This window comes from Halopiger aswanensis (assembly GCF_003610195.1).
In the GTDB taxonomy this organism is placed as follows: Archaea; Halobacteriota; Halobacteria; order Halobacteriales; family Natrialbaceae; genus Halopiger; species Halopiger aswanensis.
Map to the genome: position 1 here is coordinate 610,211 of NZ_RAPO01000003.1, position 55,229 is coordinate 665,439.

The 55,229-nt window shown below is 67.1% G+C and carries 57 protein-coding genes (2 of these 57 running past the window's edge); 28 read left to right on the plus strand and 29 right to left on the minus strand.

What is annotated here, in order from left to right:
* The 5 genes from ATJ93_RS16965 to ATJ93_RS16985 form a co-directional block, all read right to left on the minus strand.
* Positions 1-202: the 5' portion of a hypothetical protein gene (locus ATJ93_RS16965; RefSeq protein ID WP_120245836.1), read on the minus strand. It extends 131 nt beyond the left edge of the window; 202 of the gene's 333 nt are visible here — the first part of the coding sequence; the start codon lies at positions 200-202; the stop codon falls past the left edge of the window.
* Positions 203-287: 85 nt separating this feature from the next.
* Complete coding sequence (locus ATJ93_RS16970) at positions 288-953, minus strand: translation initiation factor IF-6 (protein WP_120245837.1); 666 nt, start codon at positions 951-953, stop codon at positions 288-290.
* Positions 954-955: 2 nt separating this feature from the next.
* Positions 956-1,234 (minus strand): 50S ribosomal protein L31e, encoded by a 279-nt coding sequence (locus tag ATJ93_RS16975; protein ID WP_120245838.1) that lies wholly within the window; start codon positions 1,232-1,234, stop codon positions 956-958.
* Between the two features lie 2 nt (positions 1,235-1,236).
* Positions 1,237-1,389 (minus strand): 50S ribosomal protein L39e, encoded by a 153-nt coding sequence (locus ATJ93_RS16980; RefSeq protein WP_120246041.1) that lies wholly within the window; start codon positions 1,387-1,389, stop codon positions 1,237-1,239.
* Positions 1,390-1,491: 102 nt separating this feature from the next.
* A complete protein-coding gene (locus tag ATJ93_RS16985) occupies positions 1,492-2,526 on the minus strand; it encodes a hypothetical protein (RefSeq protein WP_120245839.1) in 1,035 nt (344 codons plus the stop codon).
* Positions 2,527-2,783: 257 nt separating this feature from the next.
* On the opposite strand from ATJ93_RS16985, the gene ATJ93_RS16990 reads away from it, so the two are divergent.
* Positions 2,784-3,026 (plus strand): PLDc N-terminal domain-containing protein, encoded by a 243-nt coding sequence (locus ATJ93_RS16990; RefSeq protein ID WP_120245840.1) that lies wholly within the window; start codon positions 2,784-2,786, stop codon positions 3,024-3,026.
* Positions 3,027-3,068: 42 nt separating this feature from the next.
* Here ATJ93_RS16990 and thpR read toward each other — a convergent pair whose 3' ends face one another.
* The gene (thpR, locus tag ATJ93_RS16995) at positions 3,069-3,626 is read right to left on the minus strand and encodes an RNA 2',3'-cyclic phosphodiesterase (protein ID WP_120245841.1); all 558 of its coding nucleotides are present in this window, start codon (positions 3,624-3,626) and stop codon (positions 3,069-3,071) included.
* A 153-nt stretch (positions 3,627-3,779) separates the two neighbouring features.
* Here thpR and ATJ93_RS17000 point away from each other — a divergent pair, with 153 nt between their 5' ends.
* Both ATJ93_RS17000 and ATJ93_RS17005 read left to right on the plus strand, forming a co-directional pair.
* A complete protein-coding gene (locus tag ATJ93_RS17000; RefSeq protein ID WP_120246042.1) occupies positions 3,780-4,664 on the plus strand; it encodes a tetratricopeptide repeat protein in 885 nt (294 codons plus the stop codon).
* A gap of 3 nt (positions 4,665-4,667) precedes the next feature.
* Positions 4,668-4,961, plus strand: coding sequence for a DUF424 domain-containing protein (locus tag ATJ93_RS17005; RefSeq protein ID WP_120245842.1), 294 nt, complete (start codon positions 4,668-4,670; stop codon positions 4,959-4,961).
* Positions 4,962-4,997: 36 nt separating this feature from the next.
* Here the strand turns inward: ATJ93_RS17005 and ATJ93_RS17010 are convergent, their stop codons facing one another.
* Positions 4,998-5,879: an ABC transporter permease gene (locus tag ATJ93_RS17010; RefSeq protein WP_120245843.1), complete on the minus strand. Its 882-nt coding sequence runs from the start codon at positions 5,877-5,879 to the stop codon at positions 4,998-5,000.
* A complete protein-coding gene (locus ATJ93_RS17015; RefSeq protein WP_120245844.1) occupies positions 5,876-6,868 on the minus strand; it encodes an ABC transporter ATP-binding protein in 993 nt (330 codons plus the stop codon). Before ATJ93_RS17015 ends, ATJ93_RS17010 begins: the two co-directional genes overlap by 4 nt.
* A 165-nt stretch (positions 6,869-7,033) precedes the next feature.
* On the opposite strand from ATJ93_RS17015, the gene ATJ93_RS17020 reads away from it, so the two are divergent.
* The 8 genes from ATJ93_RS17020 (at position 7,034) to ATJ93_RS17055 (ending at position 13,124) form a co-directional block, all read left to right on the plus strand.
* Positions 7,034-7,933, plus strand: coding sequence for a hypothetical protein (locus ATJ93_RS17020; RefSeq protein WP_120245845.1), 900 nt, complete (start codon positions 7,034-7,036; stop codon positions 7,931-7,933).
* Positions 7,934-8,034: 101 nt separating this feature from the next.
* Positions 8,035-9,279, plus strand: a complete 1,245-nt coding sequence (locus ATJ93_RS17025) for an aminotransferase class V-fold PLP-dependent enzyme (RefSeq protein ID WP_120245846.1) — start codon at positions 8,035-8,037, stop codon at positions 9,277-9,279.
* A 155-nt stretch (positions 9,280-9,434) separates the two neighbouring features.
* Entirely contained in the window at positions 9,435-9,842 is a 408-nt protein-coding gene (locus tag ATJ93_RS17030; protein WP_120245847.1) for a hypothetical protein, read from the plus strand.
* 45 nt (positions 9,843-9,887) lie between these two features.
* Entirely contained in the window at positions 9,888-10,544 is a 657-nt protein-coding gene (locus ATJ93_RS17035; RefSeq protein WP_120245848.1) for an HD domain-containing protein, read from the plus strand.
* A gap of 108 nt (positions 10,545-10,652) precedes the next feature.
* Positions 10,653-10,907, plus strand: a complete 255-nt coding sequence (locus ATJ93_RS17040; RefSeq protein WP_120245849.1) for a hypothetical protein — start codon at positions 10,653-10,655, stop codon at positions 10,905-10,907.
* 231 nt (positions 10,908-11,138) lie between these two features.
* Positions 11,139-11,696, plus strand: coding sequence for a heme NO-binding domain-containing protein (locus ATJ93_RS17045; RefSeq protein WP_170155599.1), 558 nt, complete (start codon positions 11,139-11,141; stop codon positions 11,694-11,696).
* 111 nt (positions 11,697-11,807) lie between these two features.
* Positions 11,808-12,239, plus strand: coding sequence for an iron-sulfur cluster assembly scaffold protein (locus ATJ93_RS17050; protein ID WP_120245851.1), 432 nt, complete (start codon positions 11,808-11,810; stop codon positions 12,237-12,239).
* Positions 12,240-12,326: 87 nt separating this feature from the next.
* Positions 12,327-13,124, plus strand: a complete 798-nt coding sequence (locus ATJ93_RS17055) for a hypothetical protein (protein WP_120245852.1) — start codon at positions 12,327-12,329, stop codon at positions 13,122-13,124.
* Between the two features lie 48 nt (positions 13,125-13,172).
* Here the strand turns inward: ATJ93_RS17055 and radA are convergent, their stop codons facing one another.
* From radA to pspAB, 3 genes are all read right to left on the minus strand, one after another.
* Positions 13,173-14,204, minus strand: coding sequence for a DNA repair and recombination protein RadA (gene radA, locus ATJ93_RS17060; protein WP_120245853.1), 1,032 nt, complete (start codon positions 14,202-14,204; stop codon positions 13,173-13,175).
* 194 nt (positions 14,205-14,398) lie between these two features.
* A complete protein-coding gene (locus tag ATJ93_RS17065) occupies positions 14,399-15,502 on the minus strand; it encodes an outer membrane protein assembly factor BamB family protein (RefSeq protein ID WP_120245854.1) in 1,104 nt (367 codons plus the stop codon).
* A gap of 256 nt (positions 15,503-15,758) precedes the next feature.
* Positions 15,759-16,367, minus strand: a complete 609-nt coding sequence (gene pspAB, locus ATJ93_RS17070; protein WP_120245855.1) for a PspA-associated protein PspAB — start codon at positions 16,365-16,367, stop codon at positions 15,759-15,761.
* A 217-nt stretch (positions 16,368-16,584) separates the two neighbouring features.
* Between pspAB and ATJ93_RS17075 the strand changes: the two genes are divergently transcribed.
* Together ATJ93_RS17075 and ATJ93_RS17080 are read left to right on the plus strand one after the other, a co-directional pair.
* Positions 16,585-17,214, plus strand: a complete 630-nt coding sequence (locus ATJ93_RS17075; RefSeq protein WP_120245856.1) for an SWIM zinc finger family protein — start codon at positions 16,585-16,587, stop codon at positions 17,212-17,214.
* Positions 17,215-17,283: 69 nt separating this feature from the next.
* Positions 17,284-17,760 (plus strand): DUF6653 family protein, encoded by a 477-nt coding sequence (locus ATJ93_RS17080; protein WP_120245857.1) that lies wholly within the window; start codon positions 17,284-17,286, stop codon positions 17,758-17,760.
* Positions 17,761-17,775: 15 nt separating this feature from the next.
* Here the strand turns inward: ATJ93_RS17080 and hjc are convergent, their stop codons facing one another.
* The 3 genes from hjc to ATJ93_RS17095 form a co-directional block, all read right to left on the minus strand.
* A complete protein-coding gene (gene hjc, locus ATJ93_RS17085) occupies positions 17,776-18,297 on the minus strand; it encodes a Holliday junction resolvase Hjc (protein ID WP_120245858.1) in 522 nt (173 codons plus the stop codon).
* Between the two features lie 87 nt (positions 18,298-18,384).
* The gene (locus ATJ93_RS17090; protein ID WP_120245859.1) at positions 18,385-19,212 is read right to left on the minus strand and encodes a CPBP family intramembrane glutamic endopeptidase; all 828 of its coding nucleotides are present in this window, start codon (positions 19,210-19,212) and stop codon (positions 18,385-18,387) included.
* A 70-nt stretch (positions 19,213-19,282) separates the two neighbouring features.
* A complete protein-coding gene (locus ATJ93_RS17095; protein WP_120245860.1) occupies positions 19,283-24,304 on the minus strand; it encodes a PAS domain S-box protein in 5,022 nt (1,673 codons plus the stop codon).
* 218 nt (positions 24,305-24,522) lie between these two features.
* Between ATJ93_RS17095 and ATJ93_RS17100 the strand changes: the two genes are divergently transcribed.
* On the plus strand, positions 24,523-24,783 hold the full coding sequence (locus ATJ93_RS17100; RefSeq protein WP_120246043.1) for a HalOD1 output domain-containing protein: 261 nt from the start codon (positions 24,523-24,525) through the stop codon (positions 24,781-24,783).
* Between the two features lie 114 nt (positions 24,784-24,897).
* Positions 24,898-25,827 (plus strand): PAS domain-containing protein, encoded by a 930-nt coding sequence (locus ATJ93_RS17105; protein WP_120245861.1) that lies wholly within the window; start codon positions 24,898-24,900, stop codon positions 25,825-25,827.
* 5 nt (positions 25,828-25,832) lie between these two features.
* Here ATJ93_RS17105 and ATJ93_RS17110 read toward each other — a convergent pair whose 3' ends face one another.
* The 4 genes from ATJ93_RS17110 to ATJ93_RS17125 all read right to left on the minus strand — a co-directional run bounded on the left by ATJ93_RS17110 (position 25,833) and on the right by ATJ93_RS17125 (position 30,564).
* Positions 25,833-26,549, minus strand: coding sequence for a hypothetical protein (locus ATJ93_RS17110; protein ID WP_120245862.1), 717 nt, complete (start codon positions 26,547-26,549; stop codon positions 25,833-25,835).
* Between the two features lie 101 nt (positions 26,550-26,650).
* Positions 26,651-27,952 (minus strand): adenosylhomocysteinase, encoded by a 1,302-nt coding sequence (locus ATJ93_RS17115; protein WP_120245863.1) that lies wholly within the window; start codon positions 27,950-27,952, stop codon positions 26,651-26,653.
* 356 nt (positions 27,953-28,308) lie between these two features.
* Entirely contained in the window at positions 28,309-29,100 is a 792-nt protein-coding gene (locus tag ATJ93_RS17120) for an Ig-like domain-containing protein (protein WP_120245864.1), read from the minus strand.
* Positions 29,101-29,259: 159 nt separating this feature from the next.
* Entirely contained in the window at positions 29,260-30,564 is a 1,305-nt protein-coding gene (locus tag ATJ93_RS17125; RefSeq protein WP_120245865.1) for an amidohydrolase, read from the minus strand.
* Between the two features lie 175 nt (positions 30,565-30,739).
* Here ATJ93_RS17125 and ATJ93_RS17130 point away from each other — a divergent pair, with 175 nt between their 5' ends.
* Positions 30,740-31,837 (plus strand): stage II sporulation protein M, encoded by a 1,098-nt coding sequence (locus ATJ93_RS17130; protein WP_120245866.1) that lies wholly within the window; start codon positions 30,740-30,742, stop codon positions 31,835-31,837.
* Between the two features lie 11 nt (positions 31,838-31,848).
* Entirely contained in the window at positions 31,849-32,202 is a 354-nt protein-coding gene (locus ATJ93_RS17135; protein WP_120245867.1) for a hypothetical protein, read from the plus strand.
* A gap of 133 nt (positions 32,203-32,335) precedes the next feature.
* Here ATJ93_RS17135 and ATJ93_RS17140 read toward each other — a convergent pair whose 3' ends face one another.
* A complete protein-coding gene (locus ATJ93_RS17140) occupies positions 32,336-32,779 on the minus strand; it encodes a hypothetical protein (RefSeq protein WP_120245868.1) in 444 nt (147 codons plus the stop codon).
* A gap of 5 nt (positions 32,780-32,784) precedes the next feature.
* Entirely contained in the window at positions 32,785-33,495 is a 711-nt protein-coding gene (locus tag ATJ93_RS17145) for an RAD55 family ATPase (RefSeq protein WP_120245869.1), read from the minus strand.
* 318 nt (positions 33,496-33,813) lie between these two features.
* Between ATJ93_RS17145 and ATJ93_RS17150 the strand changes: the two genes are divergently transcribed.
* Positions 33,814-36,129: a heavy metal translocating P-type ATPase gene (locus ATJ93_RS17150; protein WP_120245870.1), complete on the plus strand. Its 2,316-nt coding sequence runs from the start codon at positions 33,814-33,816 to the stop codon at positions 36,127-36,129.
* A gap of 55 nt (positions 36,130-36,184) precedes the next feature.
* Complete coding sequence (gene hisG, locus ATJ93_RS17155; RefSeq protein ID WP_120245871.1) at positions 36,185-37,045, plus strand: ATP phosphoribosyltransferase; 861 nt, start codon at positions 36,185-36,187, stop codon at positions 37,043-37,045.
* Between the two features lie 126 nt (positions 37,046-37,171).
* Here hisG and ATJ93_RS17160 read toward each other — a convergent pair whose 3' ends face one another.
* Positions 37,172-37,597 carry a DUF7344 domain-containing protein gene (locus ATJ93_RS17160; protein ID WP_120245872.1) on the minus strand — a complete coding sequence of 142 codons (426 nt, stop codon included), beginning with the start codon at positions 37,595-37,597 and terminating at the stop codon, positions 37,172-37,174.
* 225 nt (positions 37,598-37,822) lie between these two features.
* Here ATJ93_RS17160 and ATJ93_RS17165 point away from each other — a divergent pair, with 225 nt between their 5' ends.
* Positions 37,823-38,038, plus strand: coding sequence for a MarR family transcriptional regulator (locus tag ATJ93_RS17165; protein ID WP_120245873.1), 216 nt, complete (start codon positions 37,823-37,825; stop codon positions 38,036-38,038).
* 157 nt (positions 38,039-38,195) lie between these two features.
* On the opposite strand, the gene ATJ93_RS17170 is transcribed toward ATJ93_RS17165, so the two are convergent.
* Both ATJ93_RS17170 and ATJ93_RS17175 read right to left on the minus strand, forming a co-directional pair.
* Positions 38,196-39,200 carry a potassium channel family protein gene (locus ATJ93_RS17170; RefSeq protein ID WP_120245874.1) on the minus strand — a complete coding sequence of 335 codons (1,005 nt, stop codon included), beginning with the start codon at positions 39,198-39,200 and terminating at the stop codon, positions 38,196-38,198.
* A 335-nt stretch (positions 39,201-39,535) separates the two neighbouring features.
* The gene (locus ATJ93_RS17175) at positions 39,536-40,096 is read right to left on the minus strand and encodes a TATA-box-binding protein (protein ID WP_004267580.1); all 561 of its coding nucleotides are present in this window, start codon (positions 40,094-40,096) and stop codon (positions 39,536-39,538) included.
* 192 nt (positions 40,097-40,288) lie between these two features.
* On the opposite strand from ATJ93_RS17175, the gene ATJ93_RS17180 reads away from it, so the two are divergent.
* Positions 40,289-41,374: a THUMP domain-containing protein gene (locus tag ATJ93_RS17180; protein WP_120245875.1), complete on the plus strand. Its 1,086-nt coding sequence runs from the start codon at positions 40,289-40,291 to the stop codon at positions 41,372-41,374.
* 20 nt (positions 41,375-41,394) lie between these two features.
* On the opposite strand, the gene ATJ93_RS17185 is transcribed toward ATJ93_RS17180, so the two are convergent.
* The 3 genes from ATJ93_RS17185 to ATJ93_RS17195 all read right to left on the minus strand — a co-directional run bounded on the left by ATJ93_RS17185 (position 41,395) and on the right by ATJ93_RS17195 (position 44,351).
* On the minus strand, positions 41,395-41,832 hold the full coding sequence (locus ATJ93_RS17185; RefSeq protein ID WP_120245876.1) for an acyl-CoA thioesterase: 438 nt from the start codon (positions 41,830-41,832) through the stop codon (positions 41,395-41,397).
* Positions 41,833-42,053: 221 nt separating this feature from the next.
* The gene (locus tag ATJ93_RS17190; protein ID WP_120245877.1) at positions 42,054-43,058 is read right to left on the minus strand and encodes an AAA family ATPase; all 1,005 of its coding nucleotides are present in this window, start codon (positions 43,056-43,058) and stop codon (positions 42,054-42,056) included.
* A 72-nt stretch (positions 43,059-43,130) separates the two neighbouring features.
* Positions 43,131-44,351: a DUF7282 domain-containing protein gene (locus ATJ93_RS17195; RefSeq protein WP_120245878.1), complete on the minus strand. Its 1,221-nt coding sequence runs from the start codon at positions 44,349-44,351 to the stop codon at positions 43,131-43,133.
* A gap of 457 nt (positions 44,352-44,808) precedes the next feature.
* On the opposite strand from ATJ93_RS17195, the gene ATJ93_RS17200 reads away from it, so the two are divergent.
* The 4 genes from ATJ93_RS17200 (at position 44,809) to rnz (ending at position 49,451) form a co-directional block, all read left to right on the plus strand.
* Positions 44,809-45,993 (plus strand): poly-gamma-glutamate biosynthesis protein PgsC/CapC, encoded by a 1,185-nt coding sequence (locus tag ATJ93_RS17200; protein WP_120245879.1) that lies wholly within the window; start codon positions 44,809-44,811, stop codon positions 45,991-45,993.
* A gap of 27 nt (positions 45,994-46,020) precedes the next feature.
* On the plus strand, positions 46,021-47,271 hold the full coding sequence (locus tag ATJ93_RS17205) for a Mur ligase family protein (RefSeq protein ID WP_120245880.1): 1,251 nt from the start codon (positions 46,021-46,023) through the stop codon (positions 47,269-47,271).
* A gap of 155 nt (positions 47,272-47,426) precedes the next feature.
* Positions 47,427-48,425, plus strand: a complete 999-nt coding sequence (locus tag ATJ93_RS17210) for a poly-gamma-glutamate hydrolase family protein (RefSeq protein ID WP_245977626.1) — start codon at positions 47,427-47,429, stop codon at positions 48,423-48,425.
* 81 nt (positions 48,426-48,506) lie between these two features.
* Positions 48,507-49,451, plus strand: a complete 945-nt coding sequence (gene rnz / locus ATJ93_RS17215) for a ribonuclease Z (RefSeq protein WP_120245882.1) — start codon at positions 48,507-48,509, stop codon at positions 49,449-49,451.
* A 39-nt stretch (positions 49,452-49,490) separates the two neighbouring features.
* On the opposite strand, the gene ATJ93_RS17220 is transcribed toward rnz, so the two are convergent.
* Complete coding sequence (locus tag ATJ93_RS17220; protein WP_120245883.1) at positions 49,491-50,465, minus strand: aldo/keto reductase; 975 nt, start codon at positions 50,463-50,465, stop codon at positions 49,491-49,493.
* A gap of 201 nt (positions 50,466-50,666) precedes the next feature.
* Between ATJ93_RS17220 and ATJ93_RS17225 the strand changes: the two genes are divergently transcribed.
* The gene (locus ATJ93_RS17225) at positions 50,667-52,640 is read left to right on the plus strand and encodes a DUF460 domain-containing protein (protein WP_120245884.1); all 1,974 of its coding nucleotides are present in this window, start codon (positions 50,667-50,669) and stop codon (positions 52,638-52,640) included.
* A 115-nt stretch (positions 52,641-52,755) separates the two neighbouring features.
* On the opposite strand, the gene ATJ93_RS17230 is transcribed toward ATJ93_RS17225, so the two are convergent.
* Together ATJ93_RS17230 and ATJ93_RS17235 are read right to left on the minus strand one after the other, a co-directional pair.
* Positions 52,756-53,010, minus strand: coding sequence for a hypothetical protein (locus ATJ93_RS17230; RefSeq protein WP_120245885.1), 255 nt, complete (start codon positions 53,008-53,010; stop codon positions 52,756-52,758).
* Between the two features lie 142 nt (positions 53,011-53,152).
* The gene (locus ATJ93_RS17235) at positions 53,153-53,332 is read right to left on the minus strand and encodes a DUF7470 family protein (protein WP_013878774.1); all 180 of its coding nucleotides are present in this window, start codon (positions 53,330-53,332) and stop codon (positions 53,153-53,155) included.
* A 173-nt stretch (positions 53,333-53,505) separates the two neighbouring features.
* Between ATJ93_RS17235 and eif1A the strand changes: the two genes are divergently transcribed.
* Positions 53,506-53,796, plus strand: a complete 291-nt coding sequence (gene eif1A / locus ATJ93_RS17240) for a translation initiation factor eIF-1A (RefSeq protein ID WP_120245886.1) — start codon at positions 53,506-53,508, stop codon at positions 53,794-53,796.
* Between the two features lie 377 nt (positions 53,797-54,173).
* Positions 54,174-55,229: the 5' portion of a S8 family peptidase gene (locus ATJ93_RS17245; RefSeq protein ID WP_120245887.1), read on the plus strand. Its footprint extends 306 nt past the window's final position; 1,056 of the gene's 1,362 nt are visible here — the first part of the coding sequence; the start codon lies at positions 54,174-54,176; the stop codon falls past the right edge of the window.

Below are 55,229 nucleotides of genomic sequence, written 5' to 3' on the forward strand. Positions count from 1 at the left end.
ACGCCACACCGGTCGCGACGAGCCCGACTGCGGCGAGATCCATGCCGAGCGTGGCGAAGGTCACCGCGTAGACGGCGCCGAGCGCCGCTTTCGGCAGGCTCGTCAGGAGCGGAATCCGCGTCGTGCAATCTCGCAGCGCGGGGACGAGAACGGCGACCGTGAGGAGACTACCGGCCAGAAAGACGAGATCCTGCCAATCCATACGTAGCGTACTCGCTCTCGAGTAAATATGGCTGCCGGTCAGAAACAGCGGTCCGAGAAGGGGGTCGCGACTTGCAGCGCGCCGGTCAGTCGATGTAGCCCAGCGCGTCCTCGATCCGGCCCAGTTCCGGGCCGGTCGTGTCCTCGCCGACGACGTAGCCGGACTCGTTCGCGATCAGGCCGGAGCCGACAAGCGGCGCGCCGTAGTTGACGGTGCCGACGTCGGCCCGGACGTCTAAGGCCTCCTCGAGGAAGTCGAGTTCCTCGTCGGTCGCCTTCGGGTGACAGAGCACCCCGGTATTGTTCGCGACCGCGGCGGTGCCGACCGTCCGGACGCCCGCGAGGTCGCCGCGTTCGACGGGGACCTCGAGGGTGTCCTCGATGATCTGGATCGCCTCCCGTGTCAGGTCGGGATGGACGTAGGCGCCGTAGTCGTTCGCCAACACGACGTTCCCGGCCGCGTTGACGTTGCCCGGCAGCTCCGCGATCGGCACGTCGACGGCCTCCTCGAGGCGCTCGCGCTCGTACTCGAGGACGCGGGAACTGACCAGCAGGCCGTTCTCGTTACCCGTCGCTAACGCGCCGACCGTCGAGGAACCGCCGACGGTCGTTTCGATGGCGGGCACCTCGAGTTCGTCGGACAGGTCGGCGACGACGTCGTCGTCGACGTCCTGGCGAACGAGCACGCACGAGTCGGTCGCGCGGGCGAAGACGCCGACGTACGCCGACCCGGCGAAGGCGAGACGTTGCAAGTTTAGTCGGCGACCTCGGCCTCGACGACGGCCTCGCCTTCTTCCTCGAAGCGGGCCGCGCGGACGCGGAGCTTTCGCGGCGGGTTGGAGCGTCCGTTCTCCCAGACGGCCTCGTTGATCGAGGGGTCCAGGCGGATGGCGTCCTCCTCGACCGCGAAGTGTTTCGCGAGGTGCTCGCGGACGAGTCGCATCGCCAGATCCGCGGCCTCGTGGTTGGCGCCCTTCTTGACGTCTCGCAGCGGAACGGTAACGACGCGTTCCTCGAAATCACTTGCGCTCATTGTTACTCGTCAGTGTCGCTGCGTCGCCAGTTGCGTCGCTTCGGGTTCCGCTGGACTTCCATGTCGGTCTTCATCATGACCCAGGCCGGAACGCGGCTGTTCTGGTTCTCGAGTTTGGCAAGTCGCTTTTTCTTGCCCTTCGATTTCTTACTCATAGTGGCCGAAGGTAGCCCATGCTGGCTTAAAATCTTGTCCATTGGATTCGACCACCGGTCTCGACCCGACTGTCGCCCCGAATCGGACGTTCGCGGGCCGATTCATCCCGAAAGCGTTCGCTCGAGGTAGCGCGTGGCCGCCTCGAGCGTCGCGTCGGTCGGCGTCGCGGTGTACGCCCGGCGGTCGACGTCCTCGTAGCCGTCGTGGCGGGTGAACGCGTCGTGATTCGCGCAGCCGCGGCCGGGAAAGCGAGCGGCGCCGTCGGCGACGCGGATCCGATCCGGACCGGCGTAGGCCGTCGCCATCGGCGTGACCTGCAACCGACGGCCATCGTCCTCGGATTGTACGGCGGCGCCCAGATCGTGGTCGCACGGCGAGTCGTTGACCGCCTCGGCGACCTCGGGCGTGAGGAACGTGTGCAGCGTCTCGTGGATCGCCATGTTTCGCGTCACCGGCCTCGAGTCCCAGACTTCGGTGGCACCGAGATTCACGACCGCCAGCGCGCCGTCGACGGGCGTTCGTGCCGTGTCGGAATCGGGAGTTACGTCGGTCCCGTCGTCGGCTTGAGCCGTCGAGCCGATCGCCGCGTTCGGCGACAAGGTCCCGCCGTACCCCACGCGATAGTTGAACGGCGACCAGCAAAACAGCACGTGCGTCGTCAGTTCCTCGAGCACGTCTCGTCGGCTCAATTGCTCACGAAAGGCCTCGAGCACCGTTGACAGCGACGGGGCGACGAACTCGCCGGGGCCGTCGGCCGCCGAGAGCGGGTACCGGACTGGCGAGCCGCGTTCGACCTCGATCTCGAGCCCTTCGAGACGCGAGTGTTGATCCGCGTACTCGCGGACGCGCTCGAGGGTCGCCTCGATCGCCTCGAATCCGTCCCTGAAGGGAAGCGGCCAGTCGCGGTGCATGCCGGCGACGCCGGCGTGGGCCCAGCCGTGCAACGGGACGGGGCCGGGATAGACGCGAACGCGGACGCGCGACGTGTCCGCGGTGGCACTCGTCGTCCGCGGCGTAATCGCCGAGGCCGCACCCGCACCGCCGAGCGAGGCGAGCAGTTCGCGCCGGCTGACGACGCCGCCGTCGCGGCCGTCCCCGTCCTCGGCGCCGTCGGTTCCGCGGTCCGTTCGCGCCATCGTTTTCACGCCGCCCTACACCGATCGGCCCTATCATAGCCATTCGTCCCGCGCCTGACGGTGTCCTCGTCCGGAGAGTCGCCGTCGGTGAACGGTGTGCGCTGCGGGACGGTCGTCGCAGCCGACTCGAGTGCGGTCGACTCGCCTGCGGTCGCCTCGAGACTGATCGCGCTGTACGGCAGGTCTACAGCGTCCGCCCCGCTTATGTGACACAGAAAAAGACAAAATATTTGATGTATCGGCCCGTCCGGCCGGGTATGCCCTCCATCATCGTCGCAGCAGGAGTCGGTGTGTTCGCATTCATGATCTTCGCCGTTCTGATGCTCGTGTACCTCGGGATGGTCGTGTGGACGTTCTCGGATGCACAGCAGAACAGCACCCACCCGGCGTTTCTCTGGGCGATCGTCGTCTTCTTCGCGCCGCTGCTGGGTCTCGTGCTGTACGTGCTCCTCGGTCGCGACGCGACCGGTCCCAGGTCCGGTCCGGGTCGCGGGTACTGACGGCCGACAGTCGCCGTTCGTTCGAATCCGCAAGGGCCGGCGTTATTCGAGCGGGAACGATTCGACCGTGGAGTAGACCGGCCCGTCGCTGGTTAGCGTGCTCTCGGTCAGTCGCACCTCGTCGACGCGCATCTCGCCGATGGTCGGGTCGCGCTCCTGTACGAGTTCCTGCACCAGGTCCTTCCCGCCGGCGTGTTCCATCCGCGCGAGCGTGACGTGGGGCGTAAAGTCGTGCTCCTCCGGGTCGAACCCCATCGCCGTCGTCCGCTCTTCGATGGCCTCGTGGAGCCGCGTGAGTTCCTCGCCGCCCGTCTCGGTCCCGAACCAGACGACGCTGATGTACTCGAGGCTGGGGAACACGCCCAGGCCGCCGAAGCGGGCCTCGAAGGGGTCGACGCCCGCATCTTCGACCGCGGCCTCGAGTTCGTCCTCGATATCCGACAGGCGACTCTCGTCGACATCGCCGAGGAACTTCAGCGTGAGATGGGCCTGCTCGGGATCGGTGAAGTTCAGCCCGCCGGCGTCGGCGAACTCCGCTTGCAGGTCGGCCACCGGTTCCGCGAGTTCGTCTGGGAGGTCGACGCTGACGAACAGTCGCATACGCGAGTTGTCGCGGGCGCGCTACTCAACGGTGACGGTCCCGACGGTGCTGATCGACCGTCCGCTGTCGACGCCGGCGTCGAGACGAACGCCGAATGTACCCGCGGTACCCAGGTCGCAGCCCTTAACAGCCCGCGACGCCAAATTCGGCTAATGACTGACCGCGAGGCCGACGACGACGATCGGCACGAGTTCTCCGAAGGGGCGGGATTCGACGACCCCTACGACGAGTTCGATCTCGACCCGCCGGAACTGGACGTCGACCCTTCGAGGGTCGACCCCGTCGACTCACGCGTCGTCGCCGACATGCTCGACGAGGAAAACATCGGGAGCGACGAGGTCGACGCTCAGGAACTGCTCGACGTCGGCCTGAACTACATGCAGATCAACCGCTACGAGCAGGCCACCGAGGCCTTCGAGCGGACCGCTCACTTCGCCGAGGACGACCACGTCGAGCAGGAGGCCTGGGTGAACAAGGGCGTCGCCCACGCCGAACTCGAGGAGTGGGACGAGGCCATCGGCGCCCACCGCGAGGCCCTGCGGATCGACGACTCGAGCGAGCACGCCGCGACCGCGGAGACGAACCTCGCGTACGCGCTCTGGGAGTTCGGCGAGACCGCCCAGGCCCTAGAGCACGCCGAACGCGCCGTCGAGATCGACGAGCGCTTCGCCGAGGGCTGGTTCAACCGCGCCTTCTTCCTCTCGGAGCGCGGGCTGTCCGAGGAGGCCCTGCACTGTATCGACAACGCGATTCGGCTGGGGATGCGCAACTCGCAGGTGCTCGAGGAGAAGGCCCACATTCTCGAGGAACTGGGCGAGTACGACGAGGCCGAGGAGATCGCCGAGGAGGCAAACGAGATGCGCGAGCGGGCCGAACAGCGCGTCATGGAGGAGCGCGAGGAGATGTTCGGCGAGGCGCCGGGCGGTGCCGGCGCGGGCCGACCGTCCGAGTTCCAGCGGGGTGAGCCCGAGGACGTGACCATCACCGATCCCGGCCGGGCCTCCGACCGCGACGACGAGGACTGGCAGTTGGAGTAAGGGATGATCGTCAACGAACGACAGACCGAAGAGGGGCTGCTGGTCGCCGTCTGCGACAGCGACGTGCTCGGCGAGACGTTCGAAACTGACGCCGTCTCGCTGACGGTCACCGAGGAGTTCTACGGCGGCGACGAGGTCGACGAGAGCGCCGCGGTCGACAGCCTCGCGCGGGCCGACATCGCCAACATCGTCGGCACCCGCGCGGTCGAACTCGCGATCGAAGAGGGGTTCATCGACGAGGCGAACGTCCTCGAGGTCGGCGAGACCCGTCACGCGCAGTTGTTGCGGATGTACTGACCGCGGCCGGGGCTGCGGTCAACGCGCCGAGTTGCATTAGAGATCCGCCTTCTGAAACCGGTAGTAGCCGATCGCGACGGGCACGACCAGCCAGCACAGCAGGACGACGACGCCGAACCAGTCCTGCAGGAAGAACGGCGCGTCGCCGGCGCCGGCGTACCGCTCGGCCGGCGTCAACTGCGACGCCTCGAAGCTCTCGAGGCCGTACTGGAAGGTGAAGGACGGAACGTCACCGTCGACGATCGTACTCGCCAGCGTCGTGTAGGCGGACATCGGGTTGAACTGCTCGAGGAGGAGGTACCAGGTTTCGGCTTCGACGGGCGGCCCCTCGCCGTAGATGAGGTAGTACGGGCCCGCCGTAACGAGTTCCCACAGCGCGACGAGGAGCATGTAGATCCCGACGACGAGCGCCATCGACTTGCCCCGGGTAGCAACGGCGGCGGAGACGCCGACGGCTAGCCCGGCGAAGGCGACGCCGAACAGCAGCGTGACCGCGGCGAAGCCGAGCCAGTCGACGATCGGCACGCCGCCGAAGAGGACGGCGCTCAGGACGAGCGCAACGACGAACGCGAGGCCGACGGCTGCGCCGACGACGGCCATCCGCCCGAGCAGTTTGCCGAAGACGATGTCCGTCCGATTCGGCGGCAGGCCGAGCAGGAGTTTGATGCTGCCCGACCGGCGCTCGCCGACGACCGCCATGTAGCCGGCGATGAGCGCGGCGATCGGGACGATCGTCTGTAGCGGAAATCCGAGGAAGCTCAGCATCTCGGCCGCGGTCACGTCGTCGGCCGTGTACCAGATCGCCGCGTAGCCGACGACCACGATACCGACGAGCAATCCGATCAGCGCCCAGAGCAACTTCGACCGGCCGGCGTCGTCGAACTCCTTTCGCGCGACGGTGCCGATGTGGGAGGTCATTCCGCCACCCCCGAGCCCGCGGCCGTCGGATCCCCGGCGTCGGCTTCCGGGGCCGCGGCCGCGGACGTGGCGCCCGCGGCGCCGGTCAGACTCGCGAACAGCGACTCGAGCGAGACGTCCCGAATCCGAAGGTCTCGAACCGTCGCACCTGCATCGACGAGTTCGGTGACGACGATCGCCTTCGCCGCCGGATCGACGACCGTACACTCGAGCGTCCGCCCGGAGGCGGCGACGTCGGTCACGCCGTCGATCGACGCGGCGACGGGGGCGAGGTCGTCCGCGGCCGCGGGGTCAGCCAGCGCCAGTTCGACCGTCGACTCGCCGCCGATCGACTCGCGCAGGCCGTCGATCGTGTCGACGGCGACGAGTTCGCCGTCGTTCAGCACCCCGACGCGGTCGCAGACGGCCTCGACGTGCTCTAAGATGTGACTCGAGAAGAAGACGGTCGTTCCCCGTTCGGCCTCCGCGCGAACGAGGTCCTGCAGTTCGCGGATGCCGTGGGGATCGAGGCCGCTCGAGGGTTCGTCCATGATCAGCAGGTCGGGGTCGCCGACCAGCGCCATTCCCATCGCGAGGCGCTGGCGCATCCCCGTCGAGTAGCCGCCGGCCGCTCGGTCCCGGGCTTCGGGCTCGAGACCGACGCGATCGAGGATCTCGTCGGGGTCGTCGTCGGCCTCCTTGGTCTCGATGGCGAACTCGACGTGGCGGCGGCCGTCGAGTCGCGGGTAGATGTCGAACCCCTCGGGTATAATCCCGATTCGGGGGCTAATCCGGTCGGCCTCGGCCTGGGCGTCGTAGCCCAGCACGGTCGCCGATCCCGCCGTCGGCCGGGTGAAATCGAGCAGCATGTTGATCGTGGTCGACTTCCCGGCCCCGTTCGGGCCGAGGAAGCCGAACACCTCCCCGTCCCGAACCGTGAGATCCAGTCCGTCGACGGCGGTGAGGTCGCCGTACTCCTTCGTGAGCGCTGTCGTGTCGATCGCAGCCATCCCGCCGGGACCTACCACGATGGCCCGTATAAGTCACCGGCAGGGATCTCACGCCGGGAAACGCGCTCGAGGCCCTCGAGCGGGCCCGGCGCCACTGCTGCCGGTGCAGTCGCGAGCGGTGCGTCCCGGGCGAACGTTTTTGGTAACTGCCATGATCGTTCCGGTATGGCATCCGAACGCTCGGGGCCGCTCGAGCGGTTCCGTCGGCCGGAGTATACGGGTACCAATCGGTGTCTCCCGTGTACCGCGGTCAACATCGCGCTCGCGGTCGCTCTCTCGGCTGCCGTCGCCGTCGCCTCCCTTCCAGCGGCGCCGATCGTCTTCGCGCTGTCGCTCGCTGCGATCTACTTCCGTGGCTATCTGGTGCCGGGGACGCCGACGCTGACGAAGCGGTACTTCCCGGACTGGCTGCTCGCAGCGTTCGACAAGGATCCGTCACCCGCCGGACCCTCGACGAATGCGGGCACGCAGGCAGCGGCGGGCCGGACCCGCGACCACGACGAGGACGATGCTGCGGCTGCTCCTTCGCCAACGTCGATCGACCCCGAACGCGTCTTCCTCGAGCACCGGATCGTCGTTCCCTGTACGGACGGCGAGGACCGGACCAACGCTGACCAGCCGACCGACGACGTCTGCCTGCCGGATCCGGTTCGCGGCGCCTGGCAAACCGAGATCGACGCACGACGCGACGGCGACCGTCGGCGACAGGTTGCGCGGTTCCTCGAGACCGATCCCGCGGCGGTGACGATCGACCGGCGCGACGATCGCGTGACCGTCCGGGTCGACGAACGGCTGGTCGGTCGCTGGGAGTCGGAACCGGCACTGCTTGCCGATCTCGCGGGGGCGCAGGTGCTCGCCGATCAGATCCCGGACTGGAACCGGCGGCCACTCGGCCACCGCAGCCAGTTGGCGAACGGTCTGCGGGCGTTTCTCGAGACCTGTCCGCGCTGTGGCGGCCCGGTTTCGCTCGGCACGGAGACCGTCGACTCGTGCTGTCGATCCCAGCAGGTGTACGCGCTCACCTGCGACGACTGCGCGGCGCGACTGCTCGAGGCGCCGCGGTAGGCGGTCCGAGAGGAGTTGCGGACAGGCGCGAGCGACCGCGATCGAAGCAACCCGTGAAGGGACCGAAGGAGTGTTTTGTGTGGGCACCCTGTAGACACACAATGAGTCAACAGAACCTCGAGTCGCTCGACGTCGGGGCTATCCGCGAGCAGTTTCCGATTCTGCAGCGCGAGTTCGACGGCCAGCAGGTCGTCTACCTCGACAACGCGGCGACGACCCAGACTCCCGATCAGGTCGTCGACGCGATGAGCGACTACTACCGCCAGACGAACGCCAACGTCCACCGGGGAATCCACCACCTCAGCCAGGAGGCCTCGATCGCCTACGAGGAGGCCCACGACCGCGTCGCGGACTTTATCAACGCCGACGGCCGCGAGGAGGTCATCTTCACGAAGAACACGACCGAGGGCGAGAACCTGATCGCGTACTCGTGGGGGCTGAACGAACTCGAGCCCGGCGACGAGGTCGTCCTCACGGAGATGGAACACCACGCCTCGCTCGTGACGTGGCAGCAGATCGGCGAGCGGACCGGCGCCGACGTCAAGTACATTCAGGTCGACGAGACCGGGCGCCTCGACATGGACCACGCCCGCGAGCTGATCACGGACGACACCGCCATCGTCTCGGCGGTCCACGTCTCGAACACGCTCGGGACCGTCAACCCCGTCTCGGAACTCACCGACCTCGCCCACGAGCACGGCGCCCTCTCGTTCATCGACGGCGCCCAGGCCGTCCCCAACCGTCCGGTCGACGTCAAGGAGATCGACGCCGACTTCTACGCCTTCTCCGGGCACAAGATGGCCGGCCCCACCGGTATCGGCGTCCTCTACGGGAAACAGGACCTGCTCGAGGCGATGGAGCCCTACCTCTACGGCGGCGGGATGATCCGGAAGGTCACCTTCGAGGACTCCACGTGGGGCGACCTGCCCTGGAAGTTCGAACCCGGCACGCCCCCCATCGCGGAAGCCGTCGGCCTCCACGAGGCGGTCGACTGGCTCGAGGAGATCGGCATGGAGCGCATTCAGGCCCACGAGGAGGAGATCGCGGCCTACGCCTACGAGCAACTCGCGGCCGAGGAGGACGTCGAGATCTACGGGCCCGAACCGGGACCCGACCGCGGCGGCCTCGTGAGCTTCAACCTCGAGGGCGTCCACGCCCACGACCTCGCCTCGATCATGAACGACCACACGGTTGCGGTCCGCGCGGGCGATCACTGTACCCAGCCGCTGCACGACAAACTCGGCGTTCCGGCCTCGACGCGTGCGTCGTTCTACGTCTATAACACGCGCGAGGAAGTCGACAAGCTCGTCGACGCGCTCGAGGACGCGCGGGAACTGTTCGCCTAACTGGCCTGTCGTCGGTTTCTGTCACCGCCGCCGCTTGTTTGTTGATCGGATCCCGGTCGTGTCGTCAACGTCCCTCACGTCAGAGCTAGACAAGTAACACAGTTGAATGTTACCGTGGCACACATTTATGATAGCCGATTCCATGATATGGAGGTATGGTAAGCCACCGGCGACAGGAGGCACAAGAGGCGATCCGACGATGGGACCGCGTTTTCGAGGCGCTGTCGGCCGCACCGCGGCGACACCTCGTCGACGAACTCGCAGCCGTACCCGACGGTGGCTCGGTTTCGCTGCCCGACGCAGCGGTACCGCCCGCCGGCGCGCAGTCGGAACCGGAGGAGTTGCGGATCGACCTCCACCACCGACACCTCCCGATGCTGGCCGACGCAGGGTATATCGAGTGGCAACGAGAACCGTTTCAGGCCGTCCGCGGGCCGCGGTTCGACGAGGTCGCGATCGTCATCGACGCGCTCTTCGAGAACGCGGGTGCCGTTCCCGAGCACCTACTACCGGCGTGTCCGACCCTCGAGCAAAAGTACGAACGCGAACAGTCCGAGTGCTAGACGTCGAGGGTGTCGCTTTTGTCGGTGCCGTCGCAACGAGCGTCCATGACGACGCTCGAGGCAGTTCGCGACCGCGCCCGGACGTACTTCGAGGATGCACCGCCGGCCCACGACTGGCACCACGTTCGGCGGGTCGGGGCGCTCGCCGAGACGTTGATCGATCGCCACCCCGACGGGGACGCCGTCGACGAGCGCGTCGTTACCCTCGCCGTCTTCCTCCACGATATCGGCCGGGAGCGCGAGGACCGCGGCGAGATCGACGACCACGCGACCTGGGGTGCGAGGGAGGCCGGCGACATCCTCGCGGACGTCGGCGTCGACGCGGAGACCGCCGAACGCGTCCAGCACTGCGTTCGCACCCACCGGTACTCGAACGCCCTCGAACCCGAGATGCTCGAGGCGAAACTCGTCTCGGACGCGGACAACTTAGACGCGCTCGGCGCGGTCGGGCTCGCTCGCGTGTTCGCCCACGGCGGTGCGGTCGGCTCGCCGATTCACGCCAGGCGCGCCAGTAATGGTGCTGACGAACGGGCCGCCGACGTAGAGCCGGCGGAGGCGCAGTACGACCACATTCACGAGAAGATCCTCGACCTTCCGGCGCGGATGTACACCGACCCCGGTCGGGAGCTCGCTGCGGACCGCGCAGCGTTCGTCCGCGAGTACGTACAGCGGTTCGACGCCGAAGTGGCGGGCGAGCAGTAGCGGGCCGAGGGTCGCTCGCGAGCAGTCGATACGTATCAAACAACAAGAAACCCGCGGAGGATTTTTCCCGATCCCGTCGGTACTAGGACGATGCCGAGGTGAGAACGTATGTACGAGAAACCCATCGGCAGTCCCCAACGGGATCCGTTCGACGCCCTGGTCGACGTTCTCGCCGCGGCCAGCCGGTACGACCTCCTGCTCGGGGCCGTTCCGGTTGCGTTCGCGGTTGCACTGGTCGTCGCGACCGTGACGAGCGTGTCACTGGTCGAAGCGATGCTCGTCGCGGCGATCATCGGCGTGCTCGTCATCGTCGATGGCTGCTATCGTAACCCCCCGATCGACCGAGACCAGGGGTCGACGTAGCGGTATCGACCACCAACCGCTTCCCAGCGCCGAGGACGTGCAACCGTTTTCCGATCCACTGGTTGCGATTTGCCCGGACGGACCGGTCTCCGATCAATGGAATCACCGGTCTTGACAAGTTATTTGCCCGCTCGCTCCATTTTTCGTCGTAATGTCGTCTGCGCTGAACGCACTCAGCGAGTCGAGCGGGGGCTCGCAGCAAGTGGGATGCTCCGTGGGGGGAGCCTGAGCGTGCACGGAATCATCTTAAAGGGGCTCAAGGATTTCGTCACCGAAGAGTACGACGAGGAGACCTGGACGGCACTCCACGAGGCCGCTGGGTTGCGAACGCGGCTGTACGTCCCCGTTACGGAGTACCCCGACGAGATCGTCCTCGAGTTGGTCGACGCGGCGACCGACCTGACCGGCCTCGAGGAGGAGGCGCTGCTGGCCGCGTTCGGTCGCTTCCTCGTGCCACACCTGCTCTCGACGTACGGCGTGCACGTCGACCGCGAGTGGACCGGCCTCGAGTTGATCGCCAACGTCGAAACGTACATCCACGAGGCGTTGCGCGCGAAGCAAACCGGCGAGTTCACGCCGCCGGAACTGCGAACGCGCCGCGTCGACGACCGCCGGGTCGCGCTCGCCTACGAGTCCGATCGCGGCCTCTGTGCGCTCGCCCGGGGGCTCCTCGAGGGGATCGCGGACTACTACGACGAACCGCTGCACATCGAACAGCGCCGCTGTATGCACGAGGGGGCGGACTGCTGTGTCTTCGTAGTGACGCGCCGACGAGCGGACGGCGCTTAGGCTGTTTGACGGCGACCGGATCCGAACCGGTCGTCCGTCCGGGGCGACGGACGCCGCCGACCGCCCCGGTCGGAACCCTTTTCGGTCGACCCACCGTACCTGTGTGTAACGATGGGACTGGGCTCCGATATGTACCGACAGCAGATCCTCGATCACTACAAGAACCCCCGCAACTACGGGGAACTCGAGGATCCCACGTTTACCCACGTCGGCGAGAACCCGATGTGTGGCGACGAGATTCGGATGGACGTCAAACTCGACGGCACCGTCGACGACGACGACGCGACCATCGAGCGGGTCGCGTTCTCCGGCGACGGCTGCGCGATCAGCCAGGCCTCCGCGAGCATGCTCTCGAAGGAACTCCAGGGGATGACCCTCGGCGAACTCCTCGAGATGGACCGCGACGACATCATCGACATGCTCGGCGTCGACATCTCCCCGATGCGCGTCAAGTGCGCGGTGCTGGCCGAGAAGGTCGCACAGGACGGCGCCGAGATCGAGCGCGGCGAACTCGAGGTCGACAAGACGACGACCGAAGACTAACGGAGTACCGCACCCGCTTCGCGACGCCCAGCGAGTTCCGAACCATCCGGCGACGATGACGATTCTTCTTCCCGCGCCGTCCTAACCGTGACCGACGACAGCGAGCAGCGGGTCGACCCGACTCACGAACTCGTCGTCAGGACCGCGGCGCTCGAGGGCGACGACCGCTCCCTCGCGATGGCCGCAATCGACGCTGCAGCAGTGTCGGCGGACCGCTGCCGACTCCGTCTCGACGATGAGACCTTCGCGGCCGAGTATCCGGCCCGAACGGCACGCCTCCGCGACGCGTTCGAGTGCGTTCGAACGGACGGGTCGCTCGCGACGTACCGGGCGTCCGCCACCGACGACGCGCTCGAGATCGTCCGCTCGCTGCTGACCGTCCCGTCCTGGCACGGCCACGTCGCGCTCGAAACCGTTCGGCTCGAGCGCGATGGAGTGCCGTTTCTCTACTACAATCCCGACCACCGCCGGTTCGACCTCGACGGCGACGCGGCACCCACCGCGATCGACGCGGTCGCGACCGCACTCGAGGAGGAACCGGCGGGCATCGTCTCGACCGAGCCCCGACAGTGGACCGCCGACGGCGCGTCGTTCGAACTCGTCGGTGGGAGTCTCTGCTACGAGACGGACGGACCGCTCGGGACCTCGAGTCGGGCGTGCTTCCGGTGTTCGCGATTGGCGGGGATCGACGTCGATGCAGATCGTCAGCGAATCTTCCTCGACTGGACCGACCCGCCGGACGCCCCGCGGCCGATCGCCGCGATCGGCAAGTTCCTCGAGGGGCTCGGCCCCGAGCGACCGACGACGATGCACGTCGATACTCGGGACGGACTCGAGACGGCACGCGAAGGACTCACGGATCTCCTCGAAGCGATCGAAGAATAAAATTCGACGACTCGCGCTGCGGTGACTCGAGCGGCGTCCTTCTCGTCGTTACTCGGGCTTCAGACCGCCGTCCTCGACGCGCATGACGGCCTCGCCGTCGGCGAGGTTCGGCGCGTCGACCAGCCGGACGATCCGCTTGTCGCCTTTCGACTTCCGGAGGTAGATACGGAAGGTGGACTTGTGGCCGAGGATGTTACCACCGATCGGCTGAGTCGGGTCGCCGAAGAACGAGTCGGGGTTCGACGCGACCTGGTTCGTGACGATGACGGCGGTGTTGTAGAGGTTGCCGACCTTGTCGAGGTCGTGCAGGTGCTTGTTGAGCTTCTGCTGTCGGTCCGCGAGTTCGCCACGACCGACGTACTCGGCGCGGAAGTGAGCCGTCAGGGAGTCGACCGCGAGCAGGCGGATCGGATACTCCGAGTCCTCGTACTCGCTTGCGAGTTCCTGGGCCTTCTCGGCCAGCAGCATCTGGTGGTTGGAGTTGAACGCCTTCGCGACGTGGATCTTCTCGAGGATGGCGTCGACGAGTTCGTCGAGCGCTTCTTCGTCGTCGGCCGAGCCTTCGATCTCGCGGTCCTCGAGGGTGGCCTCGATGACGTCGTCCGGGAGGCCCCGAACCATGTCGTCGATCCGCTCGGGGCGGAACGTGTCCTCGCTGTCGATGAACATCGCGCTGCCGTGGAGGCCGCCGACTTCCTTGGGAAGCTGGACGTTGACGGCCATCTGGTGGGTAACCTGGGACTTCCCGGAGCCGAACTCACCGTAGACTTCGGTGATCGACTGGGTCTCGATCCCGCCGCCGAGCAGGTCGTCGACCTCGTCGATATGCCAGCTCAGTTTGCCGATCTTGTTCCGTCGCTCGAGGACGGTCGAGCCGGTCTCGAAGCCGCCGACGTCGGCGGCGTCGCGGGCGGCGTTGACGATGTCCGCGGCGGTGGATTCGCCGACGTCGGCCGTGTTCGACAGTTCGGAGGGGGAAGCGACGGCGAGACTCTGGAAGGAGTCGAAGCCTGCATCCTGGAGTTTCTCTGCGGTTGCCGGTCCAACGCCGGGGAGCGTCTCGAGGTCTGCGTCGGGCATACTCCCTCGTTGTGCCCCACCCCCCATAAACCCTCGTTAACAGGAGAGTGAAAGTGAAAGTGGGGGAGGGCGGGAGGGTACTCGAAGAGATGACAGCAGGTTTACGTGGGAAGCCGAGCGCGACCGATACGTCTCGAGAACAGTGCGACGCAGCGGCGAAAGCGCAGATGGGGCGGCTTTCTCGTCGACACCAGTCAGGGCCGCGGCTCGCCGGGGGTCCACGTCAGGCAGGTAAGGGTTCCGTCGTCATCGCCGACGTACAGCCGCTCACGGCCGACTGCAGGCGCGTGCGAGACCCCGCCCTCGAGCGTGCGGTGCCAGAGGTGCGAACAGTCGTCGGCGACGTCGAGTCCGTAGACTGAGCCGGTCTCGTCGGCGACGCAGACGACGTCGCCGATGACTACGGGGCTCGCCCGAACCGGCCCGTCCAGCGGGACGCCTTGCTTCGAGAAGAGCCAGCCGCGAAGCTTGCGCCGGCCGAAGGTCGTGTCGGTGACGTGGAGGTAGCCGTCGGCGGCCCCGACGAACGTCGTCTCCGCGTCGGGCAGCACCGTCGGCGACGACGCGAACGGGTCGTCGATCTCGTAGGAGAACCACGGCTGGCCCGAGTCGGCGTCCATCGCGAGGAGCGTGCCGGACTCGTCGGCGACGTAGACGAGGTCGTCCGCGACCGTCGGCCCCGCGACTGCGGGTCCGTCCGCGGGCGTCGTCCAGGCTTCCTCGCCGGACTCGGCCTCGAGACAGATCACGGCCTCGCCCGCAGTGGCGACGTACACGCGCGGACCGGCCCACGCTCGGTCGTCGGCGATGGCCGGACAGCCGACGACTCGCGTTTTGGTCTCGTGAGTCCAGGCGGGTTCTCCCGTCTCGGCGACGAGCGCGGTGACGCCGGCCGCGTGCCCAACGTAGAGCCGGTCACCGCCCCCGGATAGCGCGATCGCGGTCGGCTCCGTGCCTTGCAGTTCCGTTCGCCACACCGGATCGCCGGTCGCGCGATCGACCGCGCGGACGGTACCGTCCGCGCTGGTGAACGCCACCCGGTCGCGCGTCGCAACTGGCGCTTCGTCGGTTGCAACCTGTGTTTCGACAGTCCAGCGTTGCCGGCCAGTCTCGCGGTCGACCGCGGTGAGCGCGCCGCGCTCGGTGCCCGCATAGACCGTCTCGTGATCCAGCACCGGCGGCCCGACCGGCGCGGCGAGGTCGACAGACCACGCCTCCTCGAGTCGGACTGGTCCCTCGAGATCGCGTCGAAGACCGCCGTTTTGCGGATCTCCCTTGAACTGATTCCACTCGGTCACTGCTGTCGGATACCGAGCCCACCCCCATAATTGGTGTGACCGTGTTCGACGAGCGAATGCGGACGGGAAGCCAGTATCGTCAGTGATACCGCTTCGCGTCGCTGTCGAGGGGTAGAAACGGCAGGAGAAGGGCAACTGTGTATGGCGCAGTTGTGATGATGTGGCGTCCTGCCGACACCCGTTCTCGGTGCGTCGAAGGGATAGCAGTGTTGCCAACAGAATTTGGCGCAGGCGGTCAGCGCGGGGGCAAGACTACCTACTCCCAGGGATGGGTCCCCCGCTCGCTGGGCCAGAGGGGATACCAGTACTCCTTCTCGCGTTCGATCTCGAGTTCGCCGTCCAGCGCCGACTCGAGTTTGAACTCCGCGCTCGAGTCCCGCTCGCGACCGGACCGGGGCGCGAAGGGGTAGTAGGCGCCGCGGCGGAACGAGTAGATCCAGTAGGCGGGGTCGCCGTTGCGGTCTTCGTAGCCGAAGACGGCCGCCAGCAGCCGCGAGCCGTAGCCGCGCTCGATGAACGTGTCCGCGGCGAAGTGCATGCTCGTAATGAGGTCCTCGGGATCGTCGTCCTCGAGGATCACCCAGTGGTAGCCGTGGTCGTCCTTCGAGACCGAGAACTCGGTGCCGGTCTCCTCCTGGCCGGCCTCGAGGATGGCGACGACCTCGTCGACGGTTTCGCTGAAGCTGTGCGAGTCGACGCCGGAGAAACAGAGGGCGCCGATATCGAGCGACTCGTACCCCAAGTCCGCTTCCATCGTCAGGTAGGCGGTGCTCATCCCGAACAGGTCGTCGGGGTCGGCGTCGCGCCGAGCGTCGGTTTCGGCGCGCAACCCGAGGGCGGCGCGGAGTCCGTCCAGCAGTCCCATACCCGGTCTAGGGACGGCGATCATTTAGTCTGTTAGTATCGCCGAAGCGACTGCTCGAGCGGCGCATCTCGGACCCTTTCTCGAGCCCGTCTTCGATCGGACCGAAAGCCAGAATTTCAGGTCAAACTGGGGGTAGCACGCCCGTTATAGTGCTCGAGCCCCTACGAGTGTTGAATAGCTCGTCGATCGATTCCGTCAGTTCACCCCTGATGCATCCATGAAAACAACAGCATCACCGAAAGCACCGCTTCCCGTTCCGACTCCCGACCACTTAGAGGAGCGCTCGCTGCGCGCCCGGATCGAACCGATGTCCGTGCTCGCGCTGGGCGACGGCCTTTACGAGGTCGAATCAGGCAGCGAGAGCACCTATCTCGTCGATCTCGGGGCGGGCCGCTGTACCTGTCCGGATCACGTCTTCCGCGACGCTCGCTGCAAGCACATCCGTCGCGTCGCGATCGAGATCACGGAGGGTCGCACCCCGCCGCCGGGTGAAATCGCCGTCGAGTGTCACGACTGCGGCGAGACGCTCTTCGTAGATGAGGACGCCACCGAACCGTGCTACTGCGACGACCACGAACTCCGGCCGGGCGATACGGCCCGCGACCGCGAAACGGGCGATCGACTCACCGTCGTCGACGTCTCCGACTACCGCGCCGACGCGGTCGAGATCGGGACGACCGGCGACACGGTCGCCGAGTACGCGACCAACGCAGACTACGAGCCCGACGTGCCCGTCGTCGGTGCGGTCTACCCCCACGCAAGCGTCAAACCCAACGGCGTCGTCCCCTCGTCGCTGAAGGTCTACGTCTTCCCGCGGACGCGCCTCGAGAAGGTCACCGCCGACTAAGCCCGCGACGCGTCCCCGGCCGCTCGGCCCGAACGAACGCTTTTCTCGCCGCCTGCCGTCCGTTCTCCTATGTCGACTCGAGACGGCGACGACGCGTCGGCCCGGAGCACGCGACTCGAGCGCTTCAAAGGCGCGTTCTGGGAACGCCACGCGAACCCGAAAAGCGGCTGGTCGCGGGTGCTGCTCGGCCTGTTCGTGCCGGTCGCGCTCTACCGACGGGACTGGCGCTTGCTCGGTGCGGTAGCGGCCGGCCTCGCGGTCAACCCGATCTTCTTCGCCAGACCGAATCCGGACACGGAGAGCTGGATGACCCGGGGCGTCCGGGCCGAACGGTGGTGGATCGACGGCGAGAACGGCACGGTCGGCCTCGACTGGCCGAACGTCCTCAACGCGGCGAACGTGCCGCTGTACGGCTACGCCCTGTACGCGGCGTACAAACGTCGCCCGATTCGTGCGGCCGTCACCTACGCCCTCTCGATGGCCTGCAAGTTCGCGTGGATCGAAGCGATCGCGCGGCGGTACGACCGCCGCGACGATGCGGTATAACGCCCTTCTTTCCCGCTATTCGAGCGCCTCGGCCGCCTCCTCGACGTCTATCACGCCCTGCTTGACGGCGTTGAGTACGCGAAGCACGTCCTCGTCCGGGCCGTCGTCCTCGTCGTCGCCGACCTCCTCGAGGGTGACCTTCTCGGACTCCCCGACGAACTCGGCGAAGTCGGTGCCGTCGGCGACGGCCGTCTCCTTCTTGACGCGGTAGTTGCCGCCGTCGGTGACGTAGAGGTCGCCGGGGTGGAAGAAGTACCAGTCCTCGCGGTCGAAGCGGACGCCGATGCGGGGTTTCGCGCCGAAATTTTGCGCGAAGTAGATCAGCGCTTCCACTTCTTCGCCGGTGAGGTAGATGGGGTCGCCGGAGCTCGATTTCGCCTCGATCGCGTAGAACTGCTCGCCGTCGCCGGCGAGCACGTCGGGGAGTTCGCGTTCGGTCGCCGAACCGCTCGCGGGGGCGCGCATCACCGCGAAGCCGGCCTCGTCGAGTTCGTTGACGAGTTCGCGTTCGCGACGGTCACCCTTCGCCTGGGACATACGGGCCTCTCTTCCGCGGGCGATAATAAAGGACCGGACGCCGTCGGATGGCGCGGTGAAAGTGGTCGCCGCCGTCACAGTCGACGACTATAGCGGCAACGCTGGAACGACCTCGAGCGCCGCAGCGGCCGCCTCGCCCGTCGGTGCCGCCTCCTCGAGCTCGTACTCGAGGGCGATGTAGAACAGGGCGAACTGGATGCCGTTGAACGTGGCGTGGGCGGCGATCGGGACGAGGAGGTTCTCGCTTTTCGCGTAGAGGTAGCCGAAGATGAGCGCGCCGCCGAAGACGGTCACGATCGGGACCGTGGTTGCCAGCAGCGAGTCGGAACTGACGGCGTAGGAGGCGAAGTGGATGAGCGCGAAGATCGCGCTGGCGATGACGATCGCCTGCGTCCGACTGAACGCATCGTAGAGGCGCTTCTGGACGATGTTCCGGAAGAGGAACTCCTCGGCCGGCGCGTTGAAGAAGAAGACGATGCCGATCATGATCAGGACCATCGTCTGATCGTCCTCGATGTACCGCATCACCTCGTTCTCCGCGGACGGCAGCGACAGGACGGTAACGACGATGTTGACGAGGATGTAGAACGCGATCATGCTGGCGATCCCCGCGCCGACGTACATCCAGCCCCGTTTCGAGGGCATGCGGAGGTCGACGTACGACCAGCCGCGGTCGGTAACGACCAGATAGATGGCCCCGGCCAGGAACATCCCGACGAAGTTCAGCGTCAGAAGCGCCGTGCGGCCGGCGATCGACGCCTCCGCCGGCCCCTCGATCAGCGCCGGATCGAGCAAGAATGCGGGCAGCGTCGTGACGTTCGGCGCGACGAGGACGCCGAAGATCGTCAGGCCGATGGCGACGAGCGTCGACCGCAGCGGCGCGTCGTCGCGACGGTCGCGAGCGGGTGTTTCCATGGATCCGGCTACGGCCGGGCGGTCCTTGGGTGTTCCTTTCCGGTCTCGAGGAGGCGAAACCCGCTTCGTGTTATGTCTCGTCGCCGAACGGCCGCGCCTCGGTCTCGAACAACTGCGAGAGGAGCCGCTGCTGAGCCAGCCGGAGGTGGCGGTTGACCGTCGGCTGGGTTACGTCCAGCAACGCGGCGACTTCTTCGCCGGTGCTCTCGCGGGGCCACTCGAAGAAGCCCGCGAAGTAGGCCGTCCGGAGCACCTCGAGCTGTCGCTCCGTGAGCGGCTCGAGTAGCGACGCGACCAGTTCCCGACGGGTATGGGTGTCGCGCTGGACGTGGCGCTGCGATCGGAGGTCGACGCTCGGATACCGATCGGCGAGCATCTCGACGAACTCGCGGACGTCGGTGCCGGGCGGCACGTCGGCCGTGACGACGGTGCGGTCGCCGTCGGCTTCGATCGAACGCGGGCTGGCCCCGTGGCGAACGAGGCGCGAGGCGAGCACGTCGCCGGCGGCGGTCGCTTCGACGAGCCAGCCGTCGTCCGTCTCGGTGATCACGCGGTAGTCGGTGACGGCGACGAGGTCCTCGAGGACGTCGCGGACGACGGACGCGGCGTCTTCCGTGTCACCGTTCTCGGCGGCGTCATCGTCGTCAATACCTGGCCTCTCGACCGTGAAGAACAACAGCGCCTCCTCCTCGGAACTGGTGCTTAGCCCCTCGTACGTGACCCCCGCGTCGGCGCCCTCGGCGATCCGGGACAGCACGTCGTCCGCGTCCGCGAACTCGAGCGTGAGTTCGACGACCGACTCGGCGTGGAGCGCCTCCCTGGTCTGGACCGCGTTGATCGCGTTCGCGATTCCCTCGCCGAGCTCTTCGAACACCGTCCGCTCGAGATCCGTGAACGCGTCGGGCTCGTCGGCGTAGACGGCCAGCACGCCGTAGCCGTACTCCTCGAACTCGAGCGGGACGGCGATAGCCGACTGCAGTCCTTCGTTGAGTGCGGTCGTTCGCCACGCCCCCTCCTGCAGGTCGTCGACGACGTTTTCGACAACCGTCGGCGTCTCGGTGCGGGCGGTTCGGACGGCCGGCTCCGTTCCCGACGACAACTCGAGCGAGACCGCGTCCAGGTACTCGGGGCTGGTCCCGGCCCAGCTTCTGGGCTCGAGCGTCGTCTCGCCGGGATCGGTGGCGCCGATCCACGCGAACGCGATGTCGTCGGCTTCGACCAGCCGTTCGGGGACGGTGCGTTCGATCTCGGCGCGGCTCTCGGCGCCGATCAGCGACCGGTCGATCCGTCGAATGAGGTCGGTGATCGCGATCTGGCGCCTGAGCCGCCGGTTTCGTGCCTCGAGTTCCGCGTCGCGCTCCCGCAGGCTCGCCTCGCTCTCGAGGCGGTCGAAGGCCGCTTCGACGGTCGCGACGAGCGTTTCGAACAGCCGTCTGGTTTCGTCGTCGATCGCCGCCGGCGGCGCCAGCAGGACGAACACGCCGTGCTCGCCCAGCGGCACGAGCAACCCGCTCGAGGCGTCGTCGCCGAACAGCGGCGTTCCGTCTGCGCTGCTGCCGGCGTCGACGACCGTCTGGGTGCCGGTCACGTAGGTGTTCCAGAGCAGGGAGTCGCCGCCGACGGCGACCGACGGCGCGCCGCCGGTTCGGTCGGCGAAGTGACCGGCCGACGCGACCGGTTCGAACCGGTTCGTTTCGGAATCGAGCAGGTAGACGCCGGCGCTGGCCGCGTCGAGCAACTCGGTCGCCGTCTCCGCGGCCAGTTCGGCGACCGCCGGTTCCGTCGTCGCGTTGAGCAGCCGCCGCGCGGTCTCCGTAAGTGACTCCAGGGTCCGCTCGCGCTCCTTCTGGGCGGTGATATCCTGTAGCGCCCCGCGGTAGGCGACGAGGTCGCCGTTCTCGTGGATCGGTTCGCCGATCGCTCGCACCCACTTGTTTTCGCCCGCGTCGGTTCGGATCCGCGCCTCGAGCTCGTACGCCGTCTCGGTCTCGAGCGCCCGCTCGAGTTCCTCGCGGACGAGCGGTCGGTCCTCGGGGTGGTAGCACGCGAGCGCCGTCTCGAAATCCGGGTCGACGTCGCGGGGCAAATCGTGGAGCCGGTACAGTTCGTCGGACCAGATCGCGAGTTGGGGTTCGTCGGTGACGTCGAGTTCCCAGCCGCCGATGTTGGCCATTCGCTGGACCCGCTCGAGCAGGTGCGTCATCCGCTCGAGTTCCCGTTCGTACTCGATACGCTCGGTGACGTCGTTGAGGATACCGATCATGCGCCGCCCGCCCATCTCGCTGACGAGCCGACCGCGGGCACCGATCCAGACCCAGTCGCCGTCCTCGTGTTGCATCCGGAACTCGATCCGGTACAGTTCGCGCTCCTCGACGGCCGTATCGAGCGCCCCCTCCACGCGATCGACGTCGTCGGGGTGGACGCGTCGCTTGAACGCCTCGTAGGTGCCGCCGAACTCCCCCGGCTCGAGCCCGACCAGCCGCTCGAGCGTCGCGCTCCACTCGATCTCGTCGGTGTCGACGTTCCACTCCCAGAGTCCGGTGTTGGTCCCCTCTAGCGCCAGTTCGAGTCGCCGCTTCGTCTCCCGGAGGTCCTGTTCGCGCCGCTTGCGCTCGGTGATGTCGCGGCAGATCCCCAGGAAGCGGTTTTCGGACTCCAGATCGAGTCGTATGAGGTGGACTTCGATCGGGAACGTCGATCCGTCGCGGCGGCGGAACCGCCCCTCGAACTTCCGGCGCTCGCCGACCGCCATCTCCTCGAGCACCGCGCGGACGCCGTCCGCGTCGAACAACTCGTCGTGTTCCCAGATTTTCGTTCCGAGCAGGTCGCCTTCGTCGTACCCCAGTTCGTCACTGAAGCGGCGGTTCGACTCGACGATCGTCCCCGCTGCATCGAGGACGTTGATGATGTCCGGGGAGTCCTCGAACAGCGCCTCGAGTCGCGCCGTCGTCGTCTCCAGTCGTCGCTCGCGCTCCTTGCGGTCGGTGATGTCCTCGAGAGCGCCCATGGTGCCGACGATCTCGCCCTCCGCGTTGTGGATCGGCGCGGCCGAGAAGCTCACGTCGATCACCGTCCCGTCCTTCCGGCGCCGTTTCGTCTCGAGTCCGGCGACCGTCTCGCCCTCGAGCACGCGCTCGAAGAGCGGCCGGTGATCGGTGCGGTCGTCGGGGACGATCGGCAGGGATCCGTCCCGGACTTCCGACTCGCTCCACCCGAAGATGCGCTCGGCCGCGGGGTTCCAGAGCGTCACGTTCTCCTCGCGGTCGAGCGCGATCAGCGCCGCCGGTGACGCCTCGATGATCGCGTTGAGCCGTTCGTTGGTTTCTCGAAGCTCTCGCTCGCGTTCCTTGCGCTCGGTAATCTCCTGGATCGAGCCGCGGACGCCGACGATTTCGGCCTCGGCCTCGGAGTCGGCCGGGGCGCCGTCGTCGTAGATCGGCTCGCCGATCGTCCGAACCCACTGTTGCTCGTCCGCCGCCGTTCGCATCCGCAACTCGAGTTCGTACGGCTCTCCCCGCTCGAGGGCTCGGTCGAGCGCCTCGCGGATCCGCGGCCGATCGTCCGGGTGGTAGTACGTGAGCGCGTCCTCGAGATCGATGTCGCGATCGCCGCCGTTCGGGTCGAATCCGTGGATACGGCCCGTCTCGTGGGTCCACTGGACCGCGGGCGACTCGCCGCGGGCGTCCAGTTCCCAGGCGCCGACGCTCGTCAGTCGCTGGGCCTGCTCGAGGAGTTGTGCGGTCCGCTCGAGGTCGCGCTCGTAGCGCTTGCGCTCGGAGATATCCCGGGCGATGCCGACCTCGATCGGGTTTCCGTCCGGGTCCTCGATCACGGACGCGACGAACTCGTGGGGAATGCGCTCGCCGTCTTTGGTCGTCAACGGCGCCTCGACGCGAGTTTTGCCCGTCTCGAAGGTCTCCGAGACTGACGCGTCGATCGTCGCCAATGCATCCTCGTCGAAGTACAGCCGTTCGTCCCCCGCCGCGATCTCGGCGTGAGAGTAGCCGGTCACGTCGGCGAGCGCGTCGTTCCAGCGCCGGAGCGTCCCGTCCGCGTCGACGACGTAAAAGATGTCGTCCAGCGCGTCGAGCAGGTCGTCGGTGAACGCGCGCTGGCGCTCGAGTTCGCGTTCGTAGGCCCGCCGGTCCAGTTCGTGGCTCACCCACCGCGTCATGAGATCGACGAACGTCCGCTCCGGCCCCGTAAACGGCTCAGTGTGCGGCTCACGATCGACGAAGCAGAGGGTGCCGTACGGGTCGCCGTCGACCTCGACCCGCCCGCCGAGGTAACAGCCGATGCCCAGCTCCGCGTAAGCCGGATCGTCCTCGTACCCCTCCGCTGGCGCGTTGTAGATCTCGAGGAGGTCGTCGGAATCGATCGTGTGCCGACAGTACATCGTCGACAGATCGCTCTCCTCGGCTTCCTGCACGAGGTCGCTCCCGCGGGCGAACTGCACCGTATACCGGTCGCGCTCGGGATCGATGCGGGAGACGAACCCCGCCTCGACGTCCAGGCGCTCGCAGCCGAGCTCGAGCACGCGTCGGATCTTCTCGTCGCCGCTCGCGGCCGAGTCCGACGTGATCCGGTACAGTTCCGTTCGGTAGCGTTCGCTCTCGGCGAGGTGCCGTTCGCGCCGTTCGACCGCGCTCGTTAGGTCGTCGACGGCCGCCGCGAGGCGCTCGACCTCGTCGTTTCGGTCGTGGGAGCCCCGATCCTGTGGTTCGGGTTCGGATGCGGATGCGGATTCGGATCCGGGGTCGGAGTCCGATTCGGACTCGGGCTCAGACTCCGGTTCCCCCTCGAGACCGAGTTCGGGCCCGGCCGGGACCTCCGTGACCGGATCGGTACCGCGGTCGGTGATGTCGAGTCGGTCGACGTACGCTTCGACCTCGTTCGCGAGTCGCTCGACGGTCGTTCGGTCCGATTCGTCTCGAGCGGCCAGTCCCAGGACGCCGGGCACGGGGAGCAGTTCGACCCCGGCGCCGTGGCCGGTGCCTGCGGCGACCAGTCCGAGTACGCCCGCGACGATGGCGATCACGCGGTAGATCTCCCGCCGCTCGAGATCGTCCGCGCGAGGCCGAGCCTCGGTCATGGGGGCAATACGTGGTGACCGGGAATTATACGTTCGCCCGTTCACGGAACCATACACGTCTCGAACTGACGGTCTCGATTTCGTGACCGAACGTCAGCGTCGAGCGACGGCCTGAACCGTCCGGTCTACCGGCCTTCTATACACGTAGTGTCTCGTCACCGCCCGAGGTAACGTGTATAACGGTCAGGGAGATGGCCGTCGCACGCCTCCGGACGACTATGCCCGAATCCACGCTCGACGTCACGCACGATTCGCCCAGTCTCCGGATCATCGACGCCCTCGCAGACGCAACCGACACCGATCCGCTCGAGCTCGGCCCGCTCTACGACGTCGTCGATCCCGAAGCGCTGGACCGGTTCCTCGAGGCCGATCCGACCGGCGAAGCCACCGTGGCGTTCGGCTACGACGGCCACAGCGTCGAAGTTCGAAGCGACGGCGCCATCGCCATCGACGGGACGATCTACGATGAGTGCGCGTAAGCGACGGCGCTCGACCGCCTGCGCCGCGAGCGATAAGCACGGTCGTAGCGAGACCCGATTCCATTTCTACCCCTGACAGCGAGACGCCGGATCCAAACCGACAGCCCATAGCCCATGCAAGAGTTCTCGACGGCCGCTCTCGGCCCCGATCTGCAGACGCGACACGCCGACATCACGGTCCTCGTCGCGACGCATCGCTCGTCGCTCGAGCGAGCAGCGGCCCGACTCGAAGCGGCGCTGTGCGACGTCTACGATAGCGACGCCGACGTCGACGTCGACCTCCGGACGCTCCCGTCGTTCTCCGCGCCGGAGTCGACGCCGACGCTGCTCGAGCGACTGGCCGACGCGGACTGTCTCGTCCTCGAGCAGGCCGCGTCCGAGTCGTCGGCCGCAGACGCAGACGTCGCCGCCGTTCTCGAGGCGGTCCGACGCCGATATCCGTCGCGTCCGGCGATCGTCGTCTCGGACGCGCCGCCGGACGACGGCTCGACGCCCGTCACCGATGCCGTCCGATCGTACCGGTTCATCGACCACGTTCGAACGGCGGACCTCGTCACGACCGATGCCGTCGCCGACGACCCACGGTGCGACCGCGCCTACGAGCGACTGGCCCGTCGCGTTCGCTCGGCCATCGCCCGCCGCCGACTCGACGGCCTGTCGACGCGGTTGCTCGCCGGGATTCAGCTCTCCCAGGACGCGATCGCCGTCGCCGGTCCCGACGGCCGACTCGAGGCCGCGAACTGCTGGTTCGCGGCGCAGTTCGGCTACGAACACGAGACGCTGTGCGGGCGCTCCTGGACGGACTTTTTCACCGCCGAGGCCGTCGCGCACCTCGAGGCGACCGCGATCCCGACCGCGGCCGACGGGTGGCGCTGGACCGGCACCTGCACCGGTCGCCGCCGGTCCGGCGAACCGATTCCGGTCCGGGTTCGGCTCGCCGGCCTCGAGGACGGCAGTCTCGTCTTCGTCGTCGAATCCGCTGTCGACGAGGACGATGGCGAGAGTGCTGACGGCGAGGAGTCCGTGCTCGACGGCGAACCCTAACGTCGTCAGAAGAGGCCGATCTGAACCGCGAGGACGGCCAGCAATCCGAGGCCAGCGAGTCCCGCCAGCCACGGCAGCCACCGCTCGCGCCGCGACCGGAGGCGCACCGTCCGTACCTTCTTGATTTGCTTGATCCCGCCCTCGGAGCGGCACGTGAAAATGATCGGCAGCGAGTACGACCCCGTCGGGGCGGCCGCTCGCGTGTTGATCTCGAGGATGTACGACGGTCCGCCGTCCTCGGTCCCGTCGAGGGGTTTGCGCTCGAGGGCGTACTCGCCCGAGTCCCCGCGGTCGAGGGTCGTCGCGTGGACGAACGGTTCCGACTCCGCCGCCTCGGCGGTCGCGCCGTCCGGGTTCGCGTCGCTCGCACCGCCATCGGTCGGGGCCGGCGCCAGTCCGCTCGCGCTCCGACGCACCGTTCCGGGATCCTCGAGATCGATCAGTTCGTCGCGCTCGCCGTCGTAAAACACGCTGAGTTCGGTTTCGTCGACTCGCTCGAGTCCGGAGACGAAGATCCCCAGTTCGATCCGGTCGCCCGGCGAGAGCCGCGGGCGTTTGAGAAATACATCGAAGTCGTTCTCCGCGACCCGTCCCGCCCCCGCCACGGAGACGCCGACCTCGAGGTGGCCGTCGGCGTCGATCGACGACCGCTCGAGCAGCGGCGAGATCGGATACTCTCCCTTCGACTCCTCGCCGTCGGCCGGTTTCCCCCTCGATCCCATCGATTGCCTGTACTATCTCGGAGGCTCGGTTTGAGCGCTTCGGCCGATTCGGCCGGTGCAGGTCCAAGGGGCAGCCGACGGACTCGGAACGACGAGCGGCCTTACGTCCCGTGATCCCAGCTATCCATGTAGTCGCGCTGGGTGTCGGTCAGCGAGTCGAACTCGACGCCCTCGGCCTCGAGTTTGATCTCCGCGATTTCCTTGTCGAGTTCGTCCGGCACGTCGTGGACGCCGGGGCCGTACTCGTCGCCGTTCTCGAGCATCTCGCGGACGCAGACGGCCTGCACGCCGAAGCTCTGGTCCATGACCTCGACCGGGTGGCCCAGCGAGATCGGGGCGGCGAGGTTCACGAGCCGACCCTCGGCGATGACGTTCAGCCGCCGGCCGTCGGCCATCTCGTAGGCCTCGACGCCGTCGCGGGCCTCGTAGCGGTCGACCGCGAGGTCGTCGAGCGCGTCCAGGTCGATCTCGATGTCGAAGTGGCCCGCGTTGGCCAGCAGGACGCCGTCTTTCATCTTCTCGAAGTGTTCCTCGACGACGACGTCGCGGTTGCCGGTCGTCGTCAGGAAGACGTCGCCGACCTCGGCGGCCTCGTCCATCGGCATCACGTCGTACCCCTCCATGTGGGCCTCGAGGGCGCGGCGGGGCTCGACTTCGGTGACGATGACGTTCGCGTTCTGGCCGGCGGCCTTCTTCGCGACGCCCTTGCCGCAGTAGCCGTAGCCGGCGACGACGACGTTCTTGCCGGCCCACGAGAGGTTCGTGGTCATCGCAATAGAGGCGAGGGAAGACTCGCCGGTCCCGTGGACGTTGTCGAACAGCCGCTTCATCGGCGTGTCGTTGACCGCGAAGACGGGGTACTCGAGCGCCCCGTCGTCGTCCATCGCACGAAGGCGGTGGACGCCAGTGGTCGTCTCCTCGCAGCCGCCGATAATGCCGTCGATCAGTTCGGGGTAGTCCTCGTGGATCGCGGCGACGAGGTCCATCCCGTCGTCGACGGTGATCGTCGGCTCGTGGGCGATGACGGCCTCGATCGCGGCGTAGTACTCCTCGTCGTCGACGCCGCGTTTGGCGTAGCTGGTGATGTTCTCGTGGGTGTCAAGCGCCGCCGAGACGTCGTCGTGGGTCGAGAGCGGGTTGCAGCCCGTCACTGCCACTTCGGCCCCGCCCTCCGCGAGCGTCTCGACCAGCATCGCCGTCTTCGCCTCGACGTGCATCGCCATCGCGATGCGCTCGCCCGCGAAGGGCTGCTCGGCGACGAACTCCTCGCGAACGGACTCGAGGATGGGCATGTGCTGGGCGGCCCAGTCCATCTTGCGACGGCCCTCCTCCCGGGCCGACTCGAGGTCCTCGAGTTGCTCGCTGATCGGCGGATACTCGGATTCGATATCGAGTTCGGTCATGGGTCGACTGAGTGGGACCGGGGCCAAAACGCTACCGAACCGGGCCGACGACCGATGGCGTAGTACTCGAGGGGCGCTCGAGAGTGCAAAACGAGAATTGACCGGCGAACGGCGAGAAAAACGAAAAACGAAGCTGAACTGGTGGGTGTCGATAGGGGTGGGGGTGTGCGGGTCCGGACCCGCGTTTGGGGTGTCGATCGAAGCGGTCGTCAGCGCACGGTGGCCCCTGTTCCCGGTGGCCGCTCGTGCGCGTCGCCGCGCTCGATACCGGCGACGGAACGTGCCTCTGACAGCGTGCGGATCGATCGATTTTCGTCGACCGGTATCGAGTTCATCGTTGCGTTCGGTTCAGTTCCTCAGTTCGGGCCGGCGTTGTCCGGCGGTCCGCCACCATTGCCGGCATTTCCGTTGCCGTTACCGTTGTTCCCGTCGTCATCATCGTCCGACTCGTCGCTGTCGTCCTCGTCTTCGTCGTCCGATTCATCGTCATCGTCGTCCGACGGGCCAGCGTGGTCCGGCGGCCCCTGCTTCTTGTCGTCATCGCCGTCCGACTGCCCGGCGTGTTCCGGCGGCCCCTGCTTGTCGTCATCGTCGTCGTCACCCGGCGGGCCCGCGTGGTCCGGCGGCCCAGCGTGATCGGGGGCGTTACCGGGGTTGTTCTCGACGACGAAGTCCGCCACGGCGAGGCCGAGCGGCCCGTCGGTCTCGTTGCGCTGTTGCTCGACGAACTGCGAGACCAGCGCACCGAAGTTGTCGACCTCGAGTTCGCTCAGCGGCTCGAGGGTGGCCGTCGTCTCGGCGGTGCTGCCGTTGACCGTTGCGGTGATCGCCACGTCGACGCTCTCGTTGTCGGTCGGCGCATCGAGGGTGACAGTACCGTCCTCGTCGGTGGTGTACGTACCCGTGTCCGCGTACGAGGCCTCTTCGCCGTCGGCGAGGGTCACGTCGACGGTCGCGCCCGCGACGGGTTCGTTATCCGCGTTCGCGTCCGTGACCGTCACGGTCGCGTCGGTATCCTGTGCGACGTTGATCGCAGGATCAACGCTCTCGTTCGCTGCAGCGACTGTTGCGATGCCGCCGCCCGCGAAAAGAACGGACAGCAGCAACGCTGCCGCCAGCATCACTGCGAGTGGTTTTGCGTTCCTCATCCGCTCGAGACATACAGGATTACTTGAATAAACCCCGACGGCAGTTCTGACGGATTCGTCGATTCCAAAACGGCCTCAGAAAAAGTTAGACAGTTTATAGGGGCGTCTGAACGTTCAGTTCCGGTTCCTGGATCTGCGATTATTACGGATCATTTCGCCTCACTCTTCGCCGCTGGCCCGGGCCGACAGCGCTTCGGCCGCCTCCTGGGCCCGTTCGCGAACCGCCACCTCGTCGAGGGTTAGCACCTCGCGGTCGCGCATGAGCACTCGGCCGTCGCAGACCGTGTGGCGGACGTCGGCCGCCGCCGCGGCGTAGGCGAGGTGGCTCACCAGATCGTGGCGCGGCGTCAGGTGGGCCGTCTCGAGGTCGATCACCGCGAGGTCGGCGGGCGCACCTTCCTCGAGGCGACCGCTCTCGAGGCCGATCGCGTCCGCGCTGCCTCGGGTCAGCATCTCCGTCACCGCTTCCGCCGGCACCGCCGAGGCGTCGTCGGCGGCGAGTTTACCGAGCATGGCCGCGTCGCGGGCCTCGTCGAGCATGGAGAGGTCGTTGTTCGAGGCTGCCCCGTCCGTGCCGAGTCCGACGGTGACGCCGGCGTCGCGCATGCGCTGGACCGGCGCCATCCCGCTGGCGAGTTTCATGTTCGAGGCGGGGCAGTGGATCACACCTGCGCCCGCTTCCGCGAGCAGTTCGATCTCGCTGTCGTCGACGTGGACGCCGTGGGCGAGGAAGTCCTCGGGCTCGAGCATCCCGCGCTCGGCGGCGTAGGCCAGCGGGCGGACGCCCTCCTCCTCGACGATCGGCGCGACCTCGTCAGCGGTCTCGTTGGCGTGGTAGTGAATCGGGACGCCGGCCTCGCGGGCCTTCGGGACGAACTCCTCTAAGTACTCCGTCCCAACGGTCGTCAGCGAGTGGGGCATGAAGGCGGTCGAGATCCGGCCGTCCGCGGTGCCGTCGTACTCGCGGGCGACCTCGAGGCTCGTCTCGGCGTCCGCGCGGGCGCCCTCGTCGTCCTTGGCGACGGTGACGATGCCGTGACCGAGGCGGGCCCGCAGCCCCGCCTGCTCGACCGCGGCGGCGATCTCGGGGACGTGGAAGTACATGTCTGCGAAGGCCGTCGTCCCGGACTTGATCATCTCGAGGAGGCCGAGTTCGGCGCCGATCCGGACGTCCTCGGCGGTCAGTTCGCCCTCCGCGGGCCAGATGTCCTCCTGGAGCCACGCGTCCAGCGGTTTGTCGTCGGCGTAGCCCCGAAGCAGCGTCATCGCGACGTGGCAGTGGCCGTTGACGAAGCCGGGGGTCACCAGCGCACCCTCGGCGTCGAGGGTCTCGTCGCCCTCACCCGCGAGGTCGGATCCGATCTCGAGGATTTCGCCGGTGTCCTGGTCGACCAGTACGTCCGCACGCGTCACCGTCGCGTCGGGTCGGAGCACCCGGCCGCCGGTGATCGAAAGCGTCGTCATGGACCGTGGTTTCGCCCCGCCGGGCCTTATACTGTCGATCCCGGTTCGAGCGGCGCGAGCGACTCGAGCGATGGACGCGGCACCCACCACCGTTTCAACTGGAACCCCCTTCGAGCGTTTTTGGAGCCGGCAAACCGTCGGCGGATTTATCTTCTATTTTGGATAACAGGAGGGCATGAACGGACCCGAGGACGGTGCGGCCGGTGATGGCGCCGGCCGCAGTCCAGACGGCAACGAAGCCGGGGGAACGGATGGGGATGGGGATGGGGACGGAGACGGCGGCTTCGAGTTCGGCCCCGACCGCCAGACCGTTCCCGACGAGCGGGGCGGTACCGGTTCGAACCGAACGACGGCAGACGAGGACGGGGGGATCGCCGTCGATCTCGCCGACGATCGGACGGCCGAACCGTCGGGGACGGATCCCGGTGCCGAACCGACCGCCTCGAGCGCCGGCGCCGGTCCCGATCCGGCCACTATCCGCACCTGGTCGACGCTCCTACTCGCGCTCGCGATCGCGGCGTTCGGGACGGCAGTCGTCATCGTCGCGACTACCGACGATCCGACTCCCGCCGCCGGCGCGGGGGCCCTCGGGGTCGTGTTCGGTGCGGTCGGCGCCACCGCCCGGTCGGGACGGACGCGGCTCGTCGCTACGTTGGCGGCTGGCTGGGACGAATACCGCCGTTCCGTCTGGTTCGCGACCGGGTTGTTCGCGATCGGGACCATCGGCGGCATCGCCCTCCTGCTGGCCGGCTACGACCTGCTCGAGATGGTCGCCGAACTCTTCGAGGAGATGCTCCCCGAACTCGAGGACGAGGCGGGTTCGATCGAACTGACCGCTACGTTCTTCATTCTGAACAACTCGCGTGCGTTCCTGATGGCGATCGCCGGCGCGCTGACGCTCGGCCTACTCACGGCGTTCGTGATGGTCTTCAACGGGATCATCATCGGCAACATGGGCGCCTCGATCGGGCAGAGCGTCGGCATCGATTACATCCTCGTCGGGCTGGCGCCCCACGGGATCTTCGAACTCCCCGCGCTGTTTATCGCCGCCGGCGTCGGGTTCCGGATCATCTACCGCTTCGGCGAGCGGGTCTTGGGCTCCCGCGACGCCTTCTTCACGAAGCCGTACCTCGCCCGCACCGCCGCACTGATCGCCTTCGGCTGGCTGCTGCTGGTGCTGGCGGCGTTCGTCGAAGCCTACGTGACGACGGTGCTGCTCGAGTCCCTGTTCGCCGACCGACTCGCGGGAATGGGTGGGACGGCTATCCCGTAATTTTCACCCGTATGGAGAAGACGATCGAAATATCGGGTAAATCGATCGCGTACCTCCTCTACGCGGTCACGCTGGGTATGTTCGTACTGTTCCTCTTTACGATGGTAGGGACCGACCGTCCCTCCGCGGTCCCGTTAGGCGTCTTTTTTGCGTCCGTGCTACTCGCGATGGTCGTCGGCCTGTGGCGATGGAAGACCGGGAGGGAAGGAGACCACCTCGGTACGGCCGGCGACCTCGTGTACGATCCGCTCGCTCCCGGGCAAATGGCGAAAGAAAGATGGCTGCAGTCGATTCGCCGCCTTCCCGGTGCGGACCTCGACGGCGACGAAGAGGACGAGAACGACGGCGAAGACGAGTCGGAGTGATCGCTCGGCGGTCCGTTCCGAGCGCTCAGCGATATAATCGACGAACGGCGATCGCGTCTCGAGTGCACGCCTGCGTGGCCGCTGCCGAACTGTTCGATACGATCGTTACCGACCCCACTTCTCTGCTCCGAGCCTACGGCCGATCCCGCTCGAGAAAACTCGGCTGTCGGACGCGCTCGGTGCTGTCGTCCGGCAGCGTATCGATCCGATAGCCCTGTAGGGAGGTCGGGAGGCCGCTCTGATCGCCGTCTTCCCCGTCGGCCTCGTCTGATTCGGGATCCGCGTGCGGAGCGACCAGCGGCGTGACATCGGTGAGTTCGTCGGCCAGTCGCTTGCGGAGCTGTTGACCGTCGTCGACCTCCGGCTCGAGTTGTCGGACCCGCTGGCGACCCTTTCGGTAGGCTAGGTCGACGAAGCGGCGATCGTAGGCCGTTTCGACCGCGTCGGCGAGTCGCTCGCGCTCGTCCGGATGGGCTTCGCCCAGACACTCGGCGACGCCGAGCGCGAAGGCGCGGCGCAGCGCCTCGTCACGGTTCTCGAGCGTGTCCCAGTCGGTGCCGAATGTGCGTTCGTACATCGTCGTTAGCTCTGGACCTTCTGATCCGGGTGGACGCGCAGGCCGCGGTCGGTGAACTCGAGGGGGCGGATGTCGCAGTCGATCTCGGTCCCGCGCATCTTGATGAGCTGGAGCCCGCGGGTCATCCCGCCCGACTCGAGGTAGTTGTGCATGAACAGGACGCCGTGGGCGAGGTAGTGGCCGTCCGAGTAGGAGGTCGGATCGGTCATCTCGGAGACGACCAGCACCGTCGCGTTGGCGCGTTTAAGCTTCGTCAGGAAGGTGATCAGCTGGTCGACCTCGTCGGAGAAGTAGTACTCGAGCAACATCGTCGAGTCGATGACGACGCGTTCGACGCCGTTGGATTCGATGTAGGAGACGAGCTTGTTCGTGAGGTTCTCCACGTTGTCGGGGCCCTCGCTGCCGCCGCGGGAGGACGACGAGAAGAACCGTTTCGTCTCGCTCGCGAAGACGTCCATGAACTTCATCTGGCCCGCGTTGACGGCCTGGTCGAAGCCGAACTGGAACGACGACATGTCCGCGACGAGTTCCTGCTCGGACTCGTGCATGCTCACGTAGAGCCCCGTTTCGCCGTTGAACGCGCCCTTGGTGAGAAACTGGGCGCAGAAGGTCGTTTTGCCGCTCCCCGGCGGGCCGCTCACGATGTAGAGCCGGTCCCGCAACAGCCCGCCGTCGACTAACTCGTCGAACCCCGGGACTCCCGTGGAGAGTCGCATCGTTAAATCCAGGGTAGTCACCGAATAAATAGATTCCGCAGTGGTGTAATATCGATAACTAGTGTTATCGTACGCGAGCATCAGTTTGCCTGTCAGGTCGGCGCGTTCGAGACGCGGAATCTTCCGGCCCTCGTAGCGACGACCCGCTTCATCGCTTCTCGCGTCCTTCCCGTCGGCGAGCGGCAACTCGTGTCGCTCTCGGCAGGACGTCGCCAGTCGGTGAATTACGGGGCTGTGGCGCCTACTTAACTATACGACGGCCCGACGCCCCGCTCGAGGCCACGGTCGATCCGAACCAACGACCAGCACGAACGACCCATGACCGATCACTCACCCGACGACGCCGACCGCTCGGCCGGATCGGCCCGCGCTCGAGGCGCACAGCACGACGACCGGACGCCGACCGATAGCTACTGCTCGTGTTGTCGGGTCTGTAACTGCTACCGCGACGCGCCGGCACCGGACGAACGCGGAGCCCGCGACGAGCATCACGACGGCGGTGGCGGCGACCGCGACCACGAGGCCGGTCACAAGCACGACCACGACCACGACCACGACCACGACGGCGGCGCCCACGTCGACCACGCCGGCCACGAGGCGATGTTCAAGCGCCGCTTCTTCGTTTGCTTCGCGCTCGCGCTCCCGGTGCTGTACTTCAGCCCGATGTTCCAGGAGTGGTTCGGCTATACGGCGGTGACGTTCCCCGGCAGCGAGTACGTCGGCCCCGTGCTCGGCGTCGCCGTCTTCGCCTACGGCGGGATCCCGTTCCTCCGGATGGGCGCCATCGAGGCCCGCAACCGCGAGCCCGGGATGATGTTGCTGATCTCGTTGGCGATCACCGTCGCCTTCGGCTACAGCCTCGCGGCCGTCGCCTTCGGTCTCGGCGAGCCGTTCTTCTGGGAACTCGTGACGCTGATCGTCATCTTCCTGCTGGGCCACTGGATCGAGATGCGGTCGGTCCGCCGGGCGTCGGGCGCGCTCGACGAACTCGCCGCACTGATGCCCGACACCGCCGAGCGGATCACCGACCCCGAAACGGGCGAGATCGAGGAGGTGGCCGTCGACGACCTCGAGGAAGGCGACCTCGTGCTCGTCCGCCCCGGTGCCAACGTCCCTGCGGATGGCGTCGTCGAGTCCGGCGAGTCCAACGTCAACGAGTCGATGGTGACCGGCGAGTCGAAACCGGTCGCCAAGGAACCGGACGACGAGGTCATCGGCGGGACGACCAACCGGGACGGCAGCCTTCGAGTTCGCGTCGCCGCGACCGGCGAGGAAACGGCGCTGGCGGGGATCGTGCGACTCGTCGAGGAGGCTCAGCAGAGCCGCTCGCGGACGCAGGTGCTGGCCGACCGGGCCGCGGGCTGGCTGTTCTACGCCGCGCTGGGCGCCGCGGCGGTGACGGCCGTCGCCTGGTCGCTCGCGATCGGCTTCGGCCTGCCGGTCGTCGAGCGCGTCGTCACCGTCCTCGTCAGCGCCTGCCCGCACGCGCTCGGGTTGGCGGTCCCGCTGGTCGTCGCGATCAACACCTCGACGGCCGCGCGCAACGGGATGCTCGTCCGCGACCGGATCGCGATGGAGCAGGCGCGGAACCTCGATACGATCGTCTTCGACAAGACCGGGACGCTCACCGAGGGCGAGCAGGGCGTCGTCGACGTGGCGACGACCGACGGCTGGACCGCGGAGGACGCGCTGGCGCTCGCGGCCGCCGTCGAGCGCGACTCCGAGCACATGATCGCCCAGGCGATCCGCGAGGAGGCCGCCGAACGCGACCTCTCTGTGCCCGCCGTCAACGGGTTCGAGGCCCTCGAGGGTCGGGGCGTCCGGGCGACGGTCGAACCCGAGGCGGTGCCGGCCGTCGCGTCCGGCGGGGACGGCTCGAGCGAGCGCGAGCCTGCGAACGGCGCCACCGCAAGCGACGGCCACACCGTCGCCGTCGGCGGCCCGAACCTCCTCCGGCACCTCGAGGTCGAACCCGGCCCCGGCCTCGAGCGATTCGCCGACGAAGCGGGATCGCGCGGCGAGGGCGTCGTCTACGTGCTCCGCGACGAGCGGGTCGTCGGCGCCGTCGCGCTGGCGGACGTGATCCGCGAGGCGAGCTACGAGGCGATCGAGGCGCTCCACGAGATGGGTGTCGCGGTCGCGATGCTGACCGGCGACGACGCCGACGTCGCCCACAGCGTCGCCGACGATCTCGGCATCGACACCGTCTTCGCGGAGGTGCTGCCCGAGGACAAGGACGAGAAGATACAGGAGCTACAGGAGCGGGGCCACCTCGTCGCGATGGTCGGCGACGGAGTCAACGACGCGCCCGCGCTCACGCGCGCCGACGTGGGGATTGCCATCGGTTCCGGGACGGACGTCGCCGTCGAGTCAGCCGGTGTCGTGCTCGTGGAGAACGATCCGCGCGACGTCGCCCGGCTCGTTCGACTGAGCAGAAAGAGCTACCGGAAGATGCAGGAGAACATCGCCTGGGCGGCCGGCTACAACGTGTTCGCGCTGCCGCTGGCCGCCGGCATCCTGGCGCCGGTCGGAATCGTGCTCTCGCCCGCGGTCGGCGCGATCCTCATGTCCGCGAGCACGGTGATCGTCGCGATCAACGCGCAGTTGCTGCGGCGGGTCGATCTCTCGGTGTGACGCCGATTCGCCGGGATGAAAAGACAATTCCCGACCGACCCCGAAAGGAGAGCAAATGCGAATCGCCGTTCCCAACAAGGGCCGCCTGCACGAGCCGACGATCGACCTCTTAGAGCGGGCGGGGCTCCACCTCGAGAACGGTGCCGACCGGAAACTCTACGCCGACACCGTCGACCCCGACGTCTCCGTTCTGTTCGCCCGCGCGGCGGACATTCCGGAGTACGTCGCCGACGGCGCGGCCGACCTCGGCATCACGGGCTACGATCAGGTCTGCGAGGCCCGCGTCGACAACGTCTCCGAACTACTGGATCTGGAGTTCGGCCGCTGCCGACTCGTCCTCGCCGCGCCCGAGGACGGCGACATCGAGTCCGTCGCGGACCTCGAGGGCGGCACCGTCGCCACCGAGTTCCCGAACATCACCGCGGATTTCTTCGCCGACGCCGGCGTCGACCCCGACATCGTCGAGGTCTCGGGCGCGACGGAACTGACTCCACACGTCGAGATGGCCGACGCCATCGTCGACATCACGAGCACCGGGACGACGCTGAAGATGAACCGACTGGCCGTCATCGAAGAGGTGCTCGCGAGTTCCGTCCGGCTGTTCGGGCGCGAGGACGTCCTCGAGGACCCGAAGGTCGAGGAGGTTCGGACCGCGCTGGCGTCGGTCAAGCAGGCCGAGGGGAAGCGCTACCTGATGATGAACGTCCCCGAAGGGAAAATCGAGGCCGTCCGCGACGTGATTCCGGGAATGGGCGGCCCGACGGTGATGGACATCGCCGACGAGAACGGCGAGGACGGCAAGGTTGCGGTCCACGCGGTCGTCGACGAGCGCGACGTCTTCGAGACGATCACCGAGGTGAAGAAGGCGGGCGCCGGCGATATTCTGGTGACCGAAATCGAGCGGCTGATCGAGTAAGCACGGCGGCCGGCGCCGGCGCGACGAGCGGCACGGACGCCGGTCGGGGCCGTCTCGATGGTTTTCGCGGTCGGTCGTCGCGGTCGATCTCGATTTCCCGGGCCTCACGATCGGTCGCGACCGCAGTTACGCGGGCTCGACCGGTGCGGTCCCGTCGACCGGGTCGTCCTCGAGGTCGGACTCGATCGCGGGGAGATCTCTCCCGCGCGAGACGACGCCCCGCTCCCGATCGTAGGCGACGAGTCCGCACGACTCGAGCAGCGGCAGGTGGGTCCGGCACAGCGAGACGTAGATGCGCTGGCGCAGTTCCAGCAGCGTCGTGACGACCGTCGGGTCGTCCTCGGCGTCGGCGAGAACGCCCGCGAGCGTCCGCACGGAGAGCCGCTCGTCTTCGTCGGCGTCGAGCAGTCGCCGGAGTACCGCTCGCCGCCGGTCGCTCTCGAGTGCCCGACGGCGCTGGACGGACGTGGGCGGCCGGGCGTTACCGAGGACCGCTCCGCGAGGAACGGTGGTGTTCGATCCCGCCTGGCGTCGATCCGAGTGAGTCGTCATGGACAGGCGTTCGTTACTGCGACCGACCGATAAACGCGAACGCTCGTTTCGACGGTCCCCGCCGCTTTCGATCAGTCTCGGCGAATTCAACGCCGTGAACGGTCGCGAACCGTGGCTCGAATCCCGCTGAATTCGATCCGAACCGTTCGGTAGGCCACCGAGCGGTCCGGGGCCGCTCACCGAAACCACTATACGATCTTGTGGAATGCTATCCATTAGCACGAAATGGTTCATTGCCCGGAGCGAGCGCTGCTGTCCGTACTCGACGAACGGGGGCCGACGAGAGTGACGGCGCTCGCGACCGAACTCGAGACCCATCCGATCACGATCACCCAGTACTGCGACGACCTCCAGTCCGACGGCTACGTCTACCGCGTATCGGCCGACGTCTACGCCATCACCGAAGCCGGACGCGAACGGCTGGCATCGCTCGCGGAGTGACGCGAGGCGGAAACTGACTCGAGCCGACACGGATCGATACGGATCGAACCGACCCGGATCGAACTGAACCGGATCGAACTGAACCGGACCGAACCGTGAACGATCGACCGAATCCGGATCCACCGTCGACCGCCCTGCGACCGTCCGAGAGTCGCGTTCAGTCCTCGATCGGCGGCCAGTGCCACGCGTCGGCCTTCACGACGCCCAGCAGTTTCCGGCGGCGCTCGGTGTGGTCCTCGAGCGCGTCGGCGAACGCCTCCTCCGAGACGGTCGGAATCCCGTCCTCGCGAAGTCGTTCGAGATCCGGCTCGGGCGGCACCTCGCCGGCGGGGTCGATGAAGGCGGTATCGAGCGTGTCGAGGTAGCTCTGGACGCTCGAGCGGGCGTCCTCGACGAGCGTCTGATTCGGCCCTTCGTCGTCGGGCATGCCGTACTCGTAGATCGTCAGCGCCTCGTCGAAGATGGGGACGGCCATCGCCGACGCTCGCTTCCCGCGCTCGCTGTGGTAGTAGTGGAGGATGGGGTAGGACTTGTGCTGGTCCGCGAGCAGGGACAGATCCGACGAGAGCGACTCGAGGGGCAACTCGAGGCCGCGGAACCGCTCGTCTTCGCCGGCCCAGCTCGTCCGGACGAACGCCTCGCTGCGCTCGCCGAGGCCGGTGACGTCGCTGGCGAACGAGCGCTTTTCCGACACCGCGCCGATCACCGCGATGATGTAGGAGATCCCGAGGGTAACGTAGGCCATCCCCGTCGCCGTCGTGAACGAACTGGCGATCTCCCAGACGTCCCCGGTCGGCGTGTAGTCGCCGTTGCCGTCGGTGAACATCGTGTACGCGACGTAGTAGAACCGGCCCGGCCAGTCGGCCGGCGCGCCGGTTCGCGTACTGATGAGCGCGATCGGGCTGCTGGCGAACACGAGCGTCCAGCCGAGCCAGAGCAGCCCGATCCACATCACGAGCGTCAGCACGAGGATGAGCGGCCCGGCGATGCTGAGTACCCGCGAGTGGTCGTTACTGACGCGGCGCAGGCCGTGCCAGACGACCGTCGTCAGCCGGCCCGAGAGCGGCCCGGAGCCGCCGTCGACCCAGAGCGTCGTCCAGATGATGTCCACGGTCGTCGCAACGAGCAGTACGAGTCCCGCAATGAGGAACAGCGGTTGCATTTCCCTTCCGTCACCGTACACCGGCCAGGCCCGTCAACGGTCGGCCGGCGAGACGCCGGATTGTTTCGAATCGATGGCGGTCGGCCACCCAATCGAGTCGGACGGCAGTGCCGAGACGACGGACTCGAGACGCGGCGAGTGGCAGCGGCTGGAGAAGGGCTCGAGTTACGACCGACGAGCGGTGATCGCGGTAGTCGGCGATCGATACTCGCGATCGATAGGCGGTGGTCAGTGATCGGTGATCGGTGATCGGGACCGAGACCGACGATCGATTGCCAAAGCCCGTTTCGGCGGCGTCGACACTCAGAGGTCGCGAACGAACGCCGTCGGAGGCGTTACTCGAGCAGGCCGAGGTCCTCGAGTCGGGAGACGATCTTGTCGACGGCGTGTTCGGCGTCTTCGGGCTTCTTGCCGCCGGTGATGACGAGCTTGCCCGAACCGAACAGCAGGGCGACGACCTCGGGGTCGTCGAGGCGGTAGACCAGTCCCGGGAACTGCTCGGGCTCGTACTCGATGTTCTCGAGTCCGAGGCCGATCGCGATCGCGTTCAGGTTGAGGTTGCGGCCGAGGTCGGCCGAGGTAACGATGTTCTGGACGACGATCTCGGGGTCCTCGTTGACCTGAATCTGGAGTTCACGGAGCTTGTCGAAGACGATACGCAGGCTCTCGTGAACGTCGTCGGTGCTCTTCGCGCCGGTACAGACGATCTTCCCCGACCGGAAGATCAGTGCGGCGGATTTGGGGTTTTGCGTTCGGTAGACCAGCCCGGGGAACTGCTCGGGGTCGTAGTCGGCCCCCTCGAGGTCCATCGCGACGCTCTGGAGGTCGAGTTCCTGGCCGATACCGGTCGACGCCACCACGTTTTCGATGTTGATGGTGTCCTTCGGATCCGTCATTAGTCGCTTAAAAAGACGTATTTAAGGTTTATAAAGGTTGGTGCCGCCGCATGATATATCCGGTTCGTTCGACGGTCACGGAACCGAATACGTTCCGCAGTCGGGCGTTCGCACCCTTCTGTCGGCACCGGGACGAACCGACGGTTCGCGGAAAGCGGTAGGCTCATACTCGCGCCGCGGCGATAGCCGTCCGTGTATCTGCTCGAGCTCGGCGGCGAGGACGACGCGTTCGCGGCTTGCGAGGCGAAAAGCGCCGCGACCGACGTCCGGCGGATTGCGCCCGGCCTGGCCGTCGCGCGCGGCATCGTCCCCGAGCGCGTCCGCGGCCTCGCGTACACTCACCGCGCGAGCGAGCTTCTCGGCCGAACCGACGCGGATCTCGAGAGCGCGCAGGCATTGCTCGAGGCTGCGTCGATCGATCGGGATCGCGACGCGACGGTCGCAGTCCGAGCGACCGACGTCCACGGCGCGACCGGCATTAGCACCGAGCGGGCCGAACGGGAACTCGGCCAGGTGCTGGTCGATCGAGGCTTTTCGGTCGATCTCGAGGATCCCGACCACCTCCTGCGGGTCGCCTTTTCGGACGGGCGGCTCGAGGAACCGATGAACGCCGCGGGCGAACCCGCCGCACGCGACGAAGCCGACGCTCGAGGCGGCGACCGCGCCGCGGTCTGTGCGCTGGGCTGGCTCGAGGCCGAGAGCGTCCGCGACTTCGGCACTCGCGCGCCGACGGACAAACCCTTCTTCCAGCCCGGCAGCATGGACCCGCTGCTGGCCCGCGCGGTCGCGAACGTCGCGGGCGCGCGCCCCGGGCGCACGATACTGGACCCCATGTGCGGCACCGGCGGCGTCCTCGTCGAGGCCGGCCTCGTCGGCGCGGACGTGATCGGCACCGACGCCCAGTGGAAGATGGCCAACGGGGCGCGGACGAATCTCGAGCACTTCCTCGATACGGACGCCCCGTCGCCAACGGGCGTCGACCGCGGTGCGTGGCACGTCGGCCGCGGTGACGCCACCCGCCTGCCGCTCGCCGACGACGCGGTCGACGGCGTCGTCTTCGACGCGCCCTACGGCCGCCAGTCGAAGATCGACACCCACCGCCTCGAGGACTTAGTCGCCGGCGCGCTCGCCGAGGCCCGCCGCGTCGGCTCCCGGGCCGTCGTCGTCGCCGATCGGTCGTGGCGGACCGAGGCTCGGGCCGCTGGCTGGGAACTCGTCGCGTCGTTCGAACGGCGCGTCCACCGGTCGCTGACGCGGTACGTGCTGGTGCTCGAGTAACGTATTAGCTGTTGAGGCAGTCAGTAATCGGCCTCGAGCGCGCGCTCTCGAAGCCGCGCACCTTCGTCACTCTCGACCGTCAGGTCCGGGACGGGAACGGGTTTGCCGTCCGCGTCGATCGCGACGAACGTGAACGACGATTCGGTCGTTTTCTCCGTCTCGCCGCTTCGGGGTTCCTCGCGCCAGGCCCGCAGCGCCACGTGAACGCTGGTCCGGCCCTCGTCGTAGACGTAGGCCTCCACGAGCGCCGTGTCGCCGATCCGGATCGGCCGCTCGAAGTCGAGTTCGTTCACCTGCGCGGTGACGCAGGTCTCGCCGGCGAAGCGCATCGCCGACATCGCGCTCACCTCGTCGAGCCACTTCATCAGGTTGCCGCCGTGGAGCGTATTATTGTTGTTCGCGTGGTTCGGCTGGACGCGAAAGCGATTCGTGATGCGCGTCTCGAGGACGTTCGGCATATCCCGGTGTTCGCACGAGGGGGTGAAGAAAACGGCCCCGACGTGTGGACAGACTGACTTTTTCTGGCAGCGCCCAGCAACAATCGATATGGCTCGAGATACGGAGGTCCCCGATCCGCCCCGTACGTCTGCAGGCCGAACGCGACGGCGCGACTCGAGAAACGGATCGAGTGAGAAGCGAGTGGTACCCGGGTTCGCAAAATCGGTCGGTGCGCCGTCGATCAGGCGTCTCGACCTAGCTCCGCCAGCAGGTGCGAGACGTGGATCCGGTCGCTCGTCCCCTCGTGTAGTTCGAACTCGATGTCCGCGGCCAGCCGGTGAATCCGGGCCAACTTCTCGCCCTGATACCGCTTGCGTCCGATCCGGAGGATGGCGTCGAGCACTTCCTCGCCGTCGAGTCCCTCGTCGACGAGGAGGTCGTCGAGCGTGCTCCGGGCGTCGGTGAACTCGCCGGCCTCAGCGTCGTCGAGCATCGATTCCACCTCGTCGTCCAGGCCGACCTCCCCGAGGGTCTCGTAGGCCGCGTTCATCGTCAGTTCGCCCTCGTCCTCGACGGTCGTCTGGGCGCCCAGGATCGCCTGCCGGAGGTTGCCGTCGGCGTAGTTGGCGACGAACTCGAGGCCGTCCGCGTCGTACTCGACGTCCTCGGCCTCGAGAATGCGCTCCAGTACGGTGACGGTCTCGTCGGTCGTCGGCGACCGGACGGAAACGGGGAAACACCGCGAGCGGATCGGCGGGATCAGCTTCGTCGGTTGTCGGGTGGCGACGATGAACTGGGTCGTCCGGTGGTGTTGTTCCATGATCCGGCGCAGGGCCTGCTGGAAGTCCTCGCGGACGTCCTCGGCGTTGTCCAGCAGGATCGTCTTGTAGTCGCCCGAAACGGAGGAGTAGCTGGCCGATTCCTTGAGGACGTGGTTGATCATGTCCCGCTTGGACATCGAGGAGCGGCCGACGAGGAACTGCGCGAACCGGGGGTCGTTCTTGATCTCGGTCTTCGTCCGGCCGAAGAAGTCGGCGACGTTGATCTCGATCAGGTCGTTGTCCGGATCCACGTGGGCCTCGCGAGCCAGCGCGCGCGCCGCCGCCGTCTTCCCGCTGCCGGGTGGCCCCTGGAGCAGGAGGTTGATCGGTTCCTCGACGGCCCGCTCTAAGTACTCGCGAACGTCGTCCTGGGGCAACTCCGCCAGTTCGGGAGCGTGCGTATCGGTCCACAGCGGCGCGTCCATCGACAGCCGGTAGGGGCGGGGCGGGTAAGAATCGGTCGATTGTTCGATCGGCTCGAGGCGGTGGGCGGGAGGTTACTCGTCGACCTGCTCGACGCTCACGGTGCCGTCGTTCGCGGACTCGTTCTCGGAAGCCGCGAGTTCGCTGTTGCTCTCGTTTGCGGTGGCGCCGTCATCGCCGTCGTCCGTCGACTCGAGTTCCCCATCCGCGAGCGTGAACGTCGTCTCGACGGGCTCGCCGTCGTGTTCGATCGGCGTCGCCGACTCGTTGTCGGCGGGGTCGCCCTCGTAGAGGACGGCCGTGAGTTCGTCGTCGCTGTCGACCCCCTCGAGGGCGACGGTGACGTTCTCGTGTTCGCCCGGCGCGAGCGCCGCGCTCGTACCGACGACGGTGGCGTTGTCGTCGCTGCCGTTGCCGTCGGTCCGGTCCTCGACGGCAACGTACCCGTCCGCCGGAATCGCGACGTCGAACGTCGCCGTGCTCTCGTTCTCGCTCGTGTTCGCGACGGTCACGGCGGGATCGGTATGGAACTCGAACTCGATCGTCTGGAGCGCGCCGTCGGCGTCGGTGTAGACGCCGATAGTCCGCTCGCCGGGTGTCGCCTCGCTGGCGTCGAACTGGAAGGTCACGTTCCGGGATTCTTCGGCCTCGAGTTCCAGCAGTTGCCGATCGACGACCGCGCCGTCGAGACGCACCTCGACGTTTTGCTGGGTCGTGAACTCGGTGGGGTTGCTGATCGTCGCGTTGATCGGGATCGTCCCGTTGGTCGTCGCCGTCGCCGGCACGTCGACGGATTCGACGACGAACGAGTTAGTCAGGCCCTGCTGTTCGGGGGTCGTCACCGTCGCGGTGTCGCTGACCGGGAACCCGTCCTCGAGGTAGGGGCGGTCCTCCTCGCCCTCGCTTTCCGCGTACGTGTAGGTTTCGTCGCCGTCGGTGTCCTGATGGACCGTCGCCGTGAGTTGACCGGTGAGTTCCCGGTTTGCAGCCTCGTCGCGTTCGACGGTGACGTTCTCGTGGCTCCCCGAACTCAGGTAGTCGGAAACGGCGATCGGCTCCGAGCCGCCGTCGGTGATGACGACGAAGCCGCCGTCGGACAGCGAGACCGACTCGATCGTCACGCTCGTGCCGTCGCCCTGTTGGTCCGCGAACGCGATCGACGCCTCCGGGTCCTCCTCGACGCCGAAGAGGGTCGGCGCTTGCCCGACGAGTATCCCCGCAGCGAGCACGACCGTGATCGCGAGTAAAATTGCCCCGATACGCTTGATCGTGCCGAAGGTCGATCTCGAGCTCATTGTGACGTTAGTCGCGGACCGTCTCCGATCGGTCGACGGCTCGCAGTCACCGACAATTCGGGGCGCATCGATGTAAACATTGAGTTCTACTGCTGCGTGTGCATTTGACGCGCCCGCGTTCGCCAGTTCCCCGTCCGAGATGGCACTGACTGTAACGGTCCGAGGGACTATTTACCGATAGTTATCGATACACTACAATCATATTTTAATCCTAGAATACATTCAATAATTCATACTGGACATAATATTCAACCTAGTAAAGAGTTAATTACGGCATCGTAGTTGGAGCATATATGGGTCCACCGGCACCGAGGCTCGTCTGGCGCTCGTTCGCAGTCACGAACCATCGTCCGGGTCGAGTACGTCGCACCCGCCCGATACCGGAGTCGAAACCGCAGGTACCGGACGATCGAGGCGACAGTACGGCCACTCGAACGCCGAATCGCGCCGGCACACGATGATCGTCGCAGCGACCCTCACGGTGCTCGGTCTCCTGATCGGGATCGGAATCGTCCAGCGGTACGGCCTTCGGCTCTCCGGAGTCCTCGTCGTGCCGCTGTTCGCCGTGTACGCGCTGTACGATTTCACCGCGATTCCGGCGTTCGCACTCGGCATAATCGCCGCCTACGGCGGCCTGGTGATCCTCCAGCGCCGAACGTTCCTGTTCGGCCGCCAGCTCCTGCTGGCGAGCATGGGGATCAGCATGGCCGTCCCCCTCGGTGTTTTCGGTGGACTCACACTGCTCGGCGTGCCCGGGCTCACCCTGTCCGACGTCACGTTCGTCGGGAGCATCCTCCCGGGCGTCGCCGCGTACAACTACCACCAGCTCGAGTCGGATCGGCGCCGCGACGACGTGCTGTTGAGCGCCGCGACGTTGCTCGGGTTGACCGGGCTCGGCGTCGCGCTCGTCAACCTTCCCCTGGCCCCGTATCTCGGCTCGCTGACGCCGCCGGTCCTGTACGGCGAGGGGTCGGATATCGCCGCGATTCAGGGCGTGAGCTTCTCGGACGCCTCGAGTCCCCTCACTGCACCGCCCGCGGTGATCCTCGCGGCGATCGTCGCGGGGATGGTCGTCTCCGAGGGGGCGTACCTTCGCTGGGGGATCAGACTCAACGGCATCATCGCCTTGCCGTTGCTCGCGCTGTTTACGCTCCGGTCGGTCGCCGTGTTCCCGCTGTACGTCGCGGGACTCGCCGCCGTCTACGGGCTGATCACGCTGCTTCACCGCTGGACGCTGCTGTACGGCCGGGTGTTGCTCGCGAGCGGGCTGGTCATCGCGATGGTCGGTTCGGTTCCGGTCGCAATGGTCGCCCCGGTGACGAGCGGGCGGCACCTGTTCTTCGCGGCGATCCTGATCGGCATCGGTGCGTACAACCTGCATCGGATGCCGCCGGAACACCGCTCGACGTCGATCGCGCTCTCCGCGGGCGCGTTCGTCGGCTTCCTCGGCGTCTTGGGCTGGGTGGTCGGCCCGCTACCGGAAGCGATCGTCGCCGATCCGGACGTCCTCGAGGCCGGGGCCGTGCTCGTCGCGACCGTCGTCGTGATCGTCGCCGCGGGGACCGCCCTCCGACTCGAGCGACTCCGACCGAGCGCTGCGGAGCGTCGTCGAATCGCCTCGCACGACCACACCGACTCCTAACCCACCACACCTCACTCCACCCCCACGATGGCATACCCAAACTTCGATCTCCCGGTCGCGGAACCGGTCACACGAATCGCGAAGCAACTCGCGACGCCGCTGACGCGCGGCGTCGATCACCGACAGCGGTTGGCGGATATCGACGTTCGGATCGTCGTCTCCGGCACGCGCGGCAAGTCCGGGACGACCGAACGCATCCACGACGTCCTCCGCTCGCGCGGCTACGACGTCTACGCGAAGATCACCGGCAACCACCCGCTGTCGCTGTACAACGGTGAGCGACACGAGGTCGACCGCGGCGAGCGCGTCACGCTCTACGAGAACGTCCGCGAACTCCGCAAGTACACCCCCGTCGACGCCCTGATCCTCGAGAATCAGGGGATCACGGACTACACGACGCGGCTGATGAACGAGGCGTTCGGCAAACCGGACGTGCTCGTCGTCACGAATGTCCGTCAGGATCACCGCGACACGCTCGGCGGCTCTCGCGCCGACATCGCCCGCGCGTTCGCTCGGGCCACGCCCGAGGGAACCCACGTCGTCAGCGGCGAACAGGACCCCCGGCTCCGCGCGCTCCTCGAGCGCGAACTCGAGGCGATCGGCGCGACGATTTCGCACGTCGACGTCCCGGAAACCCACCGCGACCTGCCGGGCGCGGAGACCGTCTACGCGATCAACGACGTCCTCGCGGCGATCGGCGAGCAGCCGTTGTCCGACCGCGTCATCGAGGACATGCTCGAGGAGTTCCGAATCGAGTGGACGTCGGTGCCGAACGGCCGCGTGTTCAACGCCGCCGACGTCAACGACGTCGAGAGTACGGAACTCGTCAGGCAGGCGTTGGTCGACGGCGGTACCGGCGACGAGGAAGTCGTCCAGCCGTTCCTCTACCTGCGTCGCGACCGTCGCGCTCGTACCGCATCGTTCCGGGACTACCTCGAGTCGCTCGCCGATCGCGGGGCGATCGAACAGGTACGCGTTGCGGGGGGACACGCGGCGCTGTTCGCCGAGAAGACGACGTTTCCAGTGGTCGTCCACGACGAGGACGCGGAGTCCGCGGGTGGGGTGTTAGACGAGGCGCTGGCCGACGGCTGGCCGGTGCTCGTGATGGGGAACACCGTCGCGGAGTTCATGCGAGATCTCGACGATGCGATCCAGCGACGACACGATGCCGTCGATCGACGTCGGCAGGAACGGGACGAGGAGACAGACGCGGATGGCGACGACCGAACCGCCTCCGACGAACAGCGTTCGACCGACCCGCAGCAACTGCCAGCGTAGTCCGATCCGACCGGCCACGACACACCACACCACCTCCGACGATGACAGACAACGATACTGACTCCGACACCGACTCCACGCGGCATCGTTTCCGACCATCCCGCCGAACGTTCCTCGGCGCGGCACTCGCCTCACCGGCCGCACTGGGACTCGGCGTGACCAGCTACCAAGCCGCGACGCGGCCCGACAGCGACGTCTCCTACGACACCGGCCTCGTCTGCTCGCTCGCCGATACCCAGGACGACCTCGACGGCAACCAGCACGCGATCTCGGCCGATCCGCGACTGCTCGAGGCCCACGGGCTGTCGGCCGGGGACCAGCTCCGGGTCGAGCGCTCCGACGACGAGTTCGCGGCCTACACGGTCGCCGAGAGCCGCCCCGAGGCGCCACAGGGAATCGTCCGCATGTCCGACAGCGGGCAGTACCGCCTCGACCTCGCCGACCGAGAGTGGTCGGCCGAGGACGATCTGAACACGTGTCCCGCGCCCCGAACCGATCACTCGCTCGAGGACGAGTTCGAAGCCGACATCTCGACGACCCTGCCGCGACCGGATCTCTCGGTCGACGAGGCCCGCGAGCAGGGCGAACTCGTCGAGCAACTCGACGAGGGCGACGAGTCGCTGGTCGCGATCGCACCCCACGGCGGCGGCATGCAGCCGTGGACCGACGAGCAGGCGGCCCGCGTCGGCGAACTCGCGTCGGCGACGAGCTGGCGAGCGCTCGGCTGGGGCCCCTCGCCCGAGGGCGGCGCGTTCCGCCGGTGGTACGTCCCGTCCACGGAGATTTCCCCGGCCTCGTACCCGAAACTCGCCGAGATCGCCGACACCGAGTTCGACGTCGCCGTCGACTTCGGTGGCGTCTGCGAGTCGGGTATCGAGGTCGGCGGCACCGCCGACGAGTCGCTGCGCGCCGAGATTCGCGATGCGATCAACGAGGCACTGCCGCGCTGTGCCGTCGAAGCGACGCTCCCCGACGAGCCCGACGGCACGGCCGACTCGATGCTGGTCAACCGGCTCGGCGAGGACGGCGTCTTCGTCTCCCAGAGCTACGCGACCCGCCGCGCGTACTGGAAGCAGATCGCTCACGGCGTCGCCGCCGCCCTGAGCGACGACGTGAGCGCCGCCCTCGCATCGCTCGAGTCGGCCGGCTGTTAGCGCCCCGAACGTCGGCCCGACGGCGCTATTTTTCGGCTTGATTCGAAGGCGGTATACTTGTCCCGGCCCCATATCGACCCGATGCCACTGCGCGTGACGTTTTTGGGAACGGCCGGGGCGATTCCGACGACCGAGCGGAATCCGAGCGGAATCTTCGTCTCCCGCGAGGGCGAGGAGCTGCTGTTCGACGCCGGCGAGGGGACCCAGCGCCAGATGATGCGCTTTGGCACCGGCTTTTCGGTCTCGCACCTGTTCGTCACGCACCTCCACGGCGACCACGTCCTCGGGATTCCGGGGCTGCTCCAGACCATGGACTTCAACGAGCGCGAGGAGCCCCTCGCGATTCACACGCCACGCGGCACGCGCCGGAAACTCGAGTCGCTCGTGAACGCCCTCGACAACGACCCCGCCTTCCCCGTGCGGATCAACGAGGTCGGCGACGGGGACGTGGCCTACCGCGCCGACGAGTACGAGGTCCGCGCGTTCGGGACCGACCACGACGCCCGGTCGGTCGGCTACGCCCTCGTCGAGGACGACCGCAAGGGCCGGTTCGACCGCGAGCGCGCCGAGGAACTCGGCGTCCCGGTCGGGCCGAAGTTCTCTAAACTCCACGAGGGCACCCCCGTCGAACTCGAGGACGGCACCGTCGTCGAGCCCGAGCAGGTCGTCGGCGACCCGCGACCGGGGCGTACGATCGTCTACACCGGTGATACGCGGCCGACGGTGGCGACGATCGAAGTCGCCGACGACCCCGACCTGCTGATCCACGACGCGACCTTCGCCGAGGATCGGGCCGACCGCGCGACGAAGACGGCCCACTCGACGGCCAAACAGGCCGCCGAAATCGCCAACCGGGCCGGTGCGAGTCGGCTGGCGCTGATGCACCTGTCCTCGCGCTACGCGGGCTATACGGACGATCACCTCGCGGAGGCCCGCGAGGTGTTCGACGGCGAGGTCTTCGTCCCCGAGGACGGGCAGAAACTCGAGATTCCGTATCCTGACGCGGACGCAGACCCGGACGAGTAGCCGGTCGACCGAGACGCCGAGACGCTATTCGCGGAGACGCTACTCGTGGCCGTACACCGGCACCGGCTCGTAGGGCTCCTCGAGGTAGTCGACGTCCGAATCTGAAAGGTCGATCTCGAGCGCTTCCACCGCTTCTTCGAGGTGCTCGACGCTCGAGGTGCCGACGATCGGCGCGGTCACGTTGTCGTTCTGGAAGTGCCAGGCCAGCGCGATCTGGGCCATCGTGACGCCCTTCTCGTCGGCCAGTTCCTGAACCCGTTCGTTGATCGCCTCGCTGCCCGAGAACTCGTGGTAGGGGACGCCGGCCTCTTCGGCCTCGTGCTCGCCGCGGGTCGTCGTCTGGAACTCCTCGTGGGGACGTGCGAGGTAGCCCGCCCCGAGCGGGCTCCACGGAATCGTGCCGACGTCGTACTGCTCGCAGACGGGGTACATCTCGCGCTCCTCCTCGCGGTAGGCCAGATGATAGAGGTTCTGCATCGTCTCGAACGGCGCCAGTCCCTCCCGCTCGCTCACTCGCCGGGCCTCGAGGAACTGGTGGGCCCACATCGACGAGGCGCCGATATGGCGAACCTTGCCGCGCCGGACGGCGTCGTCTAACGCCCGCAGCGTCGTCTCGATCGGCGTGTCGTAATCCCAGCGGTGGATCTGGTAGAGGTCGAGCGCGTCCATCCCCAGCCGGTCCAGGGTGTGTTCGAGTTCCTGTTCGATGGTCTTTCTCGAGAGCCCGGTCGCGTTGCGGTGGTCGTTTGCGCCCCTGAACCGGACCTTCGAGGCGACGACCATCTCGTCGCGGTCGTAGTCGGCGAGCACGTCGCCGAGGATCTCCTCGCTCTCGCCGTAGGAGTAGATATTGGCGGTGTCGAAGAAGTTGATTCCCAGATCGATCGCGCGCTCGATGAGTTCGCGGCTCTCATCCTCGTCTAACATCCACTCGCGATCGGTGCCGAAGCTCATGCAGCCGAGACAGATCTTGCTGACTTCCATGCCGGTCGAACCGAGTGTGGTGTACTCCATGCGAACACATGACTCAGGGGCCGTCAAATAGCCACGGTCAGCGGCAGAACAGTTACGACAGCCACGTAATGAGACGTGCCTGTGGCCGCCCCGTGACCGGTCGACGAACTCGAGAAGCGAGTTCTCGTCCTCGAATCCCGACACTGAACCGCCGTTGCCCCCCGCCATGGGTTTATATTCGGGGATTGCCTAACGGTATCCGTGAGCACCCGAACGAGTGCGCTCGATGCAGTCGTCTTCGGAGTCGACGTGCAAAGCGGCGACGTGCGGGGCGACGCGCCCTCCTACGCACTGGTTAGGTACGACGGCGAGGAGGTCCGCCGCGACGTCGTCTCCCACCGCAAACTCCGGCGACTGATCGACGACGAGGAGCCGGCGATCGTCGCGACGGACAACATGTACGAGCTGGCCGCCGACAAGGACCAGCTCATCCACTTCCTCGGGTCACTGCCCTCCGGAACCAAGCTCGTCCAGGTGACCGGCGCCGAGCAGCCCGAACCCCTCTCCCGGGTCGCGAAGCGCCACGGAATCCCCTACGGCAAGCAACCGATGAAGGAGGCCGAGGCCGCGGCCCGCCTCGCGGCCCACAACGTCGGCTACGAGGTGTCGGCCTTTACCGACACTACGGAGGTCAAGGTCTCGAGGGGCCGCTCGACCGGCAGCGGCGGCTGGAGCGAGGACCGCTACACCCGCCGCATCCACGGCTCCGTCAAGAAACGCTCCCGCGAAGTCGAATCGGAACTCGAGGACGCCAACCTCGAGTACGAGCGCGACGTTCGGGAGGCCTACGGCGGCTACGCGAACGCCGTCTTCACCGTCGAAGCCAAGCCCAGCGAGATTCCGGTCTCGCGCAACCGCTCGGGCGACGTTCGCGTCGAGATCGAACGGGAGCGCCGGGACGGCATCGAGTTCCGGCCGCTCGCCAAGCGCCGGGACCACGTCATCGTCGGGATCGACCCCGGCACGACGACCGCCGTCGCCATCGTCGGCCTCGAGGGCGAGGTGTTAGACGTCTGGAGCTCCCGGACCAGCGACACCGCCGAGGTCATCGAGTGGATCGTCGAGCGGGGCCGGCCGATCGTCGTCGCGGCGGACGTAACGCCGATGCCCGAGACGGTGGAAAAATTCCGCCGGAGCTTCGACGCCGCCGGTTGGGCCCCCGAGACCGACCTGCCGGTCGACGAGAAGCAACACCGCACGCGCGAGCACCCCTACGAGAACGACCACCAGCGCGACGCGATGGCAGCCGCGCTCTACGCCTTCGACGCCCGCGAGGACCAGTTCGAGCGCATCGCCCGGAAGCTGCCGCCGGGTCTCGACCGCGGCGAGGTGACCGCCCGCGTCGTCGCCGGCGAGGAGAGCGTCGAGGCCGTCCTCGCGGATCTCGAGGACGACGACGACGGCGAGGAGGAGTCGACCGAGCACCAGCCCCGCGAACTCACCGAAGAAGAGAAGCGGATCAAGGACCTCAAGCGCCAGGTCGAGCGCCTCCAGTCGCACGTCGACACCCTCGAGGACCGCCTCGAGCAGAAGGACGACCGCATCGACGACCTCGAGTCCGAACTCGAGGCTGCCCGCCGCAAGGAGCGCAAGGAGGTCCGGAAGGACCGCGAGGTGACCCGCTATCGCCGCAAGGCCGAGCGCCTCGAGTACGAGCGCGACGAGGCCCGCGAAGAGGTCGAAGCCTTAGAGAAGAAAGTCGAGCGGATGAAGGCCCTCTGGAAGCTCGACCACTCGAACTTCAGCGACGTCTCGGCGAAGAAGGAGGGACTCGTTCCCGTAAAGGTCGTCGAGAAGTTCACCAAAGGAGCCATTCGGGAGGCCGACGAACAGTACGGGATCGCCCCGGGCGACGTCGTCTACCTTCGGGACGCCAGCGGCGCGGGCCGCTCGACGGCCGAACTCCTCGCGGACTTCGAGCCGCGAGTCATCCTGAAAGACGGCGGGCTCTCCGATATCGCCGACGAGATCCTCTTCGACGAGGAAATCCCGGTCGGTCCCGCCGACGACGTCGCCATGCAGGAGGTCGACGAACTCGCCGTCGCCCGCGAGGACGACGTCGAGGCCGTCATCGACGACTGGCACGAGCGCGCTCGCGATCGCCGCCTCGACCGGAAGGCCGAGATGGTCGATCAACTCATCAGCGAGCACCGGGCCGGCAACAACGAAGTCTAAGGTCGATCCGTCGCGATTTCTCGGTTCGGTCTGCGATGCCGCGCTCGAGTTCGGGTTCGGGCTCTATCTCGAGTTCGAGTTCGACTTCGGGTTTAAGTGCCGCTCAGGTGTGGATTCAGTCCGCCGACTCCACCGGCGAGAGCACCTGCGGCACCTCTTCGACGTCGACTTCGTCGGTCAGATCCTCGGCGTCGTCGACCGGCCCGTTGACGAACAGCGCGTGCCCGATGAACGCGAGCGCCACGATTCCGAGCGCGGCAATCGAGACCTCGAGGGCGATCGGCGTGACGTAGCCGATGAGCGCCCCCACGGCGAGACTCCCGCCGATACAACCTAACACGAGATCGTAATAGTGCAGCGAGTAGCCCATACCGGATGGACACACTGGGGCGGCAAAACGGTCAGGGGTGCGATCGCGCGGTTCCGCGGCCCGTCGTCTCAGGCTTCGCAGTTTCGCGCTCGTCGTCTCGCGACTCGCGGACTCGTGGCCCGGGGGTCGGCTCGAGCGGCTGTTAGAACATGCCGAAGCTCTGGAGCATACCCGAGACCAGCGACTTCACGACCAGTCCGAGGCCGACGAGCACGAGCGCCATCCCAGCGGCGATGATCGGGTTCGCGTAGGCAATGAGTCCGATACCGCCGAGTAACACTACGACGCCGACGATCCCGAGGGGACCGATCTTGTCGATCATACGCAGGAGTGGTCAGGCGACGGAAATAAACGACGTGGTTTGCCGGCCGCTCGAGCGGTCGTCGCGCGTGCACAGCAGGCGTCGCGAGTCCGTTCGCTCTCCCCGCCCTCGTGGTGCGATCCCCGCGCGGAAATCGATAAAGGGTTAAACGCTTCCAACGCGAATTTGGCCGTATGAGTGACGACGGCGACGGCGGTCGCAAGAACCTCCGGATGCCAGAGGACGACGAGGTCTTCGCGACCGTCACTGACATGCTCGGGGCGAATCGGGTGAAAGTACGCTGTGCTGATGGGACAGAGCGCACCGCGCGCATCCCCGGCAAGATGCAAAAGCGCATCTGGATCCGCGAGGACGACGTCGTCCTCGTCGAACCCTGGGACTGGCAGGACGAGAAGGCCGATATCACCTGGCGCTACGAGAAGAGCGAAGCCGACCAGCTGCGAGAAGAAGGCCATATTCAGTAGACCGACCTTTTGCGCTGCGCTCACAGCGGCGCTGCGCACCGCTGTTCGCTCGGCAAAACGTCGATGAAAAGCACTCCTCCTTCCCCTCCATTCACTGCGTTCATTCTGGGTCAGTCGTCGGCCCGCGAGCGCCGTCGGCGCTCGCGGTGAACGGCGTCGCTCGGGTTCTTCGAACCGCTCGCTCGCCGATAGGATACCGGTGGATCGTTTCATCGCCACCGGTCGTTGTTCGCTGAACACGTCTCCTATAGAGAGGCCTGCCCTTCCCCGACTCGAGCCCTCCTCGCGGCCGGCACCCAACTGCGCAAATGTAACGGATCCGTCCCGAACGAAGCCAGCACAGAAAGCTTATCTCGTCCCTTGACTTTCCGGCTGGCATGACTCTCAGTCGTCGGCAGCTCCTGCAGGGGGTCGGAGCTGGCGTTGGTACTGGGTTGCTCGGGACGACGGCCTCGAGATCGGCGTCGGCGTCGTCGACCGCTTCCGACACCCGCAGAGTGTTCGTCCACCCGCGGGACGGCCTGCTCGGGAACCTCCTCGACGTCGTCGAGGCCGTCGGCGGGACGACGGTCCTCGAGTACGACAACTTCGACTTTGTGGTCGCGGCGGTTCCCGAGAACCGACTGGACGACCTCCTTTCCGCGACCGGCGTCGCGGCCGTCGAGGAGGACGACGAGACGGGGATTCCGGACGACTGGAACCCGTCGCTGCTCGATGTCTTGCTGCCGCCGGACCGGTCGGACTGTTCGACGCATCCGGACCAGCGGGCGTCGTGGGGCCACGAGCGAATCGGCGTCACCGACGTCGAACCGGACGGCACCGGCGTCGATATCGGCATTCTGGATACGGGGATCCAGACCGACCACTGTAGCCTCGAGGTCGCCGGCGGGCGGAACTTCACGGCCGCCGGGCCGCCCGGCGACTACGAGGACCGCCACGGACACGGGACTCACGTCGCCGGCATCGCCGCCGCGGTGGACAACGAACTCGGCGTCGTCGGTGCGGCGCCGAACGCGAACTGCTACGCCGTGAAGGTGCTCGACGACGAGGGCCGGGGCCGGTACAGCGAACTGGTCGCCGGCATCGACTGGTGTATCTCGAACGACGTCGAGATCATCTCGATGAGCCTCGGCGGCGAGACCGAGAGCGACACGCTCGCTGAGGCGATCGAGACCGCCCACGGGGAGGGTCACCTCCTCCTCTCCGCGGCCGGAAACGAGGGGAACCCGGGCGACGGCTCCTGCGACGCGGCGACGATGACCTACCCGGCGACCCACGAGAACGTCGTCGCTGTCGCCGCGACGGACGAGGACGACTCGCTGGCGTCCTACAGCAGCGTCGGTGCCGCCGTCGACCTGCTCGCGCCGGGGACGGACATCGTCTCGAGCGTCGCCGACAACGAGTACGCCGAGGCCAGCGGGACGAGCATGGCC

Excerpts from the sequence above, each read along its gene's own strand:
- hisG (WP_120245871.1), top strand. The coding sequence starts at position 36,185 with ATGCGAATCGCCGTTCCCAACAAGGGCCGCCTGCACGAGCCGACGATC.
- ATJ93_RS16980 (WP_120246041.1), bottom strand. The coding sequence starts at position 1,389 with ATGAGTAAGAAATCGAAGGGCAAGAAAAAGCGACTTGCCAAACTCGAG.
- ATJ93_RS17005 (WP_120245842.1), top strand. The coding sequence starts at position 4,668 with ATGATCGTCAACGAACGACAGACCGAAGAGGGGCTGCTGGTCGCCGTC.
- ATJ93_RS17170 (WP_120245874.1), bottom strand. The coding sequence starts at position 39,200 with ATGCAACCGCTGTTCCTCATTGCGGGACTCGTACTGCTCGTTGCGACG.
- ATJ93_RS17230 (WP_120245885.1), bottom strand. The coding sequence starts at position 53,010 with ATGGGCTACTCGCTGCACTATTACGATCTCGTGTTAGGTTGTATCGGC.
- eif1A (WP_120245886.1), top strand. The coding sequence starts at position 53,506 with ATGAGTGACGACGGCGACGGCGGTCGCAAGAACCTCCGGATGCCAGAG.
- ATJ93_RS17120 (WP_120245864.1), bottom strand. The coding sequence starts at position 29,100 with ATGAGGAACGCAAAACCACTCGCAGTGATGCTGGCGGCAGCGTTGCTG.
- ATJ93_RS17125 (WP_120245865.1), bottom strand. The coding sequence starts at position 30,564 with ATGACGACGCTTTCGATCACCGGCGGCCGGGTGCTCCGACCCGACGCG.
- ATJ93_RS17000 (WP_120246042.1), top strand. The coding sequence starts at position 3,780 with ATGACTGACCGCGAGGCCGACGACGACGATCGGCACGAGTTCTCCGAA.
- ATJ93_RS17110 (WP_120245862.1), bottom strand. The coding sequence starts at position 26,549 with ATGGGATCGAGGGGGAAACCGGCCGACGGCGAGGAGTCGAAGGGAGAG.
- radA (WP_120245853.1), bottom strand. The coding sequence starts at position 14,204 with ATGCCCGACGCAGACCTCGAGACGCTCCCCGGCGTTGGACCGGCAACC.
- ATJ93_RS17095 (WP_120245860.1), bottom strand. The coding sequence starts at position 24,304 with ATGACCGAGGCTCGGCCTCGCGCGGACGATCTCGAGCGGCGGGAGATC.
- ATJ93_RS17105 (WP_120245861.1), top strand. The coding sequence starts at position 24,898 with ATGCAAGAGTTCTCGACGGCCGCTCTCGGCCCCGATCTGCAGACGCGA.
- ATJ93_RS17030 (WP_120245847.1), top strand. The coding sequence starts at position 9,435 with ATGGTAAGCCACCGGCGACAGGAGGCACAAGAGGCGATCCGACGATGG.
- ATJ93_RS17015 (WP_120245844.1), bottom strand. The coding sequence starts at position 6,868 with ATGGCTGCGATCGACACGACAGCGCTCACGAAGGAGTACGGCGACCTC.
- ATJ93_RS17235 (WP_013878774.1), bottom strand. The coding sequence starts at position 53,332 with ATGATCGACAAGATCGGTCCCCTCGGGATCGTCGGCGTCGTAGTGTTA.
- pspAB (WP_120245855.1), bottom strand. The coding sequence starts at position 16,367 with ATGGGACTGCTGGACGGACTCCGCGCCGCCCTCGGGTTGCGCGCCGAA.
- ATJ93_RS17160 (WP_120245872.1), bottom strand. The coding sequence starts at position 37,597 with ATGACGACTCACTCGGATCGACGCCAGGCGGGATCGAACACCACCGTT.
- ATJ93_RS17090 (WP_120245859.1), bottom strand. The coding sequence starts at position 19,212 with ATGGAAACACCCGCTCGCGACCGTCGCGACGACGCGCCGCTGCGGTCG.
- ATJ93_RS17080 (WP_120245857.1), top strand. The coding sequence starts at position 17,284 with ATGTCGACTCGAGACGGCGACGACGCGTCGGCCCGGAGCACGCGACTC.
- ATJ93_RS17035 (WP_120245848.1), top strand. The coding sequence starts at position 9,888 with ATGACGACGCTCGAGGCAGTTCGCGACCGCGCCCGGACGTACTTCGAG.
- ATJ93_RS17190 (WP_120245877.1), bottom strand. The coding sequence starts at position 43,058 with ATGGACGCGCCGCTGTGGACCGATACGCACGCTCCCGAACTGGCGGAG.
- ATJ93_RS17130 (WP_120245866.1), top strand. The coding sequence starts at position 30,740 with ATGAACGGACCCGAGGACGGTGCGGCCGGTGATGGCGCCGGCCGCAGT.
- ATJ93_RS17140 (WP_120245868.1), bottom strand. The coding sequence starts at position 32,779 with ATGTACGAACGCACATTCGGCACCGACTGGGACACGCTCGAGAACCGT.
- ATJ93_RS17185 (WP_120245876.1), bottom strand. The coding sequence starts at position 41,832 with ATGCCGAACGTCCTCGAGACGCGCATCACGAATCGCTTTCGCGTCCAG.
- ATJ93_RS17100 (WP_120246043.1), top strand. The coding sequence starts at position 24,523 with ATGCCCGAATCCACGCTCGACGTCACGCACGATTCGCCCAGTCTCCGG.
- ATJ93_RS17040 (WP_120245849.1), top strand. The coding sequence starts at position 10,653 with ATGTACGAGAAACCCATCGGCAGTCCCCAACGGGATCCGTTCGACGCC.
- ATJ93_RS17145 (WP_120245869.1), bottom strand. The coding sequence starts at position 33,495 with ATGCGACTCTCCACGGGAGTCCCGGGGTTCGACGAGTTAGTCGACGGC.
- ATJ93_RS17135 (WP_120245867.1), top strand. The coding sequence starts at position 31,849 with ATGGAGAAGACGATCGAAATATCGGGTAAATCGATCGCGTACCTCCTC.
- ATJ93_RS16985 (WP_120245839.1), bottom strand. The coding sequence starts at position 2,526 with ATGGCGCGAACGGACCGCGGAACCGACGGCGCCGAGGACGGGGACGGC.
- ATJ93_RS17195 (WP_120245878.1), bottom strand. The coding sequence starts at position 44,351 with ATGAGCTCGAGATCGACCTTCGGCACGATCAAGCGTATCGGGGCAATT.
- ATJ93_RS17010 (WP_120245843.1), bottom strand. The coding sequence starts at position 5,879 with ATGACCTCCCACATCGGCACCGTCGCGCGAAAGGAGTTCGACGACGCC.
- ATJ93_RS17175 (WP_004267580.1), bottom strand. The coding sequence starts at position 40,096 with ATGACGGATCCGAAGGACACCATCAACATCGAAAACGTGGTGGCGTCG.
- ATJ93_RS17115 (WP_120245863.1), bottom strand. The coding sequence starts at position 27,952 with ATGACCGAACTCGATATCGAATCCGAGTATCCGCCGATCAGCGAGCAA.
- rnz (WP_120245882.1), top strand. The coding sequence starts at position 48,507 with ATGCCACTGCGCGTGACGTTTTTGGGAACGGCCGGGGCGATTCCGACG.
- thpR (WP_120245841.1), bottom strand. The coding sequence starts at position 3,626 with ATGCGACTGTTCGTCAGCGTCGACCTCCCAGACGAACTCGCGGAACCG.
- ATJ93_RS17075 (WP_120245856.1), top strand. The coding sequence starts at position 16,585 with ATGAAAACAACAGCATCACCGAAAGCACCGCTTCCCGTTCCGACTCCC.
- ATJ93_RS17025 (WP_120245846.1), top strand. The coding sequence starts at position 8,035 with ATGAGTCAACAGAACCTCGAGTCGCTCGACGTCGGGGCTATCCGCGAG.
- ATJ93_RS17200 (WP_120245879.1), top strand. The coding sequence starts at position 44,809 with ATGATCGTCGCAGCGACCCTCACGGTGCTCGGTCTCCTGATCGGGATC.
- ATJ93_RS17050 (WP_120245851.1), top strand. The coding sequence starts at position 11,808 with ATGGGACTGGGCTCCGATATGTACCGACAGCAGATCCTCGATCACTAC.
- ATJ93_RS16990 (WP_120245840.1), top strand. The coding sequence starts at position 2,784 with ATGCCCTCCATCATCGTCGCAGCAGGAGTCGGTGTGTTCGCATTCATG.
- ATJ93_RS17165 (WP_120245873.1), top strand. The coding sequence starts at position 37,823 with ATGGTTCATTGCCCGGAGCGAGCGCTGCTGTCCGTACTCGACGAACGG.
- ATJ93_RS17020 (WP_120245845.1), top strand. The coding sequence starts at position 7,034 with ATGGCATCCGAACGCTCGGGGCCGCTCGAGCGGTTCCGTCGGCCGGAG.
- ATJ93_RS17220 (WP_120245883.1), bottom strand. The coding sequence starts at position 50,465 with ATGGAGTACACCACACTCGGTTCGACCGGCATGGAAGTCAGCAAGATC.
- ATJ93_RS17205 (WP_120245880.1), top strand. The coding sequence starts at position 46,021 with ATGGCATACCCAAACTTCGATCTCCCGGTCGCGGAACCGGTCACACGA.
- hjc (WP_120245858.1), bottom strand. The coding sequence starts at position 18,297 with ATGTCCCAGGCGAAGGGTGACCGTCGCGAACGCGAACTCGTCAACGAA.
- ATJ93_RS17150 (WP_120245870.1), top strand. The coding sequence starts at position 33,814 with ATGACCGATCACTCACCCGACGACGCCGACCGCTCGGCCGGATCGGCC.
- ATJ93_RS16975 (WP_120245838.1), bottom strand. The coding sequence starts at position 1,234 with ATGAGCGCAAGTGATTTCGAGGAACGCGTCGTTACCGTTCCGCTGCGA.